This is a genomic window from uncultured Bradyrhizobium sp. (genome assembly GCF_936943645.1).
Classification (GTDB): Bacteria; Pseudomonadota; Alphaproteobacteria; order Rhizobiales; family Xanthobacteraceae; genus Bradyrhizobium.
The window spans coordinates 1-56,634 of record NZ_CAKZJO010000108.1 but is presented as its reverse complement, the minus strand read 5'-3'; the positions used below and the strand labels follow the sequence as shown (position 1 = coordinate 56,634).

The window sequence follows — 56,634 nt, the reverse complement described above, 5'->3', positions numbered from 1 at the left end:
CCGAAGCCGCAGCTCCGCCGCCGCCGCCAACGCGACCGCTTCGGATCAGCTTGGACGCCGCGCGAACGATGCTGTCGCCCATCACCAGCACGGTGACGGTTGCCCCGCTCACGATGTCGACCTGCGGCGGCTTCTCCGCGCCAGATGCGACAGGCTTCATGTCCTTCCCGATGAGGCCGTTCACAGCCGCGACGATGCGCGCTTCCGGAATGCCGACCAGCACGATCGGCTCCTTGTGGTCGACGAGCCTGATGCCGGTGATCACGCCCTTCGGATCGATCCCGGCGAGCAGGTGAATGGGTTTGCCGGAGTAGCCGACCGAATTGGCGAAGTCGGAATTGAGGAAGACAAAGCCCTGAAGCTGATCGCCGCGGTATACGGGTACGACGGGCGGATCGCCTTGTGACGGTCCAAAGCGATCCGCTCCCGGAAAGAAATCCGCGGGCGTGATCTTCGGCAGATATGTCGACAAATCACCGGCGGCGCAGGCGGGTGAAATATATGTCAGGCACAACAGCAAAAGGCTGGCGAGCGCGAGCGCTGCACGCCTTGCGAAGGCGGTATCGTCATCCGGTCGCTTCAACATGTCGATTCAAATGCGATCTGCGCGACCAACCGGGCCGCGCGTGCTTTGATATCTTCGTCGATGATTTGTCGCCGCTGACGTGCAAAGCTCATCGCGTACGCCTGAATCTGTCAACCCCGTTGATGAGATTTGTGTTCGCGCCGAACCGGATCGAAACTCTGCATGTGGAGTCCTTGGTATGCCATTCCTACGCACGTCATTGCTCAGTGCTGAGCCCGCGGGTGTATTGGAGTCGCTCGACGAGCTCTTTGCGCTAGCGCATGCAATGGAGCAGGAAGCGGCCAACAAGTACGATTCTCTTGCCGAAGACATGCGCGGGCAGGGCAAGGATGAGCTGGCGGAGGTGTTCACGCGACTGGCCGCTGCCGAGCGCGAGCACGTCGACAGTGTCACGGAGTGGTCGCAATCGCGCCGCGGCAAACGTCCAGATCCCGCCTTGGTGCGCTGGGAGGCACTGGAGACGCTTCCTCCGGACGCCGCCGCCGAGCTCAAGACGTCGCGGCTGATGACGCCGTACCGCGCGCTCGCCACGGCAGTCCGTAACGAGGAGCGCGCCTTCGCGTTCTGGTCCTACCTCGCCGCCTATTCGAAGGACCCCGACATCAAGAAGACGTCCGAGGCGATGGCCAGGGAAGAGCTCCGCCATGTCGCCACGTTGCGGAAGGAGAGGCGCCGCGCCTATCATCACGAGCACGACCGGGGCAGCGCCGAGGCATCGTCAGAGCCGCTGCGGCAAATTGATGCGCGGCGCCTAGAGCTTCGCCTGGCCGCGCAGCTCGACGATATGGAGCAACGCCTGAGCGGTCCGGCCGCAGTCCGGATCCAGGGCATTCGCCAACAGTCGGTCGAGATGGCCGAGGCGGCCGCAGGGCTCGGAAGCTTTCCGGCGTCCATGGAACGCAAAGGCCCGCTGGAGATCGCCGAAGCGCTCGTCGACGGCTACCTCGACGGCGCCGAGCGATCGAGCGACGCGGCCCATCTCGAAAGCCTGCAGCAGCTTGCCGAGCGCGCGATCGCGAGACTGGCCTGGCTGCGATCATTGGCGGCGGAGTGACGCTCGCGGCCGCCGTGCCGGAAGTCCCACAACGACTCGCCCAGATCAGCCGCAGGATCCCAGGACTAGCGAAGCAGACGCGCTAGGGGATGGCGATCCTAGCGCGGCTCGAACGAGACGGGGTCGGCTGGCCGCGTGGAGCCACGGCCTAATTCGTAATTCGCATAAGGTATATTATGGAATATATTTATATACAATCAGATCAATTATTTAGACGAAAATCCTGCCATAGCGCCTTCGCTCACACCGGATTTTCGACCCAGGCCCTGAGCCTCGCCCCGATGCTTGACGGCTACTGTGCATGGGGTTGTTTTTCAAATTTTGCATCCGGCCGATGTCTCCGAAAGCCGATATTGCCGTCACCTTGTCCGGCTGCAATAAGCGAGACTTCCGCGAGATCGCAGATGACCTTCTGACCTGACGTCCGTATAGGTTTGCATCTCAGAACAACAACAAACCTTCCGAGGAAGCAGACCCATGGTCTTTTCGACGCGCTTTTCCCGACGCACGCTTCTCAAGGCCTCCGCCGCGACCGCGGTCCTGGGCGGCCTCAGTGCGCCCCATGTGGCCCGCGCCCAGAGCGCCGAGTTCACCTACAAATACGCCAATAACCTGCCCGACACCCATCCGCTGAACGTCCGCGCCAAGGAGATGGCAGCCGCGATCAAGACCGAGACGAACGGCAAGTTCGACCTCCAGATCTTCCCGAACAACCAGCTCGGCTCCGACACCGACATGCTGAGCCAGATCCGCTCCGGCGGCGTCGAGTTCTTCACGCTGTCCGGCCTGATCCTGTCGACCCTGGTGCCGGCGGCGTCCATCAACGGCATCGGCTTTGCGTTCCCGGACTACGACACGGTCTGGAAGGCCATGGACGGCGATCTCGGCGCCCATGTCCGCGGCGAGATCAAGAAGGCCGGCCTCGAGGTCATGGACAAGATCTGGGACAACGGCTTCCGCCAGACCACGTCGTCGAGCAAGCCGATCACCGGTCCCGACGACCTCAAGGGCTTCAAGATCCGCGTGCCGGTGTCGCCGCTGTGGACCTCGATGTTCAAGGCGTTCGACGCGGCGCCCGCCTCGATCAATTTCAGCGAAGTGTATTCGGCGCTGCAGACCAAGATCGTCGAGGGTCAGGAGAACCCGCTGGCGATCATCTCGACCGCAAAGCTGTACGAGGTGCAGAAATACTGCTCGCTGACCAACCACATGTGGGACGGCTTCTGGTTCCTGGCCAACCGCAGGGCTTGGGAAAAGCTGCCGCAGGACGTGCGAACCATCGTCGCCAAGAACATCAATGCCGCGGCGATCAAGGAGCGTGAGGATACCGCCAAGCTCAATGCCAATCTGCAGCAGGAGCTGGCGACCAAGGGTCTGACCTTCAACCAGCCCGCCGTGGCGCCGTTCCGCGACAAGCTCCGCACCGCCGGCTTCTATGCCGAGTGGAAGGGCAAGTATGGCGATCAGGCCTGGGACCTCCTGGAAAAGGCCGTCGGCAAGCTGTCGTAACGCGTCGGGGCCATCATGGCTCATGTCGAGATCGAGGTGATCGAAGTGGCGGGCGAGGTGACTGTTCAGTCCCCTCGCCGACCTTCGTTGCTGGCTCCGCTCGAGCGCGTGCTCGGTCTCTTCGTCGAAATCCCGGCGGCGATCCTGGTCGTCGCCGAGATCGTGATCCTGTTTGCCGGCGTGGTCGCGCGCTACGGCCTGCACCGGCCGCTGATCTGGTCGGACGAGCTCGCCTCGATCCTGTTCCTGTGGCTTGCCATGCTGGGCGCAGCGGTCGCATTCCGCCGCTCCGAGCACATGCGCATGACCGCGGTCGTCGCCAGCGCGCGGCCGGCCATGCGGGCCTATCTCGATCTGGTCGCGACCTCTGCGGCCCTGGCGTTTCTGGTCCTGATCGTCTGGCCGGCCTGCGACTACGCCTATGAGGAAAGCTACATCACGACGCCGGCGCTGCAGATCTCCAACATGTGGCGCGCCGCCGCGCTGCCGGCCGGCATCGGCCTGATGGCGGCCTTCGCCTTGCTGCGGCTAGTGCGCGCGGCCGATTGGCGGATGGTCGGAGCCGCTGTCGTCAGCGTCGCCGTCATCATCGGCCTGTTCTGGCTGGCGGAGCCCTCGCTGCGGCCGCTCGGCAACCTCAACCTCGTCATCTTCTTCGTCGGCGTCGCCGGCTTCTGTGTCTTTGCCGGCGTTCCCATTGCGTTCGGCTTTGGCCTTGCGATCTTCGGCTATCTCGCGCTGACCACGCGGACGCCCGTGATGGTGCTGGTCGGGCGGATGGACGAGGGCATGAGCCATCTCATCCTGCTCTCGGTGCCGCTGTTCGTATTTTTGGGGCTTTTGATTGAAATGACCGGCATGGCGCGGGCCATGGTGGCGTTCCTGGCGAGCCTGCTCGGCCATGTCCGCGGCGGCCTGCATTACGTGCTGGTCGGCGCCATGTATCTGGTTTCCGGCATTTCCGGCGCCAAGGCCGCCGACATGGCGGCCGTCGCGCCGGTGCTGTTTCCGGAGATGAAGCAGCGTGGCGCCAAGCCCGGCGATCTCGTCGCGCTTCTGGCGGCGACGGGCGCCCAGACCGAGACCATTCCGCCGAGCCTCGTGCTGATCACGATCGGCTCGGTCACCGGCGTGTCGATCGCCGCCCTCTTCACCGGCGGCTTACTACCCGGCGTCGTGCTCGCGATCACGCTCTGCATGCTGGTGTGGTGGCGCTACCGCCACGAGGACATGAGCCATGTTCGCCGCGCCACCGGCAGCGAGATCGGCAAGACCTTCATCGTCGCCCTGCCCGCGCTCGCACTGCCTTTCGTGATCCGCTATGCCGTGGTCGAGGGCATCGCGACCGCCACTGAAGTCTCCACCATCGGCATCGTCTATGGTGCCCTGGTCGGCCTCCTGGTCTACCGCCGCTTCGACTGGCGGCGGCTGTTTCCGATGCTGGTCGAGACCGCGGCGCTGTCGGGCGCCATCCTCTTGATCATCGGCACCGCGACCGGCATGGCCTGGGGCCTGACGCAATCCGGCTTCTCACGCTCGCTGGCCGCGGCCATGACCGGACTGCCCGGGGGAGCTGCAACCTTCATCGCCGTGTCCATCCTGGCCTTCACCATTCTCGGCAGCGTGCTGGAAGGCATTCCGGCAATCGTGCTGTTCGGGCCGCTGTTGTTTCCGATCGCGCGGGCCGTCGGCGTGCACGAGGTGCACTATGCCATGGTGATCATCCTCGCCATGGGCATCGGACTATTCGCCCCGCCCTTCGGCGTCGGCTATTATGCCGCGTGCGCCATCGGGCGCGTCGATCCGGCCGAGGGCATCCGGCCGATCTGGGGCTATCTGCTGGCGCTGCTGGTGGGATTGATCGTCGTCGCGATCTTCCCCTGGATCTCGATTGGATTCCTTTGAGGCGTTTTGACGGAGGGTGTCGATGAGTGAGCGGCAGAACCAGTACGATATCGGCCTCGACAAGACCCCCGCCAATTACGTTCCGCTGAGCCCGCTGAGCTTCCTCGCGCGCAGCGCAGCCGTCTATCCCGATCACGTCAGCACGGTCTACGAGGGCCGCAGCTTCACCTGGGCGCAGACCTATGAGCGCTGCAGGCGCTTTGCGTCCTGGCTCGCCGGCAAGGGCATCGGCGTCGGCGACACGGTCGCGGCGATGCTGCCGAACATCCCGGCGATGAACGAGGCGCACTTCGCCGTGCCGATGGCGGGCGCCGTGCTCAACGCGCTGAACATCCGCCTCGACGCGCCCTCGATCGCGTTCCAGCTCGACCATGGCGGCGCGAAGATCATCCTGGTCGATCCGGAATTCTCCGGCGTCATTACCGATGCGCTGGCGCAGATGACGGGCCCGAAGCCGTTCGTGGTCGATGTCGACGACGCCTCGTTCAAGGGCGGCAGCCGTATCGGCGAGATCGAATATGAAGCGGCCGTCGCTCAAGGCGACCCGAGCTTCGCGGCGATCCCGCCGAAGGACGAATGGGACGCGATCGCGCTGAGCTACACCTCGGGCACGACGGGCAATCCCAAGGGCGTCGTCACCCATCATCGCGGCGCCTACCTCAACGCCGTCAGCAACATCCTCGCCGGCAATCTCGGCCAGCATCCGGTCTATCTCTGGACGCTGCCGATGTTCCACTGCAACGGCTGGTGCTTTCCCTGGACCATCGCGGCCGCCGCCGGCATCAATGTCTGCCTGCGCAAGGTCGAGCCGACCAGGATCTTCGAGCTGATCAAGGCGCACGGCGTCACCCACATGTGCGGCGCGCCGATCGTCTACAACACGCTGATCAACGCGCCCGATGCGCCGAAGGGCAATGCCGCGCGCCGCGTCGTCGGCCTGATCGCCGGCGCCGCGCCGCCGGTGGCGGTGCTGGAAGGCGCCGAAAGCATCGGCATCAAGCTGACCCATGTCTACGGCCTGACCGAGGTCTACGGCCCCGCCTCCGTTTGCGCCGAGCAGCCTGGCTGGGACGAGCTTCCGGCGGCCGAGCGCGCGCGCATGAAGCGCCGGCAGGGCGTGCCCTACCCGCTCGAGGAGCGCGTCACCGTCATCAATCCGCAGACCATGCAGGAGGTGCCGCGCGACGGCGAGACCATCGGCGAGGTCATGTTCCGCGGCAACATCGTGATGAAGGGCTATCTGAAGAACGACAAGGCTACGCGGGAAGCCTTCGAAGGCGGCTGGTTTCATACCGGCGATCTCGGCGTGCTCGACGAGCACGGCTATGTCATCATCAAGGACCGCTCCAAGGACATCATCATCTCCGGCGGCGAGAACATCTCCTCGGTCGAGGTCGAGGATATTCTCTACAAGCACCCGGCCGTGCTGTTCGCCGCCGTGGTCGCAAAACCCGATCCGAAATGGGGCGAAGTGCCTTGCGCCTTCGTCGAGCTGAAGGACGGCGTCAGCGCCAGCGAAGCCGACATCATCGCCTTCTGCCGCAGCCACATGTCGGGCTTCAAGACGCCGAAGGCCGTCGTGTTCGGACCGATTCCGAAGACCTCGACCGGCAAGATCCAGAAATTCCTGTTGCGCAGCGAGGTCGGGTCGGCGAAGGCGATCACGGCCTGAGCTCAGTCCGAGCTCAGACACAATCAGAAACACAAGCTGCATGTCCGCGGCAAAGGTGCGTCGCCCGAAATCGTTTACGGGCCTACGGCGATATCGGGACACGGCAGGAAAAGATTGGAAAACGTTAGAGACGCATTTACGATTCCACTTCACCGGAATCGCTGATTCCAGATGATTCGCCGCGCGGGCTGCGCGGCTGGCGACCGGTGCGGTTGGGGCGCTTCATGCGGTTGGTGTCGTGAGCACGGACGTGCGTGTGCGTCTGGCGCTGCTGCTATTGGCGGCCGGCCTGCTGTTGCCGGAGGCTGCCGCAGCACAGACGGCGCGCGAGTTCGGTGCGTTTGCCGGCGCGCAGGGGTTTGGACCTGGAGGTCAGACTGCCCAGGGCTTCAACAGTCTCGCGGGCCCCTATGGCGGCCCGCCGGCGGCCCTCCCGGGCGCAGCGTTCGGCAATGGCGGCGGTGGCGGCATGCAGGCGGCCTTTGGCTGGAATGGCGAGCCGCCTGGCTTCGCCGGCGCAGCGCGCTTCGGTCCGCAGCAGGCCTTTGGCGGCGGGGCGGACCGGACCGCGCAACCGGAGACGGCCCAGGCGACATTTCTGGCGATGACGCAATTCACGCAGACCCTGCTCGATCCCGCCATCGATGGGCGCGGCGTCGGACCCGCCGGCGTCGATGCAGAACTCGCGGCCTACGCCGACATCGGCAACGAGCCGACGCATGGCGGGATCGGACGCGAGGCCTATGGAGCGATCTACGGAAAACCCTCGCTTGCGGCACCGCAATGGCGCGTCTGGGCAGCCGGCTTCGGCGGCTCGCAGGTGTCGACCGGCGGCAGCGGATCGGCCAGCCGGAGTTTTGGCACGGTGGCCGGGGCGGACTATGCACTCTCGCCGCAGACGCGCATGGGCTTTGCCCTCGCCGGCGGCGGCACCGGCTTTGCCAATAGCTTCTCGAGCGGCCGCTCCGACCTGTTTCAGGCTGGCGGCTTCGTCAGGCACGCGGTCGGATCGGCCTATGTCACCACCGCGCTCGCCTATGGCTGGCAGGCCATCACCGGCGACTATCAGGTTACGCCGGCCGGCACGGACCCGCTCAACGCGGCGATCAACGCCAACGCCTATTCCGGCCGCCTCGAAGGTGGTTATCGTGTCGCCGTGCGCTGGCTTGGCATCACGCCCTATGCGGCCGCGCAGATCACCAGCTTCCACCTGCCCTCCACTGCGGCACAGCCGGCCGCCTCGGGAGCCGACAGGTTCGCGGCAGCGCCCGGTAGCAGTAGCACTGGCTTCACCGACAGCCGCACCGAGCTCGGCCTTCGCACGAGCACGTCGCTTGCATTGTTCGGCAGCGTGCTGAACCTGCGCGGACGGCTCGCCTGGGCGCATGATTTCAGTGCGGGGCAATCTGTTCCGGCGGCGTTCCAGGCCTTGCCGGGCCAGGGATTTGTCGCCAGCAGTGCGGCCTTGGCGCCGAACGCGGCGCTGGCAGGCGTTGCGATCGAGTTGCGCGACCTCAACGGCTGGTCCGCCACGGCCAATTTTGACAGCGAAGTGTCGGAGCTGGTGCGCTCCTACACCGGCAGGGCCACGCTGCGTTACGCCTGGTGACCCCGCCTCGAAATCGAAGGACCAACTTCCGCCGGCTCCGGAAGGAGCCGGGCGAAAGGCGGCCCGTCTTTACATCTTCTTGTAGGCGTCGACGATCGCCTGGCCGTCCGCCCCGGCCTTCTTGAGCCAATCGGCCGTGAGCTGTTCGCCGATTTTCTGGAAGCCGGCCTTGAGCGCCGGGCTCGGCGGCTCGACGGTCATGCCTTTGGCCTTGAGCTGGTCGATGTACCAGGTGCTCTTGTCCTGCCAGGCCTTCCAGCCGCGGGTTTCCGCCGTCGCAGCGGCCTTCAAGATGGCCTCCTGGGTCGGCTTGTCGAGCGCCTCGAACGCAGCCTTGTTGACGAACGTGTAGTCCTTGGGAATCCAGGCCTGCACGTCATAGAAATATTTGAGCGACTCCCAGGCCTTCGCGTCGTAGCCCGTGCCGCCCGACGACATGAAGGAATTCACGACACCGGTCGCAAGCGCCTGCGGCAGTTCGGCCGCCTGGATCGTGACCGACTGCGCGCCGACCAGCTCGCCGATGCGCGCGGTTCCGACGTTATAGGCTCGCCATTTCAGACCCTTCATGTCCTCGATCGTGGCGAGCGGCTTGTTGACATAGACGCCTTGCGGCGCCCACGGCACGACGAACAGCAGCTTGAGACCTTGCGCGTCGAGCTTCTTGGCGATCGCAGGCTTGGAGGCCTGATACAGCTTCATCGCGTCCGGGAAGCTGGTCGCCAGGAACGGCACGACGTCGATGCCGAACAGCGGGTCCTCGTTCTCGTGGATCGAGAGCAGCACCTCACCCATCTGCGCCTGCCCGGTCACCACGGCGCGCTTGATGTCCGGCGCCTTGAACAGCGAGGCGCCGGGATGCACCGTAATCTGGAGCTTTCCGGACGTCGCGGCTTCGACGTCCTTGGCGAAGGCGACCAGGTTTTCAGAGTGCGGGTTATCCGCAGGATACCCGGCCGGCAGATTCCATTTGGTTTGGGCCAGGGCGGGCGTTGCAGCCGCCACGACACCCGCGATCAGCGATGCGCGGAATAAACGAGAGATCATCGGACTTCTCCTCACTGTCAATTTGAATACGCTCAGTCTGGGAAAGCGAGCTTGGGCAGGAACATCACGATCTGCGGATACTCCGTGATGATGAACACGGAGGCGAGCAGCAGGACGAAGAACGGAAACGCCGCGCGCGCGACGGTGAAGGTGTCGCGCCCGCTCATGTTCTGCAGCACGAAGAGATTGAAGCCAACCGGCGGCGTGATCTGCGCCATCTCGACATGGATGATGAGATAGACGCCGAACCAGACCAGGTCGAGACCGGCCTGCCTGACCATCGGCAGCACGATGACGGCGGTCAGCACGATCATCGAGATGCCGTCGATCAGGCAGCCGAGGATGATGTACATGATGCTCAAGTAAAGCGCGAGCATGCTCGGGGTCAGCTGCTGCCCCTGGACCCAGGTAGCGAGTGCGGCCGGAATACCCGTATATGCCATCGCCGCCGTGGTGTAGGCCGCGCCTGCCAGGATCAGCATGATCATGCAGGTCAGGCGCGTCGCGCTCATGATGCTTTCGAGGAAGTTCTTGCGCGTGAGCGTGCGGCTCCACCACGCCAGCAGCAGCGAGCCGGTAACTCCCCATGCGGCGCATTCGGTCGCTGTCGCAAAGCCTAGCACGAGCGATAGAAAGACCGCCAGGATCAGCAGCAGACAGGGCGCAAGCCGCGCCGACTCGCGCAGCTTCTGCCGGAACGGCATCGGGGGATCGCGCGGCGGAACCTTGTTGGGATTGAGCAGCGACCAGATGATGATGTAGCCCGAATAAAGCACCATCACGAGCACGCCCGGCAGGAAGCCGCCGAGGAAGACCTGAAGCACGGAGACATTCGCCGTGACGGCGTAGACCACCATGGGAATCGAGGGCGGGATCAGGAGCCCGAGCGTCCCCGAGCCTGCGAGCGAACCCAGGCTCAAGCCTTTGTCGTAGCCACGCTTGTCGAGTTCGGGCAGCGCGATCTTGCCGATCGTTGCGCAGGTTGCGGCCGACGAGCCCGAGACCGCCGCGAAGATGCCGCAGCCGATCACGTTGACATGCGTCAGGCGCCCGGGCAGCCACTGGACCCATGGCGACAATCCCCGGAACATCTCTTCCGACAATTTGGTGCGGAAGAGGATCTCCCCCATCCAGATGAACAGCGGCAGCGCGGCCAGCGTCCACGACGAGCTTGCGCTCCAGGTCGTGGTGGCGAGCACGGCGCCGAGCGGCAGGCTGGTCGTCAGCGCCATCGCCACGAAGCCGACGAGCCCTAGCGAAACCGCGATCCAAACGCCGCTTCCCAGCAGCAGGATCATGACGCCGAGCAGGATGAAGGAGAGCTCGATCATGCCGAGATTGGCCATGGTCAACCTCCGCCGCCCTGCGAGATGCGTTCGACGAATTCCTCCGGCGTCTCGTCCGGCGAACCCTGCTCGTAGCTCGGCCGGTTGCCACTGACGACGCTGATCATTTCATCGACGAGTGCGATCGACAGGATCGCAAGACCGCCGGCGAAACCGAGCTGCGGAATCCAGAGCGGAAGCGCGACCACACCCTGCGCCACATCGTTGAAGCGCCAGGAATCGTAGGTCATCTGCGCGGCATAGCGGGTGAAATAGAGAATGAAGGCGGTGGCGATACCGAGCGCCACGATCTCCGCGATCTGCTTGGTCCGCCCGTGCAGACGTTCGAGCAGCAGGCCGACGCGGATCATCTCTCCGCGCTTGAACGTGTGGGCAAGGCCGAGGAACGCCATCGCGGCCATGCACCAGGACGCGAAATCGTCACCGGCGGGAATGTTGACCGCAAACTGGCGCCCGACCGACATGACCATCATGATTGCGAAGATCGCAACCAGGAAGACGCCGGCGGCGTAGCCTGCTCCAAGATAAAGGAGGTCCAGAGCGCGGCGCACCAGTCCCCCAGCCTTTACGTCGTCCCCTGCCACACCATCCCCATCATCACACGAGGCGTTTCAGCCGGCCCGGCGATCACATATCGCTCGCCGCCGATCCTGCCTCAATATCGCCCTTGGCCAACGCCTGTCTTTCAGACGTTAGATCAACATGATGGGGCCGATGCAAGCAAGGACTATGCCTGCGGTGCGGCGGAATTTCTACCGCAGGTTCAGTGCGTCTCCAGCCGCAGCCCGTCATAGGCCGGCACCACGCCGGCGGGGAGCGACTGCCTGATGACCTCGTAATCGACGTCGGCGGTCATGTTGGTGATGACGGCACGTTTCGGCTTGAACCGTTCGATCCAGGACAGCGCGTCGTTGATGCTGAAATGGCTGACATGGTTGGTGTAGCGCAGGCCGTCGACGATCCAGAGATCGAGATTCTCCAATGCGCCCCAGCTCTCGCGCGGGATATCGTTGAGGTCGGGCGTGTAGGCGGCATCGCCGATGCGATAGCCGAGCGCGGGAATGGCGCCGTGCTGGACCAGGAAGGCCGTCATCGTCACCGCACCGCCCTTCCCCAGGATGATCTGGCTTTCGCCTGCCTCGATCGAATGCCGCGTCAGGATCGGCGGGTAGTCGCTGCCCTCCGGCGAAATGAAGCAATAGGAAAACCGCGCCATGATGTCCTTGGCGGTCGACTGGTTGAAGTAGGTCGGGATACGGCGGCGCATATGCATCACGACCGAACGCAGATCGTCCATGCCGTGGGTCTGGTCGGCGTGCTCGTGCGTCAGGAACACCGCGTCGATGTGGTCGACATTGGTCGCGAGCAATTGCTCGCGCAGATCCGGCGAGGTGTCGATCACGATGCGTGTGGTGCCGTGCTCGGAGCTCCGCTCCACCAGCAGCGAGCAGCGGCGACGGCGATTCCGGGGATTGTTGGGATCGCAGGCGCCCCAGCCGAGCGCCGGGCGCGGTACACCGGCGGAGGAGCCGCAGCCCAGGATCGTCAGCGTCAGCGTCATGCAGCTCCCAATTTCAAGCTTTCACCTTCGAGAACAGGCGGAAGAAATTCTCGGTGGTCTGACGCGAGACTTCATCGAGCGACACGCCACGCGTCTCGGCCAGCACCTTTGCGACCTCGACCACATAGGCCGGCTCGTTGCGTTTGCCGCGGAACTTGCCCGGCGCAAGATAGGGCGAGTCCGTTTCGACCAGGATGCGATCGGATGGCAATTCGGCCGCAAGCGCGCGCAAGGCTTCCGACTTCTTGAAGGTCAGGATTCCCGTGAAGCCGACATAGAGCCCGAGTGACACCGCCTTCAGCGCCAGCTCGCGACCGCCCGTGTAACAATGCAGCACGGCGCGAAACGATCCCTTTGCCGCCTCGTCCTCCAGGATGCGGGCGCAGTCCTCGTCGGCTTCGCGGGTGTGGATCACCAGCGGCAGGCCGGTGGCACGGGCGGCGGCGATATGGGCGCGAAAGCCCCTCGCCTGTGCCTCCGGCGAGCCGTTGTCGTAGAAATAGTCGAGCCCCGCCTCGCCGAGCGCGACGACCTTGGGATGCGCCGTCAACGCAACCAGCTCGTCCGGCGCGATGCCGTCCTCCTCATCCGCATTGTGCGGATGAGTGCCGACCGAGCAGTAAACGTCGTCGAACCGCTCGGCAATGGCGAGAAGCTGGTTCAGCTTTCGCACCCGCGTCGAGATCGTGACCATGCGGCCGATGCCGGCCGCACGCGCCCGCGACACGATCCCGTCGAGATCATCAGCAAAGTCCGGAAAATCCAAATGGCAGTGGCTGTCGACCAGCATTCCCGAGTGTCGCCTTCCAAGAAACCTGAGGGCGGCCGCACCTGCAGTTGCGACCTTCGACGGCACCGAACGCCTGTTGACGGTCCCTCTCCCTCCACAGGTAGGGCGGGCGCGAGGAGACGTCAACGGGACCGGCGACCTCGCACCACGCCGATTCCCGCATAGGTCAGTGCCAGCATGACTGTCATGTGATGGCGGGACGTCAGAGGTCCAGAACCTCGCGCACCTTCTGCGCCAGCTTGTCGCTCCTGTAGGGCTTCTGCAGAAGATGCACTCCAGGGTCGAGCCGTCCATGATGGACGATCGAGTTTTCGGTGTAACCCGAGGTGAACAGAACCCTGATCCCCGGGGCCATCTGCGCGATCCGCTCCGCAAGTTGCTTCCCGGTCATGCCCCCCGGCATCACGACATCCGTGAACAGCAGATCGGGCACGCCGGAACGCGCCACCTCCTGCAGGGCGGACGGACCGTCGCCGGCCTCGGTCACGCGATAGCCCAGCCGGCGTAATTGCGCGACCGCGAATGTCCGCACATGGGGATCGTCCTCGACCACGAGGATCGATTCGGCGCCGGTGGCAGCGGCCAATGGAGCCCGCGCGGACGGAGCATGAACCGCGGCACCGGCTTCCGCGCGCGGCAGATAGATCTTGATGCAGGTGCCAAGCCCGACTTCGCTGTAGACCTGGATATGCCCGCCGGTCTGCTTGACGAAGCCGTACACCATGCTGAGCCCAAGTCCCGTCCCCTTGCCGACCGGCTTGGTCGTGAAGAACGGCTCGAAGATGCGGTCACGCATCGCCGGCGCTATGCCGGTTCCCGTATCGGACAAGGCCATCATGACGTAATGGCCCGGATTGACCTCGACATTTTGCGCGGCATAGTCCCCCGAGAGATCGACATTGGCGGTCTCGACCGTCAGCTTGCCCCCTTGGGGCATCGCATCGCGCGCATTCAGCACGATGTTGAGAATGGCGGTCTCCATTTGGCGGATGTCGGCCGTCACGCTCCACAGCGATTTTTCAAGCCGCAGTTCGACTTCGACATTCTCGCCGATCGTACGCCGCAGCAGCGCATTCATCCGCGTCACGACCTCGTTCAGGTCGAACGTGCTCGGCTCGAGCGCCTGGCGACGGGCGTAGGCGAGCATCAGCTGTGTCAGGCTCGCACCGCGCTCGGCGGCGGCGACGATCGGCTCGACCAGCTTGCGGTTCTGATCATCGCCTTTCATCTCGTCCAAAAGGACTTCCGCGTTGCCGAGGATGACCGTCAGCAGATTGTTGAAGTCGTGGGCGACGCCGCCGGTCAGTTGCCCGATCGCCTCCATCTTCTGCGCCTGCGCCAGTTGCGCTTCCATCCGCTTGCGGTCCGTGATGTCTTCCGTCAGGAAGACAACGCCGCCGATGTTGCCGAGCGCATCGAACCAGGGGCGGACCTCCCAGCGCAGCCATTGCAGCCGTCCGTCGGTTCTCTTGAACGAGTCCTCATCGGCATGCAGCGTCTCGCCAGCAAGGGCGCGGCGATGAATCGTGCGCCAGCGCTCCGGAACTTCGGGAAAGACCTCGTAATGTGAAAGCCCGTGCAGGTCGCGCCCGGCGAGATCATAATCGACAAGCCAGCGATCGCTGTAGACGAGGTAGCGCAGCTCCTTGTCGAGCATGGCAATTGCGGCGGGAGAGTATTTGATGAAGTATCTCAGCCGCTCCTCGCTCTCGCGCAAGGCTTGCGCAGCTTCCTGCTGGAGCACCTCGAGGGCCGTGCGGCTCGAAACGTCCCTCACGGCTGCGATTGCAGCGTGCCGTCCCGCTACGGCAATCGGACTGAGGCTGATCTCTGCCGGAAATTCGGCGGCGTCCTTGCGACGGCCCCACAGCCGCAATCCACCACCCATCATCCGGGTCGTCGGCTTCCTGAAATAGGCTTTGACCTGTTCGGCGTGGGCGCCGCGAAATCGTTCCGGGATCAGCAATTCGATCGGCTTGTCGACCAGCTCGCCAGGCGCATATCCGAAAATGTCCGTGACCCGGTCGCTGGCAAACTCGATCAGGCCGGCGTCGTCGATCATGATGACGGCGTCCGGACTGGCCGCCAGAACGCCTTTGAACCTTGCTTCGCTCGCACGCAGATCGGCCACTGTCCGGTCTCGCGGTGCGGCCCCCTTCCTCAATCTCAGGTTACGCAATCGCTGCCGCAATCCGAGCCTGGGCGACGTTCCGGGTCTTGCTGGCGGCTTGCCGGCGTCTTCGATGTCCGGTGGGTTCAATTCACACCTATTGTTCCTAGGTGCGAAAAGCAGAGTCCGGCTCATCGTTTGCATTGATCCGGATCAATGACTCCAATCAAGTCGCCTGCGTAGCGAGGCCCCGCGACTCGTCGCCGATCCGGATACCCATCCGAGGCGGTCGGCGCGGGATTACCCGGATATGCGCAACCCGCGCTGCCCCTTCAAGGGCGAGCGCGAGCACGGTAACCAGACGCGGAGGCGCCGATCGGCGTCTAGGCCGCCGGCTCGATGTAGCGCGGGAATGCCGGCGTCGGGGCCGGCAGCGTCGATCCCGGTACGATCCGCTTGTCCCCGCCGAGCATGGCGAAGGTGCGCTCGGCTTCGGGGATGCCGAGGCTGTCGAGCAGCTTGCCGGAAGCGGCCGGCATCGCGGGCTGAGCCAGGATCGCGATCTGGCGCACGACTTCGGCGGTGACGTAGAGCACCGTCTTCTGCCTCGCAGGATCGGTCTTGGCGAGCGCCCACGGTGCCTCGCCGGCGAAATAACGATTGGCCTCCGCGACAACGGCCCAGACCGCATTCAGCCAGTGATGGATCTGCTGCGTTGCCATGGCTTCGCGCGAGGCGGCGACCATGCCGTCGGCCATCGCCAGGATCGCCTTGTCGTTGTCACTGAACTCGCCGGGCTCCGGCAGCACGCCGCCGAGCTGTTTTGCGATCATCGACAACGAGCGCTGTGCGAGATTGCCGAGGTCGTTGGCGAGGTCGGCATTGATCCGCGCGACGATGGCCTCGTGATTGTAGTTGCCGTCCTGGCCGAACGGCACCTCGCGCAGGAAGAAATAGCGCATCTGGTCGACGCCGTACTGATCGGCGAGATTGAAGGGATCGACGACGTTGCCGACCGACTTCGACATCTTCTCGCCCCTGTTGAACAGGAAGCCGTGAGCATAGACCCGCTTCGGCAGCGGAATCCCGGCCGAGATCAGGAACGCGGGCCAATATACCGCGTGGAAACGGATGATGTCTTTGCCGATGATGTGCACATCGGCCGGCCAGTAGCGCCAGTTCTTGTCGCGCTCATCGGGGAAGCCGACGCCGGTGATGTAGTTGGTCAGCGCGTCGACCCAGACATACATCACGTGCTCTTCGTCGCCGGGCACTTTCACGCCCCAATCGAACGTCGTGCGCGAGATCGAGAGGTCGCGCAGACCGCCCTTGACGAAGCTCACGACCTCGTTCTTGCGGGAATCCGGCCCGATGAAATCAGGGTGATCCGCGTAGAGCTTCAGCAACTTGTCCTGGTAGGCCGAGAGGCGGAAGAAGTAGCTCTTCTCCTCGACCCATTCGACCGGTGTGCCCTGCGGACCCAGACGCACGCCATCGTCGTTCAGGCGTGTCTCGTCCTCGGCGTAATAGGCTTCGTCGCGGACCGAGTACCAGCCTGCATAGGTGTCGGCATAGATGTCGCCGTTCGCTTCCATGCGACGCCAGATCTCCTGGCTGGAGCGGTGGTGCTGCTCCTCGGTGGTGCGGATGAAGCGGTCGAACGACACGTTCAGACGCTCGTCCATCTCCTTGAAGCGGCCGGCATTGCGGGTTGCGAGGACTGCTGCGGACATGCCTTCGCCGGCCGCCGTCTGAACCATCTTTTGACCGTGCTCGTCGGTGCCGGTCAGGAAGAACACGTCCTTGCCGTCGAGCCGCGCGAAGCGCGCCAGCACGTCGGTCGCGATCGCCTCATAGGCGTGGCCGATATGCGGGCTGCCGTTGGGATAGGCGATCGCGGTCGTGATGTAGAAGACGTTGTCGCGCGCGGGGGCGGCAGCCGGCGCCGCGGCTTGTGGAGCTGCCGCGGGCTTTGGCGCAGGCGGGGCCTTGGGTTTAGAGACCTTGGGCTTTACAGCCTTCGTCGGAGCGACGACGGGAGCCGGCGCGGGGACGATGGCCGGCGCTGCGGCCTTCTTGGCTGCTTTCTTCGCAGGGGCCTTGGCGGGCCTTTTGGCGGCTGCTTTCTTCGAAGCCTTTTTAGCGATGACTTGCTTCTTCGCAGCCTTCTTTGCCGGTTTCGCCGCGCCCTTTTGTCCGCCTCTTGCAGTGGTGGCCTTTTTGGTCGTCTTGACCTTCTTCGCAGCTTTGCGCGCAAGCGCCTTCACAGCCTTCTTCGTGGCTTTCTTGGCAGTCTTCTTGGCCGCCTTCTTCGCAGCCTTCTTGCCCTTGGCGGTTTTCTTAGCTCGCGTTGCCACGACGAATTCCTTTACGGCTTCTCGAATTTTTTGAATCGAATCTGCGCCTAGCGCGTTGCGTCCGCCAGCCAGCCGAACACCGAGAAAACCAAGGGCTTGCGCTCCAGATTGTAGGTTTCGGTGTCGCGCGCGGCGCGGACGATCTTTTCCCATACCTCGCTTAAGCGCGCAAGGCGCGGCAGGTTCTGGTTGGCATTGGCCTCGTCTGCATGCAGGCGTTCGGCGATCCAGCGATCGATGCCGTCGATAAAGGCCGCGAGCGCGACGCGGTCGCTGGTGCCGAGTGAATCCCCGAGCGTGTGCAACTCGCGCGGATCGACCTGCGGCAGGCGCGCAAGCAGCGCCGCCGTGCGTTGCTGGAGCTTCAGCGCGTCGCCGCCGAGCAGCGTCAGGGCGCGTGCAACGCTCCCTTCCGAAGCTTCCGCCGCCTCGCGCAGCGCAGGATCGTTCGGATCGAGCTCGGCCGCCGCAGCGGCAGCCCCGATCACATCGTCCGTTGCGAGCGGCCGCAGGCGGAGCTTGCGACAGCGCGACTGGATCGTGGTAAGCACGCGCGCGGGCGCGTGGCTCACCAGCAGGAACAACGACTGCTGCGGCGGCTCCTCCAGGATCTTCAGGAGCGCATTGGCCGCATTCGGGTTGAGCTCGTCCACGGTGTCGACGATGCAGACGCGCCAGCCCTCGGCCGCCGCGGTCGAGCCGAAGAAGCCGATCGTCTCGCGCGTCTCGTCCACGGTGATCACGGTGCGCATCACGCCGCGATCGTTGGCGGTACGCTCCAGCGTCAGCAGGCCGCCATGCGAGCTCGCCGCAACCTGCCGCGCCACGGGGTCGTCGGGATCGATCGCGAGATCCTCGGCGCGCTGCACGGCTTCCGCCAGTGGCTGGCCATGGGCCAGCACGAAGCGCGCCATGCGATAGGCCAGCGTCGCCTTGCCGATCCCCTGGGCCCCGCCGATCAGCCAGGCATGCGGAATCCGCCCGCTGCGATAGGCCGTCAGCAGCGCTGCCTCGGCCTCACGATGGCCGAACAGACGACTGGTCTCGCGCGGATGCGGAATGGCGCTGTCGCGCTCGGCCTGACGCGGGCTCATGCGGACACCACCGAGGCGGGCGTCGGAAGCAGGCGATCGCGCAGCGCCGTCCAGATGCGGCCTGCGACCGTGTCGGGATCGGAATTGGCGTCGATCAGCACGCAGCGTGCGGGCTCGTCCGCAGCGATCTTGCGATAGGCTTCGCGCAGGCCCTGATGGAAACTGAGCTGCTCGCTCTCGAACCGGTCGGGCGTGCCGTTGCCGCGGCGCGCGGCTGCGCGCTGCAGGCCGATCTCGACAGGCAAATCGAGGATGATGGTAAGGTCCGGCTTGAGATCGCCGATCGTCACCCGCTGCATCGCGTTGATCAGCCCGGCCGGGACGCGGCCGAGGCTGCCCTGATAGGCCCGCGTCGAGTCGGCGAAACGGTCGCACAGCACCCAGGTGCCCTGGTTGAGCGCAGGCAGGATCACGGTGCGGACATGGTCATCGCGCGCGGCGGCAAACAGCAGCGTCTCCGCCTCGGGGCCGAGCAGCCTGCCCATGCCCGACAACACCAGATGACGCATGATCTCTGCGCCCGGCGAGCCGCCCGGCTCACGCGTGACGCGGATGCGCAGCTTGGCCGCCTTGAGGCGGTCGGCGAGTTTCTTGATCTGGGTCGATTTGCCGGCGCCCTCACCGCCTTCAAAGGTGATGAAGCGTCCGCGTCCGGACGGCCGCTGTGCCGCGCTGTCACTCATGATCAGAGCTTCTCGGCGCCTGCGCGGAACATGCCGATCACGAGCTCGCTGGCACCGTCGATCGCCCGGCGCACGGTCGAGCCGGTGCCGATCGCTTCGGCCGCATAGACCGGCGTCTCCACCGCGATGTTGCCGCTCCGCCAGACCCTGACCACACCGACCCGCTGGCCGGCCTCGACCGGCGCCCGCACAGGGCCGCTATAGACGATGCGCGCGATCAGCTTGTCGCTGCCGTTCTTGTGCACCATCACCTTCACAGCAGTCTTGGCGACGAGCTTCACCGAGCGGCTCTCGCCACCGAACACCTTGGCATAGCCGACGGGCTGGTCGGCCGCGATCAGCGTGCGGGTCTCGAAATTGCGGAACCCCCATTCCAGCATCTTCTTGGCTTCCGTGGCGCGATCCTCGGGATCTTCCAGCCCGTTGATGACGACGATCAGGCGCGTGCCGTTCTGCACGGCCGAGCCGACCATGCCGTAGCCGCCTTCCTTGGTGTAGCCGGTCTTGAGGCCGTCAGCGCCCTCCATCGAATTGAGCAGCGGATTGCGGTTGGGCTGGCGGATCTTGTTCCAGGTGTACTCCTTCTCGCCGAACAGTTTGTAGAACTCCGGAAAGTCCAGGATGATGTGCCGGGCGAGGATTCCGAGCTCGCGTACCGTCATCTTGTTGCCGGGGTCGGGCAACCCGTTGGAGTTGCCGAAAGTCGATCTGGTCATGCCGAGCTCGCGGGCGCGCTTGGTCATGAAGTCGGCCGCGAAGATCTTCTCGTTGCCCGCCATGGCTTCGGCCAGTGCGATGCAGGCGTCGTTACCGCTCTGGATGATCGCGCCATGCAGGAGATCGTCGACCGAGACCTTGCTGTTGATGGCGGCGAACATGGTCGAGCCGCCCGAGGGTGCGCCGCCCCGGCGCCAGGCGTTCTCGCTGATCCGGTATTCGTCCGTGAGCTTGATGTCGCCCTTCTTGATGGCGTTGAAGACGACCTCCGCGGTCATCAGCTTCATCATGCTGGAGGGCGCGCGCAGCTCGTCGGCGTTCTTCTCGAACAGCACGCTGCCACTGGAGGCTTCGATCAGGATCGCGGTCGGGGCATCGCCATCGAAGCCGGCATCCTCCGTTTTCTTCGCGCCCTGAACGCTCTGGTTGGCGGCCCAAAGCGCCCCGCCCCAACCGATGCTTGCCACCAGAACCGCCGCGATCAGGCCGCGCGCCAGCGCTCCGGCGGTAAACCGGGTGCGACGGTGCGAAGGAAGACGGTTTGCCATGGCCAAGCCCTGAGAGCAGCGTTCTAACAGCTGGAATTGGCGCGAACAACGCGAGGTTGGGCGCCTGTGCAGAGATTGCACGATTCTCGCCGCGCCCCTATCGTGGCACCTCATGTTTCTCGACCAAACCCCTGAAACAAGGCGGAAAAGCGATGTCCTCCACCCGCGTGATCAAGGCCAACGGCATCGACCTGTTCATCCGCGAAGCCGGCCAGGGTCCGCTGGTGGTGCTGTGCCATGGCTGGCCGGAGCTCTCCTACTCTTGGCGCCACCAGATCCCGGCGCTGGCGGACGCCGGGTTTCACGTCGTCGCCCCCGACATGCGTGGCTACGGTCAGAGCGCGGCGCCGCCTGACATTGCCGCCTACTCGATCTTCGACACGGTCGGCGACATCGTCGGCCTGGTGCAGGCACTCGGCGAAACCAGGGCGATGGTGGTCGGCCACGATTGGGGCGCGCCGGTCGCCTGGCACGCGGCGCTGTTCCGGCCCGACATCTTCACGGCGGTCGCGGGCCTGAGCGTGCCGCCGCCATTCCGCGGCCGCGGCAAGCCGCTCGACCTGTTGCGCCAGGGCGGCGTCACCAATTTCTACTGGCAGTACTTCCAGGCCCCCGGCATCGCCGAGGCCGAGCTCGAGCGCGACGTCGCCCGCACCATGCGCATCGTGCTTGGTGGGCGAGGCCTTGCCGATCCCTCCGCTGCCATGTTCGTGCAGGAGGGCCAAGGCTTCCTCAGCCACGCGACCATCGAGGAGCCCCTGCCCGCATGGCTCAGCGAGGCGGACCTGGCCTATTTCACCGAGAGCTTCCGCAAATCAGGCTTTCGCGGCGGGCTGAACTGGTACCGCAACATCGACCGCAATTGGGAGCTGACGGCGCCCTGGCAGGACGCACAGATCCGTCAGCCCTCGCTGTTCATTGCCGGCTCCCGGGACGCCGTCATCACCGGCTTGATCGGCGCCAAGCGCGTCAACGAGCTCGAGCGCGTGCTGCCGAACCTGAAGCAAAAGCTGATCATCGAGGGCGCCGGCCATTGGGTGCAGCAGGAACGGCCCGACGAGGTGAACGCGGCCCTGGTGAAGTTCCTGAAGGAGAACGGGACCTAGTAGAGCCCGCGGCCGCTCAGGATGCTGCGGGCCTCGGCGGCGCCGTCGGCGGATGAGGACGCGCGCTCGGCGGCATAGCGGCCGTCCGCATCGTAGGACACGCTGCGGACGTTCTGGAGCGCCCGGCCCCGGCCGCGGCTCGAGGCCGACATCTCCGAGGTCGCGTTGAGCGAGGCCATGTCGGCGGAGGTGTTGCCGAGATTATAGGGCCGCCCCTCCGGCATCGGCACGTCGCCGCGAATGGCTCCGCGGCTCGATCCCGGCAATTCCGGCACGAAGGGTCTTGCCGAGGCGACCCGGACCATCGAGGGCGACGGCGCCGGAACGCCGGTGCGCAGGGTCGCCAGAAGCTGGCGGTCGTCGGAGCCTTCGAGGGGCGCCCGGCCGACATATTCGACACGAACCTTGGCGACACCATTTCCTTTGAATTCAAGGAGTTCGGCGGCCTTGTTCGAGACGTCGATGAGGCGGTTGCCGTGATAGGGCCCGCGGTCATTGACGCGGACGATCAGCGACTTGCCGTTCGAAATGTTGGTCACCCGGGCGTAGGACGGCATCGGCAAGGTCGGATGCGCCGCGGTCAGCGAGGTCATGTCGAACACCTCGCCATTGGCGGTCAGGCGGCCGTGGAAGTCATCGCCGTACCAGGACGCCATGCCCTCGGCGCGGTAATTGACGTCTTCCTCCGGCACGTAGGTCTTGCCGGCCACGACATAGGGCTTGCCGACGCGATAGGTGCCGCCGCCCTTCGGGACCGGCTCGCCGAAGGCCACCACCCGGGGGCTCGACGACACGCCGTATTTCGGATCGACGCGGCTGGCGAACTTGTTGGACGAGGCGCAATTGGCCAGCACAATGCAGGTTGCGACCGCCGCAACACCGCGCGCGGCCCGCAAAACCGAATCTGACCGTCGGATCCCCATTCGCCCCAAATACCATTCCGCGGAACGTCTGCCCAATCCGCTGTGCAACGGGCAGCCTGTTCGGTCCTTTGATCCGAACCGGCCCACCACCGCCTCGGAAGCAGTAAGGATAACGCAACCCGAACGCGGCGGAAATGGGGAGCCCGCGGCGATCCCGCCGGGATGGTAAACAGGACGTTCGCATTTTTCCGTTGTTCTACGGGGCATCCCCGAGATTCTGTTGCGCTGAATCCTCACTCCACCCCCATTGTCATTGGCCTCATTGGAATTCTTTTGACTGTGCAAGGCCGCCCGCGTTCTCTCGGATGCAAGGGCGGGATTTGGAATTTAACGATGATCGAGACGGTTTCGGCACTGATGGGTCTGGTAAGCGCGGGGATCTTCCTGGCCCATGCGTTTGAAGGCTACCGCACGAGGGCCTGACGGCACTCGCGCAGACGGCAAGCATCACCTCTTTCAAGGCGGCACGTTCGGACAATTTTAATCAATCCGGCCGAGCATCGAAGGCGAGAGCGGCAGGTGTCCCATGCGCAACCATGATCTGGTCTCTGACGGCTTCCTGGCATTGACCGCCGGCGGTTTGGTCCTGCTCTGCTCGAGCCTGATGGCACTGGCCTTCGCCTGAGCGCCACACTCTCCTTCCGAATTTCCAACCCACCGCATCACTGCGACTGCAGCACGTGACGCTGCCGCTCTCGTTCAGTTGATTGAATTCCCGCGTTCGGCGCCTCGACCTACATTTCAAGAGGCCATCACCGACAGGGGTGACGCACATGCTTGCCGAGAAATTCTTTCTGGTCCTGGAATCGCTGATCCGCAGCGACCGCACCTATCCTGACGGAAGCCCCCGGGTCATCAGCACCTCGCCGCACGTCCCGGTGAAGCTGCCGCGCCGGACATAACCGGCCCGTTGCGCGAGCGCGGGTCACGCGACGCTCAACGCAGGCCCAGCAGGGAGCGGCGGTAGCGGCCGTCGCGAGCCTCGGCCTGGCAGACGAAGCTGCCGTCGAATCCCTGGCCGTACCGCTTCTGACCCTTGCGGTAGTAGACGCCCTTGCGGAAATCCAGCCAGACCACCCTGTCGTGCGGACAATGACGCTGTGCCTGCGCCTCGTAGCGGAACGGCGTCAGTGGTGTCGCCGACAGGTCCGTGGCGCCGGCGCCCATCATGATCGCACCGGCGAGCGCGACCCCGCCCGTCAACCTGCCGAAGCCGCGCTGAATCACTCCCCGCCTCCCGATCCGGGCCGCCACGCGACGGCCGCGCCGCACGCTAACACGAAATGGCGCGATCCGCCGAAGGCGAGGCGCGCGACGTCTTCCGCCGGCCATCTTGTCGGGCTACATGAAAGCGATCGTTGCGATTGCGAGGATGCCGCCTGAATGTCGGTTGAGCCTGGACACCAATCCGAACCTCGTATCGAACCGCGCCCGCCCCTGCCGCGCCTCGGTCTGCTGCCGATGATCATCTTCGGCTCGCGCTGGCTGCAGCTGCCGCTCTACCTCGGACTGATCGTGGCGCAATGCGTCTACATCGCGCTGTTCCTGAAGGAGCTCTGGCACCTCTCCTGGCACGCCCTCGATCTCACCGAGCAGCAGATCATGATGAGCGTGCTCGCGCTGATCGACGTCGTGATGATCTCGAACCTGCTCGTGATGGTGATCGTCGGCGGCTACGAGACCTTCGTCTCGCGGCTCGACCTGCAGGGCCATCCGGACGAGCCGGAATGGCTCGGCCACGTCAATGCCAGCGTCCTCAAGATCAAGCTCGCGATGGCCATCATCGGCATCTCCTCGATCGCGCTGCTGCGCACCTTCATCGAGGCCGGCAATCTCGGCTCGAACCGCGCCGGCTACACCGAGACGGGGGTGATGTGGCAGGTGCTGATCCACATCACCTTCATCGTCTCGGCGCTCGGCATCGCCTATGTCGACAAGCTCAGCGAGTCCGGGATGCGCAAGCACGCCGAATGAGGCGCAACGCCGTCCCTCATTGCTTATCCGCTTCGAGCTGCGCGAGCGCCTGATGCAGGCACTCCTGAAGCTTCTGCGCGACCTGCTCGCGCCCAAGGCCCTTGGCGGCCAGGTCGCCCGACACCTTCTCCACGACCTCGTTCATCGTCTGGTTCTGCAGATGGTCCGTCACCAGCGCCGTCGCGTAGCTCGCCGCGGCATCGCCGCTCAGCCCAAGCTCGCTTGCGGCCCAGAGCCCGAGCAGCTTGTTGGACCGGGCCGTAGCCCTGAATATGAGCTCCTCGTCGTGGGCAAATTTGGCCTCGAAGCCCTGCTCGCGCTTGTCGAACGTGGTCATGGTCAGCTCCATTGCGCTTTTCGCTGATAGGGGTCGGACTGGCTGGGCGAACGTCTCCCGCGGCTTCACGTCAGTTTAGGATCATTTGAAGCTTCCGGCGGAAGCTGGACGCCGTCAAGCCTGCCGGATCAGCCGCAGGCCCGGTTGCACCGCCAGCACAATCCCCGGGCCAGCCAGGCCGGCTAGACAGAGGGATATTTACCATTCGTTAAGCAGACTCAGCGCCGCATGGCTTGGGGCACACCGAGAGCTGACGCATGAACAAAGAGCTGCGGGAGTTTCGACGGCTTGAGCGGGTCTGTCTGGAGCAGGCAGCCCTTTCCATGGACCTCACGCGAAGCGGGCTGCTCAAGGTTGCCGAGGATTGCCGGGTCGCAGCCGAAGCCATCGAGGCGCAATTGCCCCGGAGGCCCTTCGCAGGAGCCTTACAGACGCTCGTACTGACTTTAAACGCAACGCGGATGTCCAACCGGCACTAAAGCGCGACGCGATCACGACGAACCGTCATCGCGCGCACGAATGCCATTGGATCAGGCCTTTGCTGCCGCGGCTTCGCGCGCCAGCCGCTCGGCTTTCAGCCGCTCCTTGTTGGCGTAAAACGCCTTCTGCGCCTCTTCATGGTCGCGCATGGCCTTGTCGGCCTCGATCCGGCGTGCCGCATCGCGCGCCTGGCGCTGTTCCGGGGTCAGGGGTTTGCGTCGGAAGGAAAGGTCTTCAGTCATGCCGAGATAACGCGGAGGTGAGGAAAGAGTTCCTCTCCTCCCCCAAATGCGTCTCAACAAAATATCGAAAAACAACCCCATGCACAGTAGACATGTAATTGTAAAACAAAGAGTTTTTGCAAAGGCTCGCGAGCGATCGACTTGCCCCGTCGGGCAAAACAGCAGCCCATTGCTAGATCTCGATGTCTGCGATGACGGGCAGATGGTCGGAGAACGCCCTCGCCTCCGTATCGGTCCAAACCTTTCCGATCCGGCTGTCGCGCGTCGCATAGATCCGGTCGAGCCGCATCAGGGGTACGCGCGACGGGAAGGTACGTAAGCGCGTGCGGTTCGGGCAAACCTGCGCCAGCACGCGCCGCACCGACTTGACCCAAAACCAGTCGTTGAAGTCGCCGAGGACGACGGTCCTTGCCGGCCTCACGAGGCTGACCAGGGCCTGTGCCTGGGCATAGCGCTCATGAATGCTCAGGCCGAGATGCGTCGCCACCACGCGCACGTCGCCGGCCGGTGTCAGCAGGCTGGTGGCAATGGCCCGGCGCGGCTCGCGCTCCCGGTACGACACGTCGACGATTTCAGGCATCTCCGTGAACGGAAACCGGCTCAGGAGCATCTGACCGTAGTCGCCATCCTCGGTCACGATCGACTTGGCGTGAACGCGGTGATCGCCGACGACACTCGCCAGCTGCGTAAACGGATCGTCCGTCCTCGACCGCGAATCCACCTCCTGAAGCGCGACGACGTCGGGACTCCATTTGCGTATGATGGCGCACACGCCCTCCAGATCGAACTTCGGATTGAGATTGAACGTGCCGTGGACATTCCACGTCATGAAGCGCATCAGCGCCTCCCGGCAAGCCAGGTGGCGACGAATTGCGCGCCCGCGCAGATGCCGAGCCAGCCCAGGAACGCCAGCACCAGCAGCAACATGCTGCTCCAGGATGCATTGCGGGCGACATCCGCGATCTGAGCACCCAGAACCGCCATCGTGAGAATACCTGGCGTCATGCCGAGCGCGGTTCCGACCAGGAAGTCACGCAGAGGCAGCGTGCTCGCGCCGGCCACGACATTCACCACCGAAAAGGGCGCGATCGGAATCATCCGGATCATGACCACGGCAAGTACCCCCTTCCCGACCACGCGGTCCTGGATCCGCGCCGCGCGTCGCCCGAGCAATTGCTGGAGCCGCTCTCGTCCGAGGGCCCGTCCGATCACGAATAGGATGAAGGCGCTGAGCAACACGCCTGATGTCGCCGTGACGAATCCCAACCAGGGGCCAAGGGCAGCGGCCGTTGCCGCGATGAGCACGAGCACCGGAAACACCACGAGCCCGCCGACGACAAAAGCCGCGATCGCAAGCGGCGGCCCCCAGCCGGACTGGGAATAGGCGGACAGCAGGGTCGCGATGCGCCCCGTGTCGGCGAAACCGCTGAGAGATGTGTATGACCAAGCCAACGCGAGACCAAGGAGCGCCACGGCGATCGCTGCGATGCCGATGATCGTCTTCGTGCTCCACATGCGCGAGGCCGCCCGCTCGAGATGAAGAGGCCGCTCAGGATCGGCCACCGGCTGAACCATGCTGGCGAGCGTGCCGGTCGGGACCGCGGCCTCCACGGCCCGCAGCGTCTTCGCTCCATCGGCTTTCGACACCTCGTCGAGGAGAGCAAAGAGATGGTCGTCGTTCTGCGTCACGCTTCGTGCGTCGAGGCCGCAGAAATGAGCGATCAGGCGCCGGCGAACCGACGCGATGAACTGTCGATGCTCGTCGGATGCGGCCTCGAAGATCAGGTCACATTCGCTGTCGGCGCCCATCGACCTGTTGTTCAGGTTGGCCGAGCCGATCCGCAAGGTCTGATCGTCGACGATCATGAGCTTGCTGTGCACCATCACGGCCGCTTCCGTCTCCCCCTCGCGCGAAACCGGGTAGACGAAGCGGATCCGATCGGCCACGCCCGCTTCACTGAAGCAATCGATGAAGGCCCCACGGCCGTTCTGCATGGCCTGGGATTCCAGCCACGAGGAATGCAATTTGGGAGCAACGACCAGAACCCGAAGCGACGGCACGCGCTGCATCTGCTCGGCCAGCACCTCGGCAATCCTGGTGGCGCTGGTGAACTGGTTCTCGATGTAGATGAACCTCGTCGCCGACCGGATCGCCGCGATCAGCGAGCGTTCGACCTCCCTGGTGGTCGACCCTGCGGGGGAGACCACCTCGGTCCGGGCGATCCCCACCGGAATCTGCTCGGCATCGACCGGCACGTTCGACGGCCAGCGCAGTCGCTTCAGTGCGCGCCGATCATGCGTCTGTTGGCCTGCCGCACGCCACCGCGCCTCCGCGAGCTCGAATACCGAGGCGGCTGCATCGCCGTCGACCAGGCATTGGACGTCATGAAACGGCGGGTATGGCTTGCCTTGCGGATCGCAGCGCGAGGCGAGAGCGGCGCAATGGTCGCTCGTGTCCCAGCGCCGGATCGTCAGATCCAGACCGCCGACGAACGCCAATGATCCGTCGATACAGACGATCTTCTGGTGCTGCGCCGAGCCGAACGGAAGCGTGGAATCCAAGACGAATTGGACCCTGCCCTCGGTATCGGCGGTGAATTTCGCCGCGGAATTCCATTCCCGTTCGGACGCGTAGAACGAGACGAAATCCCAGACCAGGATGTTGATCCGTAAGCCCGACCGCCGCTGAACCAGGGCGCGCAGGAACGGACCGAGCTGATCCGGCAGGCCATCCTCGGCGCGCCCGGAAGCTCCGACCAAATTGGTCTCGCTATGGATATCCCACCCCACGATGTAGACGATCTCCTGCGCATCGAGCAGCGCCTCGCGCAGGGCCGCGAAATAGGTCGCGGCATCATTGAGAACCGCCACGCGCCGCGCCTCGCAGCGTCGCCAGACGGTGTCGCCGGGGATCAGGGTCGATGAACTCTTGAGCAGGGGGACCTCGCAAATCGCGTTCGCGGCTAAACGCGCTGAAGGCTCAATGGGTTCCACGAGGAACAGAAGCGCGCTGCTCGACGCGACACCAAGCGCTCCGCTCTTGCACCGGCGCCGATGCGGCGTTGCCCGGTGCGGCAATCGCAATTGCGTGAGACCGCAACGTCATTGAGACATGTCAATACCAGCAAGCCCGAGCTCTGGGATCGTCACTCCGGCAAGCAAATTGGAGACCGCCATGTCAGAGCAGAGCAGCGTGCATTTCTACCTGAACTGGACCAAGGAGCGGATCGACGAAATGGATGCCGCCCTCGCCTCCTTCGAGGTCAAGGCCGGCCAGGCCAAGGCCGAGTCCAAGGTCAAAACGGATCAGCTGCTGCAGGATCTGACCAAGCGCCGTGATGAATTCAAGGCGATGCTCAAGACCCAGGCAGAAGCAGGTGAAGCCGCCTGGGCGAGCGCCAAGACCGACCTCGACAAGCAATGGGCCGGATTCGAAGCCCAGGTGAAAACCTACTTCGAGGGCGCCGGCAAACAATTCGAGCAGCAGCAGGCGACGTTCAAGGACGTTGCCGCGGCTCAAGCCAAGGCCTGGCGCGAAGCCGCGGACAAATTCCGCGAGGCCGCCGGCAAAGTCGCCGCAGCCCACACCGGCGACATCGACGCCGCACTCAAGCAGATGAAATCCGATGCGTCCGAAGCGGAGGCGCGCCTGCAGAAGCTGAAGCAGGCCGGGAGCGAATCGTGGTCGGTCCTGAGCGCGGCGCTCGCTGAATCCCGCAAGGCTTTCGATGAGGCGAACAAGGCGGCGTGGAATGCGCTGAAGGGCGGCAATGTGAAGAGCTGAGGATTTCGCTTCGCTCGTGCTGCCCGCTCAGGAAGGCAGACGTAGCGGTCGAAGCCGGGCCCCGCCCCGATGCGCGCTCAACTTCCTCTGCGAGTGGTACCTGACTGCGACCCGCCAAGCCCCGGATTGATCGCCAGCGACGCGCCGGCAGCGCCGCCGGCTTCATAGGCGGTCATCGACACCATCCGGCTGGCGCTGCGCACGGTCCGGAGCTTGAGGTCGAGCTTATCCAGTTCTGCGTCGACCACCGAGGTCTTGAGGACGACCAGCCCACGGCCAGTGCTTTCGTTGACCTGATCGCGAGTGGCCTTGATCGCCACCAGCCTGTCCGCGATAGACGCCACCATCCCGAGCGCGAAGGAGGCGTTGGCCAGATGCCGCTCCTGGTGCCGGAACCTGCCGTAGTCGACCGAGGTCTTGAAGCGGCCGAGTTCGGCGCGCACGGCGCCGTCGATCAACTCGGCCAGGTAATGCGCGACCTCGATATCCGCAGCCAGACCGAAGAACACGTAGATGTTCTCGCCGGCCGCGTTCTTCTCCCGCCAGACCCGGCAATCGCAGAACTGAGCGATCGCGCCGATGCAGTCGTCAAGCGGAATGCGCTTCTTGCGATGGGTCTCGAAAACCCTGCGTTCGCAGGGCGAGGCGCGCAGCTCGACGTCGGAGAGCGACAGATCGTGGCGATCCAGGAGCTCGGCGACCTTGGCGGCGGCCGACAGCGCCTCGTCCTCGGTGCAGCCATTGGCGATGGTCTTGGCACGCAGCGCCTGAATGCGGAGCTTGAGCTTGTCGAGGGAGGCGGGAGTGGAGGTCTGGTTCACGGATTACCTGTCTGGGAGAGCCCGACCGACGGACCCCGGACGGATCGATTGGCGGAAGGGGTGGGATTCGAACCCACGGTACCCTTGCGGGCACGCCGGTTTTCAAGACCGGTGCCTTAAACCACTCGGCCACCCTTCCAAACCCGGAATGGCTGTCGCTTAACGCAGTCGACCGCGTAAGGCAACGCGAAGTTGGGCGGCCCTGCCGCGGGACTTGGTGGGCCCCTGCTCCGACCTTCGTTTTGGACGCCGCTGGGGCCTTGCTCGCATCTCGTTGGCGGCGGGCTGCTGAGGATGCCCCTCCGTTGACCAGGATCAAAGGATGTTCCTTCGCCCGCTCTAGCGTTGGTTGACACCATGGACGGAGGATGAGGATGAGGCTGAAGCGACTCCTGGCCGCCGTTGCGCTGCTGGTAGGATTTGCGACGCCCGCGCTGGCGCAGCGGTTTCCGCCGCCGGTGCTGCAATATACCGGGCAACTGGTTTTTGGCCCGACACTCATCGTCGGGTTGACGGTGGTCAACTGGCGCGATTACGCGCCTGCGCTCTTCGCGGCATCGCCAAATCTGCCGCCGTGCGGGCTCACTCCCTCGGCATCGCGGACCTGGGTCGACATCTACAACGCCAGGAAGCAAAGGCTCTACGGATTCTGCGGCTTCACCGATCCGTCCAATCTGTCGCAGCTCTTTTTCTCGGTTCCCAACACCCAGCGGCCCAGAGCGGTTTTCATCACCCTCAACGACCGGTTGAAGCACCGGATCGTCGTGTCGAACAAGGTGGCGATTCCGTGAGCGGTGCAAAAGAAAACGCGGCGCCCTTTGAGAGCGCCGCGTCAAATCCGTTTCTGACGATGTCGGCTCAGTAGCCGCAGGACGCGCAGCCCATCTGCACCGGGGCGTAATAGGAATAGCCGGGCGAGACCATCTCGACGCGCTGGCGGGTGGCGTATTGCGGCGGGATGCGCTGGTACTGGACGCTCGGCGGCGCGACCATCACGGTCTGCGGCACCATCACGGTGCGGTACTGCGCGGGCGTACGGTGCGCGACCACCGAGCCCGGAGAGACCATCACGGTCTCGTCGACGGTGCGGTACTGCGGCGCGACGTATTGCTGCTGATAGCAGGTCTGGCACGGCGGCGGTGCGTAGCAATTGTAGCAGCCGGCCGAGGCCGCGCCCGTCATGGAAATCGCGGCGACGGCGGTGGAGAAAACAACAGCAAGCGTACGCGACATTATTTTGGTGCCCCAATTGCCCGAAATGGATTTGCGAAGGTCGCCGCATTATACGCCGCAAAACCCTGCTTTGCCGAACTTCGTGGAGGCATCCTTAACGCGAGCGGCCGGCTTGCGCCGGCCGTTCAGGACTCGTTGACCATCTGCGTACCGCGCGAACGCGGCGCGCGCTCACTTCGGGCGACGCTTCACCTCGCGCACCGCGCCGCGCGCGGCGCTGGTGGTGAGCGCGGCGTAGGCCTGCAGCGCGGTCGAGACGTTGCGCTTGCGGCCCACCGCCTGCCAGGCCGCATCGCCCTTCGCCTCTTCCGCGGCGCGGCGCTTGGCAAGCTCCTCGTCGGAGACTTCCAGGGTGATGCTGCGGTTCGGGATGTCGATGGCGATGATATCGCCGGTGCGCACGAGACCGATGTTGCCGCCCTCTGCCGCTTCCGGCGACAGATGGCCGATCGACAGGCCCGAGGAGCCGCCCGAGAAGCGGCCGTCGGTGACGAGCGCGCAGGCCTTACCTAAGCCCATCGATTTCAGATAGCTCGTGGGATAGAGCATCTCCTGCATGCCGGGGCCGCCGCGCGGGCCTTCATAGATGATGACCACCACCTCGCCGGCAACGACCTTGCCGCCGAGAATACCCTCGACCGCCGCGTCCTGGCTCTCGAACACGCGCGCCGGGCCGGAGAACTTCAGGATCGAGGCGTCGACGCCGGCCGTCTTCACGATGCAGCCGTCCTGCGCGAGGTTGCCGTAGAGCACGGCAAGGCCGCCGTCCTTGCTGAAGGCATGCGCGAGATTGCGGACGACGCCCTTCTCGCGGTCGGCATCGAGCTCGTCATAGCGGCGCTCCTGGCTGAACGCGACCTGGGTCGGGATGCCGCCGGGCGAGGCGCGATAGAAGGTGCGCACCGTCTCGCTCTTGGTGCGCGTGATGTCCCAGCGCTCCAGCGCGTCCTTCATGGTCGGCGCATGCACGGTCGTAACAGAGGTGTCGATCAGCCCGGCACGATCGAGCTCGCCCAGGATGCCCAAGATGCCGCCGGCGCGATGCACGTCCTCGACATGGACGTCGGCGACCGAGGGAGCGACCTTGCACAGCACGGGCACGCGGCGCGACAGGCGATCGATGTCCTGCATGCTGAACTTGACCTCGCCTTCATGGGCGGCGGCGAGCAGATGCAGCACGGTGTTGGTCGAGCCGCCCATGGCGATGTCGAGCGTCATTGCGTTCTCGAACGCCTTGAAATTCGCGACGTTGCGCGGAAGCACCGACGCATCGTCCTGCTCGTAGTAGCGGCGGACGAGATCGACGATGGTGTGGCCGGCCTCGACGAACAGGCGCTTGCGGTCGGCATGGGTGGCAACCACCGTGCCGTTGCCGGGCAGCGCAAGGCCGAGCGCCTCGGTCAGGCAGTTCATGGAATTGGCGGTGAACATGCCCGAGCAGGAGCCGCAGGTCGGGCACGCCGAACGCTCGATCACCTTGACGTCCTCGTCGCTGACCTTGCTATCGGCCGCAGCCACCATGGCATCGATGAGGTCGACGGCCTTGGTCTTGCCGGCCAGCTTGACCTTGCCGGCTTCCATCGGGCCGCCCGAGACGAACACGGCGGGGATGTTGAGGCGCAGCGCGGCCATCAGCATGCCGGGCGTGATCTTGTCGCAGTTGGAGATGCAGACGAGGCCGTCGGCGCAATGCGCATTGGCCATGTACTCGACGCTGTCGGCGATCAGCTCGCGCGACGGCAGGCTATAGAGCATGCCGTCATGGCCCATGGCGATGCCGTCGTCGACCGCGATGGTGTTGAACTCCTTGGCGACGCCGCCAGCCTGCTCGATCTCGCGGGCGACGAGCTGGCCGAGGTCCTTGAGGTGGACGTGGCCGGGCACGAACTGGGTGAAGGAGTTGACGACCGCGATGATCGGCTTGCCGAAGTCGCCGTCCTTCATGCCCGTCGCGCGCCAGAGGCCGCGAGCGCCCGCCATGTTACGGCCGTGGGTGGTGGTGCGGGAGCGATAGGCTGGCATGGCTGTTTCCGTCCTCGGGTTTGGGGCCGGGCGGGAAAATATGGTGCCGCCTCAGGCCTTTGTGGCCGGATAGCGCAGCCGGGGAACGCGCGCAACGGGAACTTGGGGCTGACAGGGCTCCCCTGCTCCCGGCGCGGGGGCGCTCGTGCCCCGGACGCAGCGCAGCGCTGTCCCGGCGATGCGGAGCATCGTCCGGTCAGCGCTGCGCTGCAGAGCCGGGGCCCATGTGGCAGCGCGTGCTGGGGCCTTCTGGGTCCCGGCTCGCGCTTCGCGCGTCCGGGACACGAGACCGCCTATTGCAGCGTCGGATCAAGCCGGTCACGCAGCCAGTCGCCGATGACCGAGACCGCCAGCGTGGTCACCACGATGGTGGTCGCCGGGGCCAGCATGATCCAGGGGGCCCGGGTCAGGTACTCGCGGCCGTAGCCGACCATGTTGCCGAGGCTGGTCATCGGCGGCTGCACGCCGAGGCCGAGGAAGGACAGGCCCGACTCCATCAGGATCACCTCGGGGAAGACCAGCGTGGTCGAGACGATCAGGGTCGAGGCGATGTTGGGCAAGATGTGCCTGAGGTAAATCCGCGACGGCGTGGCGCCGAGTTGGCGGACCGCTGCGGCGTAGCCCTGCGCATTGGCGGAGATGGCAAGGCCGCGGGCGATGCGGGCGTAACGCTCCCAGCCGAACAGGCCCATCAGGCCGATCAGGAGCGGCAGCGAATTGCCGAAGAAGGCGAGCACGGCAAGCGCCATGATCAGGAACGGCATGCTGGCCTGGAAATCGGTCAGCATCAGCACGAGCTGCTCGACGAGCCCGCGGAAATGCGCGGCGAGGAAGCCGAGCGTGGTGCCGACGATCGCGGAGATGGCGGTGGCGCCGAAGGCGATCAGCAGCGAGATGCGGATGGAGACGAGGAGCCGCGACAGCACATCCCGGCCAAGCTCGTCGGTGCCGAGCCAGTGCGCGACATTGCCGGGTGCAGCGAGCCGGTTGCGCAGGTCGAGCTGGGTGTAGCCATAGGGCGCGATCTTCTCGGCGAAGGCTGCGACCACGAGCATCGCGACGATCCAGCTGATCGCAAGGAGGACCGAGATCGGGATCGCCGGCAGGCTGATGTGGCGGGTGGTGTCCTTCAGCGTCGCGTCGGTCATGCGTGCGCTCCCTTCGCGCGCAGGCGCGGATCGAGGAAGCCGTAGAGGAAGTCGACGATCAGGTTGGAGGTGACCATGGTCATCGCCACCAGCAGCAGGATACATTGCACGACGGCAAGATCGCGGTTGGCGACGGCAACGACGAGCAGCCGCCCTACCCCCGGCCAGGCAAACACGCTCTCGACCACGACCGCGCCAGCGATCAGCGTACCAACCATGAATCCCAGGATGGTCACGGTCGGGATCGCCGCATTCGGCAGCGCATGCGAGGTCACCACCTTGCGCCACGGCACGCCCTTGGCCGAGGCGGTGCGGATATAGGGCTGGCCGAGCACCTCCAGCATGGCGCTGCGGGTGAAGCGCGCCAGCACGGCGGCGCCGCCGAGGCTCAGCGTTGCAATCGGCAAGATGGCGTGGCGCCAGCTATCTTGTCCACCCGACGGCAGCCAGCCGAGCTGCACGGCGAAGACGAGCACGAGGATCAGCGCCAGCACGAAGCTCGGCACGGTGAAGCCGGCGACTGCCGTCATCATCACGGCACGGTCGATGGCGGAGCCGCGATGCAGCGCAGCGTAGATTCCGGCGGGAACGCCGAGCGCGACTTTGAAGACAAAGGCCGGCAGCGTCAGCGCCAGCGTCGCCGGAATGCGCTCCAGCACCAGCTCGATCGCAGGCCGCCCGTCGCGCATGGAGCGGCCGAGCTCGCCCTTGGCGATGGCATGGAAGTAATCGAGATACTGGAACCAGATGGGATCATCGAGGCCCCAGGCCTTGCGGAACGCCGCGAGCACCTCGGGCGGCGCCTCAGGTCCCAAAATCATCAGCGCGGGATCGCCTGACAGCCGCAACACGACGAAGGCGAAAGTGACGACGAGCACGATGGTGAGCGCGGCGCGTCCGATCCTGATGGCGAAATAGCGTCCCATCACGCGGCGTCCCGCGTTTGCGCGCCGGTCACGAGATGACAGGCCACCTGCCTGTCGCCGCCGACGGCCGAAAGCGCCGGCACCTCGCTCGCACAGCGGGCGACGGCGCGCGGGCAGCGCGGATGGAAGGCGCAGCCTTGGGGGCGCGCTGCCGGGTTCGGCGGATCGCCTGCCAGCACGATACGGCCGGCACTGCGGCGGCCCGGCGCGGGCGACGCCGAGACCAGCGCCTGCGTATAAGGGTGCTCGGGACGCGCAAAGAGATCGTCGGCGCTGCCGATCTCGACGATGCGGCCGAGATACATCACGGCGACGATCGTGCTGATCTGCCTGACGACCCGCAGGTCGTGGCTGATGAACAGCAGCGTCAGCCCGAGCTGCGCCTGGAGATCGCAAAGCAGGTTCACCACCTGCGCCTGGATCGAGACGTCGAGCGCGCTCACCGGCTCGTCGCAGACCAGGAAATCGGGCTTTGTCGCAAGCGCCCGCGCCAACACGATGCGCTGGCGCTGGCCGCCGGACAGCGCCCCCGGATAGCGCGTGCCATGCGCCGGCATCAGTTCGACCGCGCGCAGCAATTCGCGCACGCGCTCCTCGCGCATCGCCGGCGTGCCGATGCCGTGAATGTCGAGCGGCTCGCGGATCTGCGTTGCGACCGGCAGGCGCCGATCCAGCGCGCCTAGCGGGTCCTGGAAGATCATCTGCATCCGCGCGCGCTGCGCACGCCACGCGGCCGTCCCTGGCGTGGCCATCGCCTTGCCGTCGAAGCGCACCTCGCCCCGATCGGGCGGCTCCAGCCCAAGCACGATACGGCCGGTGGTCGACTTGCCCGAGCCGGACTCGCCGACAAGGCCCAGCGTCTCGCCTCTGGGAATGGTCAGCGACACGCCGTCGACGGCATGGACGGCCGCAGCCCGGCCGAACATGCCCGAGCGCATGCTGTAGCTGCGGGAGATCGCGGACACCTCGACGAGCGGCGGGCTCATTCGGCGGCGATCCCGAGCAGCGCGCAGCGCGAGGCTTCGGCTCGGATGCAGGCGACGGCCCGATCATCGGCGATGCGCGCCAGACTCGGCGCGGAAACACTGCACGCCTCGGCCACCATCGCGCAACGCGGCGCGAAGGCGCAACCGTCAGGCATTTGCGCGGGATCAGGCACCGTGCCTGGGATGGCGGTGAGGCGGCGGCGTGGCCCATCGAGCGGCGGCAGCGCGCCGATCAGGCCTTGCGCGTAGGGATGAACAGGGTCGGCGAAGAGCTGGTTGCTGGGCGCCTGCTCGACGATGCGGCCGGCATACATCACCGCGACGCGGTCGCAGTTTTCCGCGACGACGCCGAGATCGTGGCTGATCAGCACCATCGCAATGTTCATCTCGCGGCGGATGGCGGAGAGCAGCTCCAGGATTTGCGCCTGGATGGTGGCATCGAGCGCGGTGGTCGGCTCGTCCGCGATCAGCAGGTCCGGATTTCCGGCGAGCGCCATCGCGATCATGATGCGCTGGACCTGGCCGCCGGAGAATTCATGCGGATAGGCCTCCAGCCGCCGGCCGGCGTCGGGAATGCCGACGACATCGAGCAGCCGCCGAGCTTCCGCCTTCGCGGCCTCACCGGAGAGGTTTCGATGCAGAATCAGCGCCTCGCAAAGCTGTCTGCGGATGGTCAGCACCGGATTGAGCGCGCTCGCGGGATCCTGGAAGATCATGGCGATGCGCCCGCCCCTGACCTGGTCGAGCTCGGAAGCCGGCGCGCCGAGGAGCTCGCGGCCATCGAGCCGGACCGAGCCGGAGACTTGCGCGTGCCGCGGCAACAGCCCGAGCGCGGCAAGCCACGTGACCGACTTGCCGGAGCCGGACTCGCCGACGAGGCCGACGGCCTCGCCCTCCTGCAGGATGATATCGACGCCGCGCAGGACCGGCACGCCGCCGAAGGCGACGCGCAGGTCCCGGATACTGACCAGCGGCGACATCTCAGGCCTCGAAATTGCCGGCGCGGAAATCCATCGCGAAGGCGGGCGAGGCCTTCCACTTGATCGATTTCGGCTTGGCCGTGAAGGTCGCGTTCTGGTGCAGCACCGTATAGGCGGGATCCTCGCGCTCGGCGATCTCCAGCATGCGGCGGAACGCCTTCTTGCGGGCGGCGCGATCGGTCGAGGTCTCCAGGAACTCCGAGAGCTTGTTCAGCTCGGCATTGGTCCATTCGCCGATCTGCTGTTGCTGGCCGTTCGGGCCATGCTGGGCCACCAGCGAGGACACGGGGTCGTTGAAGGCAGCCGAGTTCGACCAGTCGCGCACGGCGCGGGTCGGCGCGCGTTCCATGATCTGCGACCAGTTCTCCTTGGTCTCGATCTGGACGTTGAGGCCGACCGACTTCCACATCTCCACCAGCACCTGCGCGGTCGCGACCTGGTTGGTATAGTAGTTGTTGAGCAGGCGATACGGGATCGGATCGCCCTTGTAGTTCGCTTGTTTGAGCAAATCCTGGGCGAGCTTGGGATCGTAGGCCGGCACGTCCCAATCGGCATTGAACATGTCGCCGTAGAATTCCCATTGCAGGCCCTTCGGCACGCGGGTGCGGCCGGCCCACAGGCTGTCGACGATGGCCTGGCGATCGATCGCGTGGGTGAAGGCGCGGCGCACCAGCGGATTGGCGAGCACGGCATGGTTCTTGTCGAACACGGTGAGGCGGTGATTGAGGATGGTGCCGCCCTGCACTTCGAACGCCGAATTCTTCTCGATGCCGGCGATCTGGTCCGGCGGGATGTCGCAAGCGAACTGGTATTCGCCCGAGAGCAGTCCATTGATGCGGCTCGCCACTTCAGGCACTTCGAGGAAGCGGATGCGCTTGAGCGGCGGACGGCCGCCCCAATATTCGTCGTGGGCTTCGAGCGTCAGCGAGACGTCGGGCTTGAGCTCGACGACCTTGTACGGACCCGTGGTGACAGGCTTGCGCGCCCAGTCGAGATAGCTGGCGGACTCTTCCCAGGCGCGGCGGTTCATGATGTCGGAGCCGTAGCGCGACAGCCGGCCCTCGATGGTGACGTCGGGCGTCGCGTTGTAGAAGCGCACGGTGTATTTATCGACGGCATCGACGCGGACGAGGTCCGGCCAGATGCGGCGCGCGACCGCGGGCACGTCGGGCGGCAGCTCCTTGCCCGGCCGCGGCGTCGGGATCTTCTCGAAGGCCTGGATGGTCGAGCGGCTCTTGGCCTCGGTCTCGCCGAACATGCGCTCGCGGCTGAAGGTGAAGACGACGTCTTCGGCCGTTAGCTCGTCGCCATTGTGGAACTTGACGCCCTGGCGCAGCTTCACCTCGACGGTCTGGTCGTCGATGCGGCGCCATTCGGTGGCAAGGCCGGGCACGGCCTCGAGATTGCCGCGCCAGTTCTTCGAGATCAGGCCTTCCCAGATCGAGGAGAAGAACACGCGCTCGCCGACATTGGACTGCTCGCGCAGCACGTCGAGCACGTTCGCATTGGTCACTTTCTGCACGGCGACCGTCACCGACGGACGGTTATCGCCTTGCGCGATGGCAAAGCGCGGCAGCAGCAGCGTGCTTGCGGCGGCGCCGCCGGATTTCAGGATGGTGCGACGGGTAAGTTTGCTCATGGCGGTGACCCCTGCCCTGGATGATGCTGGTTATTCGGCGAGACCGAGCGCGGCGAGATAGCCTGCGCCCTTGCGGACGTCGTCGTGGTTGCGCAGTTCGAGGATCAGCCGCGGGTTGGAATTCAGCCGTCCCAGCGCGCGGAATACGGCAACCCACGGAATGTTGCCTTCGCCCGGCGCCCAGTGCCGGTCGGCAAAGCCGTCGGTGTCCTGAAGATGCACATGCGTCAGCATGTCGCCGGCGGTCTCGACGTAGTAATCGACAGGCGGCGCACCGGTGGAAATGTGGGCGTAGTTGGCGTGGCCGGTGTCGAGCGAGACGCGGACCTTGGCGCTTTCCAGCGCCTTGGCGAGGCGGACGCGGTCGCGCGGATCCTTGTCCTCGATGTTCTCCATGACGATCTCGCAGCCGATCGTCTCGGCGCGCGCGATCAATTCGGCGAGCGTCGCCTTGACGCGCTCGACGATGTTGGTGCGATTGTCGGGATAGAGATCGAGATTGTTGTGGTCCCAGGTCGTGAACGGCGAATGGATCACCATCTGCGTCGCGCCGAGGAACTCGGCGGCATCGAGGCCCTGGAGCAGGCGCTTGGTCACCGCCTGGCGGATCATGGGATCGTGGCTGTCGATCTTGAAGCCCCAGAACGGGCCGTGGATGCCGAGCCGACCGGTATGGCCCGACAGCATCTGCTTGATCTCGCTGGCGGTGCTGCGCCAGTCGCTGTCGAGCAGATCGGCGCGGAAGAAGTCCTGGATCTCGAGGTCGCGCTGCCGGTCCAGAAGCCAGTCGCGATGCGCGGGGATCGATTTGATGGACAATGCGGCGCCCAGCACCGGCTTCGACATGGCTTGCTCCTTGACCGTCAGCGATGACGGGGAGCAGCGCTAGACCAGTTCAATGACAGGCCCGTGAAGCGCGGATTTCGCAGCGCGGACGAATTGTGGACATCTCGCCGACTACGCGCCGGATTCGCACAAGGGCGGCGGCTGCGATGTCGAGCGAGCACATGGCAAGCGGTATCCTTGTCCGTAGTGATCCGGAATGGAATCCTAACCATAGTTCGCGTACATCGCGGGACATCGATCGGCGGCCACTTCCACGGGCATCACCCTCTGATCGCGCTACATGGGGTTGGGGGACCACATGGGGCGGGGGATTGAAGCTGGGGCAAGGTGACGAGGTCCGGACTCCTAGGCACTCCGGACCTCGAAACTTTCTAAGATTGAACGCAACTTCGCGCCGTCCGGCTGGGGCATCCGGGCGGCGCGTTGTCGCTTCGGCAGGTGCTGTCGCTCCTGGCGCGAGAGCGATCGGTGCGGACGAGCCGCCGTCAGCTCACATCGCATCCTTCAACGTCAGCCGTGCCGTGAACGTGACGCTGATCTTGCCGACCAGCGCCATGCCTTCGACTTCGGCGCCGCCCGGGTAATAATCACCGGAGAAACCACAGGTCACCTCCCTGCCTCCGAAGACGAGCGTCTTGCCGACAGCTTCCGTGTGCTGGTTGACGATCATGTCGCCGCGCCACTTACCGTTCCGGAAGGTGTAGCTGCCGGTGTAGTAGAAATAGCTGTCGCCGCCCATGATGCGCCCGTCGCAGAGCACGACGACGCCCCTCGCCTGACCGCGCTTGCCGTCGCGCATCTCGATGTCGAAGATGTAGAGGCCGTTGACGACCTTGGCCTCGTCCGCTTCCGCCCGATCCCCCGCCGACATCCGATCCTCTCCCCCGCCCGATCCCGTTGATCAGTTCGGCACGTTCCGCTCGAGGTCCTCGAGCCACGCCGCCGCACTCGAATCCGATGGCGCGCGCCAGTCGCCGCGGGGCGACAACGAGCCGCCCGACGAGACCTTCGGGCCATTCGGCATCGCCGAACGCTTGAACTGACTGAAGGCGAAGAAGCGGCGCAGGAACACCTCGAGCCAGCGCCTGATCTCCTCGAGCTCGTAGGCCCTGCGACGATCAGCCGGAAAGGCCGGCGGCCATTCGCCCTTGGCCACGTCCTTCCAGGCGTGCTGCGCCATGAAGGCGATCTTGGATGGGCGCATGCCGAAGCGCAACGTGTAGAACAGGTTGAAATCCTGCAGCTCGTACGGCCCGACCGAGGCTTCCGTGCTCTGCGGCTTCTGGCCGGGCTCGACCGGCACCAGCTCGGGTGAGATCTCGGCGACCAGGATCGAGCCGAGCGTGCGGTTGACGTCACCGCTGAACTGCTGTGATGAGATCACCCAGCGGATCAGGTGCTGGATCAGCGTCTTCGGCACGCCGGCATTGACGTTGTAATGCGCCATCTGGTCGCCGACGCCATAGGTGCACCAGCCGAGCGCGAGCTCGGAGAGATCGCCGGTTCCGATCACGATGCCGCCGTGATGGTTGGCGAGCCGGAACAGATAATCCGTGCGCAGCCCCGCCTGCACGTTCTCGAAGGTGACGTCGTAGACTTTCTCGCCATTCCCGAAGGGATGGCCGATGTCCTTCAGCATCTGCGTCGCGGTGGTGCGGATGTCGAGCTCCTGCCAGCTCGTGTGCAACGCCTGCATCAAGGCCAGCGCATGGCTCTTGCTCTCGCTGCCGGTGGCAAAGCCCGGCATGGTGTAGGCCAGAATGTTCTCGCGCGGCAGGCCGAGCAGATCGACCGCCTTGGCGGCGACGATCAATGCGTGGGTGGAATCGAGTCCGCCCGAGACGCCGATCACGACGCGCTTGGTGCCGGTGGCGCGCATGCGCTGCACGAGGCCGGCGACCTGGATGTTGTAGGCTTCGTAGCAATCCTGCTCGAGCAGGCCTTCGTCGCTCGGCACGAACGGGAAGCGTTCGATCTTGCGCAGGAAGCCGATGTCGGCGGACGGCGGTTTCAGGGCAAACGTCACCTTGCGATAGAACGCCTCGCGCTGCCTGCGGTTGTCGTCGAACGTGCCCATCAGCGCGCGTTCCTGCCGGAGCAGATCGAGATCGACGTCGGCTGTCGTGACCTGGCCGCCCTGGCGGAAGCGCTCGCCCTCGGCCAGCAGCACGCCGTTCTCGTAGATCGAGGTCTGGCCGTCCCAGGACAGATCCGTGGTGGACTCCCCGGCGCCGGCGGCCGCGTAAACGTAAGCCGCAAGGCAGCGTGCGGAGGTCGATTGGCACAGCAGCGCGCGCGAGCGCGCCCGGCCGATTGTGATCGGGCTGCCCGAGAGATTGATGAGAACACTGGCCCCCGCCAGCGCCAGCTCCGAGGCCGGCGTCACCGGGATCCACATGTCCTCGCAGATCTCGACGCCGATGGTGAGGCCCGGAACGTCCTCGGCCGCGAACAGCAGGTCGACGCCGAATGGCGCGTGCAGCCCGCCGAAGCTGATCGTCTCCCCGGCCATGCCGGCGCCCGAGGCGAAATGCCGGCCCTCGTAGAATTCGCGGTAGGTCGGCAGATAGGATTTCGGCACCACGCCGAGCAAATTGCCGCGATGAATGACGACGGCGCAATTGTAGATGCGATGACCAAAGCGCAGCGGCGCGCCGACGATCAGGACCGGCATCAGCCCCGCGGAGGCCTCGACGATGCCGGCAAGGCCCCGCTCGACGGCGTCCAGCAGCGGATCCTGCTTGACCAGATCCTCGATCGCATATCCGGACAGGCACAGCTCGGGAAACACGGCGACCGCCACCGACTGCTCGTGACAGGCATTGGCCGCCGCCAGCACCGCCTTGGCGTTGGCCGCGGGATCGGCGACATGGGAGGTGGTGACGCAGGCCGCGACGCGCGCAAATCCGTGAGCGTAGATCGAGTGGAAAGTCATCGAGCGCAGTACCCTTAATCTCTTCTCGGCCGAAGCCGTCAGCTCCGAACCCTATGTAGCCCATCGGCCGCGGCCCGTGCAGGCCATCCGCCGTCATGCATAACGGATTTGCAGGGCCGCTTGGCCTGCGCCTGGCGATTTCAGGCGCGGTGGGCCAGTGCGCCGGACAGATCGTCGCGCAGCCACGCGGCGATGCGCGGCCAGGCATGCGCGTGGGTGCGCGCGCCCATGAAGAGGCCGAGGTGATTGCTCGGCTCGGAGGCCGCCGCAATGAAGGCCGGCGGCGTGCCGAGGAGCCCCGCGGTGGCAAGCGCCTGCGCAGCCGGCACGACCTCGTCGTCAAGCCCGGCCAGCAGGAAGACCGGTGCCTTGACGTCCTTCAGATCGATCGTGCGACCAAGTGCGACGAAACTGCCGCCGGCGATCCGGTTCTCCCGGAATATCCGTTTGACGATCTCCAGATAATATTTGCCCGGCAGATCGAGCGTCTCCGCGTTCCAGCGGTCGAAGCGCGCGAGCAGAGCCGCGCCCTCCTCGTCCGACAGGTCTCGCTGAAGCGCCGCGACGATATCATCGCGGTTCGGCGCCTTGGACCACAGGCGCAGCATCTCCCCGCCGCTGACATTGCCGCCGCCGCGCGCGACGAGCTGGTCGTAGACCATACCGGGCGCGTTGCGGGTAAGCCGGCACAACGAGGACTCGATCGACAGGTCGACGGGGGCGCCTGCGAGCACCAGCCGCCGCACCTTGGCCGGAAACCGCGCCGCATAGAGCAGCGACAGCCAGCCGCCCTGGCACAGGCCGACCAGATCCACCGGCGCGCCGATCTCGTCGATGGCGACGTTGAGATCGCCGAGATAGCTGTCGATCGAGAGATAGCGCATATCCGGCGTCGCCGAGCGCCAATCGGTCAGATAGACTCGGTCGATGCCGCCGGCTTGCAGGGACTGCACCACGCTGTGGCCGGGCGCGAAATCGGCGATCAGCGCCCGATGCAATGCATAGGGCGCACAGACCAGCGCCGGCGGGCCGGACTTGTCTTTCGAGCAATCGCGCAGTCGCATGGTCGCGAGCTCGAGCGCGACGTCGTTCGGCGTCGTCCAGGCCAGACCGCTGTCGTCCTGCTCCACCGGGCCGCGCTCCAGCCACCAGAAGCAGGAATCCATGGCAAGACGCGCCGCCGCAAACGGCCACAGCAGCGGATCCTCCGGGTTGGCGTCCTGGGCGTTTCTCTCTTTGCGGGCCTTTCCCACCATGACTATCTCACGATCCCTAAAGGAACGCCTCCAGCCCGACCACCGAGATGCCGCGCTGTCGAAAGCTCTGATGTGTCGCGGCCACCGAACCGTCGAGATCGATGCCGCGGCAGGCCTCCGCGATGACGACGACCTCGAATCCCGCCTTGCGGGCGTCCTCTGCCGAGAAGCGGACGCAGAAATCGAGCGCAAGCCCGGTGACGAAGACGGTCTTCAGCTCGCGCTCGCGCAAATAGCCGAGCAGGCCCGTCGGCGTCCTCTTGTCGTTCTCGAACAAGGCCGAATAGGAATCGATGCCGCGGCGAAAGCCCTTGCGCACCACGAGGCTCGCGCGCGTCTCGTCGAGATCGCGATGAAATTCGGCACCGGAGGTGCCCTGCACGCAATGCGCCGGCCAGAGCACCTGGGTGCCGTAGTCAAGCTCAATGGTCTGGAACGGCTGCTTGCCCGCATGGTTCGGCGCAAACGAGACGTGGTCGCGCGGATGCCAATCCTGGGTCAGCACCATATTGCCGAATCTTTGGGCGATGCGGTTGATGGCGGGGACGACCTTCTCGCCGCCGGGAACGGCGAGCGATCCGCCGCTGCAGAAGTCGTTCTGCACGTCGATCGCCAGCAGCACATCGCGGTCGGAAATCTTCATCACCGGTCTCGTTTGAAGGGTCCGGCACGCCTGCGCCGGACAAGCCCCCCTTAGTGTCGGTCTTCCCGCGCTGCTTCGCAACCGCTGGCGCCTTGCGACGCGAATTGGTCGCCGGGCGCCCGCCAGCATGCAACGGTTTCGCCCCGTCCGTGTTGACTAGGCGCATCCTGGGGCGGATTCTCGCATCATCCGCGACAGGCGGATCGGGTCGAATGTGTGGAGGACAGGGTGCCGCGGCCAGCGGGCGGCGGCAGCCACGAGGTCATGAATACCGGCATGGATATCGGCAAGACTGGACAGATACTTCTCGCCGATATCGGCGGCACCAATGCGCGCTTCGCGCTGAGCCGGAGCGAATTGGGCCAACTCGATCAGGCCCAACCGATCGACTACGTGAAGGTTGCCGATTTCCCAACCGTCCGGGACGCCATTGCGGACGTCCTGGCGCGGCGGGCCGGCGGCCAGCGCCCCCAAAGAGCCGTGCTGGCCGTAGCGGGGCCTGTCACCAACAATCGCTGCGTCATGACCAACAGTCCCTGGGTCATCGACGGCAACGAGCTGCAGCCGGCGCTCGGCTTCGACAGCGTCCATGTGCTCAACGATTTCGAGGTGGTCGCCTGGTCCCTGCCCGCCCTGCATCCTGCCGATCTGATTCCGCTGGGTGGACAAAATGGCCTGCCCGGAGAGCCGCTGCTGGTGGTCGGACCGGGAACCGGCTTTGGCGTCTCCTGTCTGGTCGAGCGCCATGGCGCGCGGCTGGCCATCGTCACGGAAGCCGGACATGCGACCCTGCCGGCCGAGAACGAGCATGAGGAACGCGTGATCGCGTCCTTGCGCCGGCGCCTGGGCCATGTCGACATTGAATTCGGCGCGCTGTCCGGTACCGGCCTGCAAAATCTCTACGACGCGCTGGCCGAGGTCGACGGCGCAAACGTGCCGCGGCGCGACGCGGCTGGCATCACCAAGGCGGCCCTGGATGGCAGCTGTGCGCACAGCCGTGCGACGCTGGATATGTTCTGCGCCATTCTCGGTTCCGTTGCGGGGAATCTTGCGCTGACGTTCGGCGCTCGCGGCGGCGTGTACATCGCCGGCGGCATCGCGCCCCGCTTCCCCGAGTTCCTTGCGGCCTCCGCCTTTCGTGCGCGCTTCGAGGCGAAGGGGCGCTTCGAGAATTACTTGCGCAATATCCCGGCCTGGCTGGTGACGAAGCCCGATGCGAGCTTCCTCGGCCTGAAGATGTTTGCCGATTCACAGGCGGGTTGAGATCCGGTCGTCTCCGCTGCTCACGGTTCCAGTCATGCACAGCTGATTGCTGCGCATGCACGCCTCCGGACGGGATCGCGCTTGCACGCCTGTTTCGGATGAGAAACAATCCCGCCGTGTGTGTGGCGTAGTTGCGGGGGCGTGACATGCGTAAGCAGGATTTGGGTTTCGACTATCACCGCTATCACCGCCTGCTGTGCGAGGCGGACGACGAAGACAAGCGGCTGGCACTGATCGACCTCTTGATCGAGGAAAAGGCGCGGGACCGGCTGGCCGCCCAGCGCGCTTCGGACCGGGCCGCCATGACCGCCCAGACCATTGCCACGGTGCTGAAGAACGGCCGCAACTGAGGCGTGCAATCCGGCCGCAGCCGGTGAGGACGCGAGCCTCGATTGCGACTCCGTTAACGACGCCTCGCAATCTGATGTCAAACTTTTTGCTCTAGAAGTTCCCTCACCTGATGCAATTCAGGATCAACAAGGGGGGAATGAAACATGAGCATGATTTCGCTTGCCGCGATGCCGGCCGCCGTCGAAACCCGTTTTTCCGATTCGTCGTTCAAGACCATCTTGCTGCTGTGCTGCACGGGCCTGGTCGCCTCGTTCGGCCTGATGGCATACGGCATCGACCTCGGCGCCGGCCTGGTCTGAGACCGCCACAAGTTCCATCGCCAAATGGCCGCCCTTGACGGGCGGCCATTTTCGTTCTGGCTCAATGCGGCGCTTGGGGCGCAGGGCCCGGAAACATCGAATCGATCATCGCCTTGAGCTGGTCCATCGCAATGGGCTTGCGCAGGATCGGCCTGCGCCGGAGCAAGGATGGCAGCAGTTCCGGACCGTAGCCGGTGGCGAACAGAAACGGCTTGCCACGGCGCTCGATCAGGTCGGCGACGGGATCGACGTAGACGCCCATGAGATTGATGTCGAGGATGGCCAGATCATATTGAGCGGTCATCGCGAACGCACTGGCGTCCCGGACATTATCCGCTTCCGCGACGACGTGGTGGCCGAGTTCCACCACCATGTCGGCGATCATCATCCGGATCAACGCCTCGTCTTCGACCAGGAAAACGGAGAGTCCGTCCGCCATATCAACCCCGCAGTCAGCTTGCCAAGATAATCATACCTCAATTCCGGAGGGGATTCACGAATTCGTGGCAGGCGCCGTTAATTCAGACGCGCCCGATCCGATTCAACTTGATCAATCCAATCCCCGCTCGTGGCTCAGGCGCACCATCTCCTGGATGAAGACCTGCTTCTGCTTGTCGTCGAGGCTCGAATACAGCGGCTCGGCGGCATCGGCGACATTGCGCTGGTCGGCGGCGCGGTCGATCAGGAACTGCGCCTCGTTGCGCATCTGCTCGATGATGTCATCGGGCGGATCCCGCTTGGCGCGGGCAACCCGCAAGTTGAGCCGCTCTGCACCATTATGCCCCAGGTAGTGCATTGCGCTCGAGAAACCGTACCAATGCTTTTCCTGGTCGGGTGTCAGGTTCAGCTCGGTCTTGATCCGCTCGATATAGGAATCGCTGTTGGCAACGATCTGTTCGGCGGTCTGCTGCGGGGCGCCGGGCTGGGTGAGGACCGTGACGTCCTTGTTGTCCTTGCCCTGTGGTGCGTTCTTCGCCTCCTTGCTCGCCTTGGCGCCCTTCCCCCCCTTGGCGCTCTTGGCGTCCTTGTCCTTATCCTTTTCCTTGGCGGCGCCCTGCTGCTTGGCATCCTTGCCCGTATTGTCCTTGGCGGCCGGAGCCTGATTGCCGTTGTTGTTGCCGACACCGAGCACGCCGGTGAAGACGCCGACCACGCCGCCGATTGCGCCGCCGAGCACGCCACCGACGGGACCCGCCGCCTTGTTTCCGGCCGCCGCGCCATCCTGAACGCCTTTGACCAAACCTTGAGCATCGGCCACTGCGGCGCCACCGAGCAGCAGCGCGAGCACGGCCCCCAGCGCAAACCATCGCCGCAAGTGAAGCCGCGCTGACGGCGCCGGGTTGATCATTCTCGTCTCCATCGTCGATATGACTGGCCTGTTGGAGCGGGAGCCCCCGCAACTGCAACTCTATCGTTTCCGCCGCGATCCGGTCCAGACGCAGCCAAGTGCTGTCCACGTCCGAAAACTCTTTCGCACGAAGCGGTTATGCAGGCTCATTCGAAACTGCGGCGTAATTGCGCACGGATCGTTCCAGACCGGTTCACGTCAAGTGTGCATCGCAAAACGAGCGAGCGCAGCTGACGACCGGCGCACGATTGCTGCCTTCCAACACGCAACGTTAGTTCTATGCGCGGGCACGTTCGGCTTTCTCGACAGACGCGACCAATCATGATCTGATCGCGCTACCAATTTGCTGCGGCCTGCGTGAATTTCGATTGAGCCGACGGCACCAATAAGAAAATCGAACAACAAGAACTCGGAAAAAAGAAGTCTTAGAGGAAACTCCAACAACAACACCCAGGCGAGGAAACGAGATGTCACGCAAGAAACTGACGCGACGTCAATTTGTGGCTGCCACTGCAATGTCCTCCGCGGCGCTGATCACGGCGCCCTATGTCCGGGGCGCTTACGCCGCCGGCAAACTCTCGATCGGCTTCTGGGACCATTGGGTCCCCGGCGCCAACAAGGCTTCGACCGACCTCGTCAACGAATGGGCGGCGAAGGAGAAGGTCGAAGTTACGATCGACTACATCCCAAGTCAGGGCAACAAGAACCTGCTGACGATTGCCGCCGAAGCGCAGGCCAAGTCGGGCCATGATATTTTCGCGATGCCGACATGGTGGGCCCACTCCAACGCCGAGCAATTGGAAGATGTCAGCGACATCATGAAGCCGATCATCGCCGAGAACGGAGAGGTGAACGGCACAGCCAAGTATCTCGGCACGTCAGGGACCAAATGGCTCGGCGTTCCCGCCTGCGTCGGCAGTCAAATCAAGGGCCCCTGCTCCCGCATCGATTTGATGAAGAAGCACGCGGGCATCGACGTCCAGGAGATGTATCCGGCCGGTTCTCAACCAAAGGCCGACAACTGGACGCTCGAAACATTCCTGAAGGCTGCCGAAGCCTGTCACAAGGCAGGCTTCCCGTTCGGAATCGGCCTCGGCGAGACGACCGACAATGTCGATACGGCGGGCGCGATCTTCCTCTCGTTCGGCGCCCAGCTCGTCGATGCCAAGGGCAATCTCACGGTCAAGACCGATGCGGTTCGTCAGGCACTCGACTTCTACAAGAAGCTGATCAGCTTCCTGCCGCCCGACGTCGCCGCCTGGGACGACGCATCCAACAACAAATGGCTGGTCTCCGGCAGGGGTGCGATGATCATGAACCCGCCCAGCGCCTGGGCCGTCGCCAAGCGCGACGCGCCGCAGGTCGCGGAGCAATGCTGGACGCACGGATTCCCGGCCGGACCAAAGGGGCGTTTTGCTCCCTACCTGCCGTATTTCTGGAGCATCTGGAACTTCTCGAAGAACAAGGAGGCGGCGAAGAATCTCCTGGTCCATTTGTCGAAGCCGGCGGCGATCGAAAAGATGGTGGTCGCGAGCGGCGGCTACGACCTACCGGCCTATGAGAAGCTGACGACGTTGAAGGTTTGGCAGGAGGAAGGGCCGCCGAAAGGCACGCTCTATCACTATCCGAACCCCTACAAGCATCAGACGCTGTCGATTGCAGCCTCTCCCGCGCCGCCGAAGATCGCCCAGCAGATCTATGCGCAGGCCACACTGACCAAGATGTGCTTGCGGTATCATCAGGGCGAAGCGATGGAGAAGACGCTCGCCTGGGCCGAAGGCGAATGCGAAGGCTTCATGCGGAGCTAGACCGGAAAGGCTCGCCGCGACGGCCTTAGGCCGCCTGCGGCGAGTGTTCCGTCTCATCCACCTGTCGAGAGCCGACAGCTTCGGCTCTCGACCCTCCCAAGAGTCGGGTCCACCGACAAAACCGCGCGAGGAAATGCACCATGGCGGATGTCGCATTGCAGCCGGACAGGGTTGGCGCAGCGCAACCTGCGCGAAAACGCTCTAGTCTGCAAAAGGCGCTCAAACGCAAATCGACTGCGGCGTTCCTGATGACCCTGCCGCTGATCATTCTTATCGCGCTTCTGGTGCTTTACCCTGCGTTCTACTCGCTTCATCTGGCGACGCTCAACAAGTCGATGCAGAGATTCGTCGGTCTCGGCAACTTCGAGTTCCTGTTCAAGCGCGACACGTTCTGGCTGGTGGTCAAGCAATCCTGCATCTTCGCGATCACGGCCGTGTTCTTCAAGGCGCTGATCGGCTTCATCGTCGCGCACTTCGTCCATAACATTCCGGCCAAGGGTCAGCGCAAATGGCGCGGCATGCTGCTGGTGCCCTGGGTGATCCCACCTGCGATGAGTACGCTCGCATGGCTGTGGCTGTTCGATCCCTCCTACAGTGCATTCAACTATACGCTGTCGTTCTTCGGAATCGGACCGATCCCGTGGACCGGCGACGCGGCCTGGGCGCGCTTCTCCGTCATCTTGGTCAACGTCTGGTACGGCGCACCGTTCTTCATGATCATGTATCTGGCGTCCCTGAAATCGGTGCCCGACCAGCTCTATGAAGCCGCAGCGATCGACGGCGCCAATTGGTGGCAGCGCATCTGGTACGTGACGCTGCCGATGATGCGCAACATCATCGCGATCACGACGCTGTTCTCGCTGATCGTGACGTTCGCCAATTTCGACATCGTGCGGATCCTGACCGCCGGCGGCCCTCTCGACCACACTCACATCTTCGCCACCTGGGCCTTCAGGATCGGCATCGAGGGAAGCGACATTCCGCTTGGTGCCAGCGTCTCCCTGTTCATGGTGCCGATCCTGGCGGTCGCAGCGATATTCATCCTGCGGGATGTCAACAAGCGCGGGAATGAAGCCTGATGAGCTCAGTCACGATAGACAAGGCCGCGCCGACGCGCACCGTCAAGTATGGAAGCATGAGCCGCGACCGCAAATGGGCGCTGCGATGGTCGTACTTCTTTCTGACGCTGTTTGCGATCTTCTCGCTGCTGCCGCCGATCTACATGCTGGTCACCTCGCTCAAGAGCAGCGCCGAAATCTCGGCGGCGACCAATCCATGGTGGGTGTTCCACCCGACGCTCGAGAACTATATCGGCCTGCTGACATCGAACCAGTTCCTGAGGTTCTTCTGGAATTCCGCGCTGGTTTCGATATTCGTGGTCACCATCACGATGCTGATCAGCGTGCCCGCGGCATTTGCCCTGGCGCGGATGCGGTTCTGGGGGTCGGCCACGCTGGCGACCGGCGTGTTCCTGACCTATCTCATCCCGGACAGCCTGCTGTTCATTCCGCTGTTCAAGGTGTTTGCGCTCTTCGGCGATTGGACCGGCATCCAGCTCATCAACCGCTGGTACGTGCTGCTGTTCATCTATCCGACGCTGACGGTCCCGTTCTGCACCTGGATCATGATCGGCTACTTCGCCTCGATCCCCAAAGAGCTCGACGAGGCCGCGATCATCGACGGAGCATCCTGGTTTCAGACGCTGACCCGGATCTTCATTCCGGTGGCGCTGCCCGGGCTGATCGCCGCGACCATCTTCGCCTTCACCGTGTCCTGGGCGCAATTTCTCTATCCGCTCGTGTTCACCACCTCCACGGACCAGCTCGTGCTGCCGGTCGGCATCATCACCACGCTGATCAAGGGCGACGTATTCAACTGGGGACAGATCATGACCGGCGCGCTGCTCGGCGCGGCACCGCCGCTGATCATCTATGCGTTCCTGATGGACTACTACATTGCCGGCCTGACCGCCGGTGCGACAAAGGGTTGATGGCGAGGAGCTGAAGTTCGATGGCTGACGTTGCTTTGCGGAAGGTAGTCAAGCGTTACGACGACGTCGAAGCCGTGCGCGGCATCGACCTCGACATCGCCGACCACGAGTTCATCGTGCTGGTCGGCCCCTCCGGCTGCGGCAAGTCGACGACGCTGCGGATGATCGCCGGGCTCGAGGACATCAGCGACGGCGACATCATGATCGGCGGCGACGTCGTCAACGACGTGCCGCCGAAGGACCGCGACATCGCGATGGTGTTCCAGAACTACGCGCTCTATCCGCACATGACGGTCGCGGAGAACATGTCGTTCGGGCTGCGCCTGAAGCATTATCCCAAGGCCGAGATCAAGGCGCGGGTGACGGAGGCTGCCCGCCTGCTCGACATCACCGACCTGATCGACCGCAAGCCGAAGCAGCTCTCCGGCGGCCAGCGCCAGCGCGTCGCGATGGGCCGGGCCATCGTCCGCAACCCGAAGGTCTTCCTGTTCGACGAGCCGCTGTCCAATCTCGACGCGAAACTCCGCGTGCAGATGCGGATCGAGATCAAGAAGGTGCACCAGAAGGTGCGCACCACCACCGTCTACGTCACCCACGACCAGGTCGAGGCGATGACCCTGGCCGACCGCGTCGTGGTGATGAACAAGGGCAAGATCGAGCAGATCGGCACGCCGAACGAGCTCTACCACAAGCCGGCCACGCGCTTCGTCGCCGGTTTCATCGGCTCGCCCGCGATGAACTTCATCCCGTGCCGGCTCGAGGATGTCGGCGGCACGCTGCAGATCCGCCTCACCGACCGCATCGCCTTTGCGCTGCCGCCGGCCCGCGCTGCGCGTTACAACGCGTTGCCGCGCACCGAGAAGCTCCTGCTCGGCATCCGGCCTGAGCATCTCACCGAGTCGCACGCCCATCACGGACCGGGCGTCGAGTCCTTCGACACCGTGCTCGACGTCACCGAGCCGATGGGCATGGAGACTCTGGTCTATTTCGGGCTCGACGGCACGCCGGTCTGCGGCCGCGTCGATCCCAATGCCGGCGCCACGGACGGGGCTCCCATGCGTTTGGCGATGGACCTCAATAACATGCACCTGCTAAACGAGGCGACCGGCGTCGTGTTGTGACGCCGGTTCAAGAAACTCGTGCAGGCAGGGGACGATGGCGACCAACAAGAAGAAGATTTTCGTTACGCAAACTTTGTCGCAAGGGGCCCGCGCCCTCCTCACCCAGCGCGACGACATCGAGCTCGTCGAGTTCGCCAACCTGATCTCGGCCCGGGATTTCGAGGCCCTGCTGAAGAGCCATGCGCCGGTCCATGGCGTTGCGCTCGGCGCGACCGCCTTCGGCGAGACCGAGCTCGAAGCCGCCAAGGACATGAAGGTGGTGACCCGCATCGGCGTCGGCTACGACGCCGTCGACGTGCCCGCCCTCTCCCGCCGCAAGGTGCCGCTGATGGTGGCAGGCAGCGCCAACTCGCCCTCGGTCGCCGAACAGGCCCTGTTCATGATGTTGACGCTGGCCAAGCGCGCGCAGGAGCTGCATGCCTGCGTCAAGGACGGCAAATGGGCCGACCGGCTCGGCATGCTGCCGTTCGATCTCTACGGCAAGACCGTGCTGATCATCGGCTTCGGCCGCATCGGCAGCCGCACCGCCAAGCGGTGCCTTGCCATGGAAATGAAGGTGCAGGTCTACGATCCCTACAAGCCTGCAGCCGAGATCAAGGCCGCCGGCTGCGAGCCGGTCGCGGACCTCGACGCGGCGCTGCCTCACGCCGATTTCGTCACCATCCACTGCCCGAAGACGCCGGAGACCGTCGGCCTGTTCGATGCTGACAGGATCGGCCGCATGAAGCCGAAATCCTATCTCATCAACACCGCGCGCGGCGGCATCGTGAAGGAAGCCGCGCTCTATGACGCGCTGACGTCCGGCAAGCTCGCCGGCGCCGGCATCGACGTGTTCGAGGTGGAGCCGCCGCCGGTCAGCAACGCGCTGTTCGCGCTGCCCAACGTCATCATCGCCCCGCACGTCGCCGGCGTCACGGTCGAGGCGGTCCAGCGCATGAGCGAGCAGACCGCGCGCAACATCCTGAGTGTGCTGGACGGGGATCCCATCACGCAGAACGTCATCAATCAGGACGTGCTGGGCTGAACGCGACCCGAGGCGGATGGTCAACCCATCCGCCTTCGGATGGCCAGAATGCGTCCCATTTTGGTGCAGATCGAGCCCCAACTCAGCCTTAATCAAACGCGCCTAATGTTCCCGGCCGCGGCGGCAGTGGGACAAACTAGCCGGCCGCGTCGAGCTGGAGGATGGACCCTTGTCAGAGATCGACCCGACCGACCACGCGCTGGCGACCATCGCCAGCATCCTGGAAAACCCCGAGCCCGTTCTCGTCGTTCGCCAGACCGAGACCGAAGTCGTGGTCGCCGGAGAGCGTGAGCACCTGGCTTCGGACGAGCAGGCGGACATCGACGAGCAGCCGGCTCTCGACGACCATCCTGTCGTCGAGGAGCAGCCGCTGGTGCCGGAGCACACCGACGCCGATGGCTATAGCAAGGTCGGGCCCGGCCCCATGGTGGCGATCCGGCTCAAATGGACGGTCCATCGCGGCGATGACGGCCAGTACTACGTGCACGAGACCATCGGCGAACAATCCGCGCCGGTTGTCAGCGGCCCCATGACGAGCGAGGCCGCCGTGCATTTCGTCGACGTCCAGGAGGACGAGGCGCAAAGGCGCTTCGAGCTGCTGCGCAGCGAGATCGCCGGCCGCAGCTCGCTCGCCGACTACGAGCGCAAGGGCGAAGCCTGAAGCGCGGCGAGTCAGCGCTCGCGCGGGCCGAGGAAGTCCCGCTTCACCAGCTCGACGCCTGCGTGCCGCAACAGGTCGTAGGCGGTCGTGACGTGAAAGAAGAACTGCGGAACGCTGAACGTCAGCAGCAGCGTCCGCCCGGTGAAGGGCAGCTCCGTCCCGTTCTTCAGCTTGAAGAAGACATTCCGCTCGGCCGCCGCGTCGATCTCTGCACGCGGCAGGCTTTCGATGAACTCGATCGACGTCGCAATGCGCGCCTGCAGCCCGGCCATGTCGTGCTCGAGCGGGGGCAGCGCGACCGGCTCGCATTCTGCCAGCAGGGCCGGCGCGACCACGGCATGGCGGCAGGCCTCTCCCACCTGCTGCGCCAGATCGTACATGTTCGGCGCAAGGCGCATGCCGAGCAGGACCGCCGGGTTGAACTTGCGGGCCTCCGCATAGACGACGCCCTTGTCCAGCAGGACCGACAGGTTGCGCAAATGGGGTACGAAGAGGCCGACCGAGGCCTCGTGCATCGAGATCGTCACGTCGAGATTCCTTTCAATTCCGCCTCGCCAGACGCGCGCATCTGGTCTAAATCCACGCCGTAAAGAGCTGCACAATGACAGCTTGCGCAGGGGTGGAGAAGAGATGTCCGTTCGAATTGCAGTGGCTTTGGTTGTGGCGGTGTCGGCAATTGTTTCGGCCCATGCGCAACAGGCATCCCCCTCGCGCCTCGACGAGATCGTCAAGCGCGGCACCTTGCGCGTCGGCATGACCGGCGATTACAAGCCCTTCACCTATCTGGACAAGACGACGCAGAAATTCAGCGGCTTCGACGTCGACATGGCGGAAGCACTCGGCAAGGCGCTCGGGGTCAAGGTCGAGTTCGTGCCCACGGCCTGGCCGAAGCTGATGAAGGATTTCGAGGCCGACCAGTTCGACATCGCCATGGGCGGCGTCTCGGTCACGCTCGACCGGCAGAAGAAGGGCTTCTTCTCCACGCCCATCATGCGCGAGGGCAAGACGCCGATCACGCGCTGCGCCGACGTCGGCAAGTACCAGAGCATTGCCGACATCGACAAGAAAGGCACCCGCGTCATCGTCAATCCCGGCGGCACCAACGAGCGCTTCGCGCGCGCCAACATCAAGGATGCCGACATCACCGTCTTTCCCGACAACACGGTGATCTTCGACGAGATCGCCAAGGGCAAAGCCGACCTGATGATGACGGACGCCTCGGAGACGCGCTACCAGCAGAAGCAGCATCAGGGCGTGCTCTGCGCGGTGCATCCGGAAAAACCGTTCGACTTCTCCGAGAAGGCCTATTGGCTTCAGCGCGACATGGCCCTGAAGGCCTTCGTCGACCAATGGCTGCACATTTCCATGGAAGACGGCAGCTACAGGAAGATCTACGCCGCCTGGTTCGACTAGGGCGTTTGTCGCGCGACGCAAGGGACCGGTCGCGTCGGGAAGGACTCGATGACGTGGAAAGCCGGGATGCCGTTCTGATTCCGCTGGAACGGCGCTTCAGGCCGCGTCCTCGTGTCGCTTGCCGCGGCCTCACTTTGGACTGGCCCCTGGGCTATTGAACCCGGAACAGCAGGACGACGACTCATACCGAGACAGTGATCTAGATCACTTTTTGCGATCGGACCGGCGCCTAAGCGTCGGTGCGGGGACCATCTGTTGAGGAGATCCGAAATGAGGAAGCTGTTGGCTGCGGCCACATTCCTTTTGTTGGCGAGCACAGCTGCCCAGGCGCAGTACACTTTCGAATATGGCGGACGCACCATCCGCATCGATCCGGACCGTGGCACGGTGCAGATTCCCGGCGTCTACGACAACACCGGCCAGCCCAAGGCCAAGAAGGCCAAGAAGAACGAAACGGCGCCGGGCCAGCAGCCGCCGCAGCAAGCTA

54 protein-coding genes, 1 tRNA gene and 1 pseudogene (1 of these 56 only partly in view) are annotated in these 56,634 nt (G+C 64.8%); 22 read left to right on the top strand and 34 right to left on the bottom strand.

Annotated features, from left to right (window positions below; genetic code table 11):
- Positions 1-586, bottom strand: the start of a protein-coding gene (locus tag Q0743_RS32625; protein WP_298245520.1) for a NosR/NirI family protein. Its footprint begins 1,718 nt before the window's first position; 586 of the gene's 2,304 nt are visible here — the first part of the coding sequence; the start codon lies at positions 584-586; the stop codon falls past the left edge of the window.
- Between the two features lie 178 nt (positions 587-764).
- On the opposite strand from Q0743_RS32625, the gene Q0743_RS32620 reads away from it, so the two are divergent.
- The 5 genes from Q0743_RS32620 (at position 765) to Q0743_RS32600 (ending at position 8,335) form a co-directional block, all read left to right on the top strand.
- The gene (locus Q0743_RS32620; protein WP_298245519.1) at positions 765-1,640 is read left to right on the top strand and encodes a ferritin family protein; all 876 of its coding nucleotides are present in this window, start codon (positions 765-767) and stop codon (positions 1,638-1,640) included.
- Between the two features lie 477 nt (positions 1,641-2,117).
- Complete coding sequence (locus Q0743_RS32615; protein ID WP_298245518.1) at positions 2,118-3,149, top strand: TRAP transporter substrate-binding protein; 1,032 nt, start codon at positions 2,118-2,120, stop codon at positions 3,147-3,149.
- 15 nt (positions 3,150-3,164) lie between these two features.
- Positions 3,165-5,054 carry a TRAP transporter large permease subunit gene (locus Q0743_RS32610; protein ID WP_298245517.1) on the top strand — a complete coding sequence of 630 codons (1,890 nt, stop codon included), beginning with the start codon at positions 3,165-3,167 and terminating at the stop codon, positions 5,052-5,054.
- A gap of 22 nt (positions 5,055-5,076) precedes the next feature.
- On the top strand, positions 5,077-6,726 hold the full coding sequence (locus Q0743_RS32605) for an acyl-CoA synthetase (RefSeq protein ID WP_298245516.1): 1,650 nt from the start codon (positions 5,077-5,079) through the stop codon (positions 6,724-6,726).
- A gap of 250 nt (positions 6,727-6,976) precedes the next feature.
- On the top strand, positions 6,977-8,335 hold the full coding sequence (locus Q0743_RS32600; RefSeq protein ID WP_298245515.1) for an autotransporter outer membrane beta-barrel domain-containing protein: 1,359 nt from the start codon (positions 6,977-6,979) through the stop codon (positions 8,333-8,335).
- Between the two features lie 69 nt (positions 8,336-8,404).
- Here the strand turns inward: Q0743_RS32600 and Q0743_RS32595 are convergent, their stop codons facing one another.
- From Q0743_RS32595 to Q0743_RS32550, 10 genes are all read right to left on the bottom strand, one after another.
- Positions 8,405-9,382 (bottom strand): TRAP transporter substrate-binding protein, encoded by a 978-nt coding sequence (locus Q0743_RS32595; RefSeq protein WP_298245514.1) that lies wholly within the window; start codon positions 9,380-9,382, stop codon positions 8,405-8,407.
- Positions 9,383-9,414: 32 nt separating this feature from the next.
- Positions 9,415-10,728: a TRAP transporter large permease subunit gene (locus Q0743_RS32590; RefSeq protein WP_298245513.1), complete on the bottom strand. Its 1,314-nt coding sequence runs from the start codon at positions 10,726-10,728 to the stop codon at positions 9,415-9,417.
- A 2-nt stretch (positions 10,729-10,730) separates the two neighbouring features.
- Complete coding sequence (locus tag Q0743_RS32585) at positions 10,731-11,279, bottom strand: TRAP transporter small permease (RefSeq protein ID WP_298245512.1); 549 nt, start codon at positions 11,277-11,279, stop codon at positions 10,731-10,733.
- 212 nt (positions 11,280-11,491) lie between these two features.
- On the bottom strand, positions 11,492-12,289 hold the full coding sequence (locus Q0743_RS32580; RefSeq protein WP_298245511.1) for an MBL fold metallo-hydrolase: 798 nt from the start codon (positions 12,287-12,289) through the stop codon (positions 11,492-11,494).
- Between the two features lie 13 nt (positions 12,290-12,302).
- Positions 12,303-13,079, bottom strand: a complete 777-nt coding sequence (locus Q0743_RS32575; RefSeq protein ID WP_298245510.1) for a TatD family hydrolase — start codon at positions 13,077-13,079, stop codon at positions 12,303-12,305.
- Positions 13,080-13,281: 202 nt separating this feature from the next.
- Positions 13,282-15,384, bottom strand: a complete 2,103-nt coding sequence (locus Q0743_RS32570) for a PAS domain-containing sensor histidine kinase (RefSeq protein WP_298245509.1) — start codon at positions 15,382-15,384, stop codon at positions 13,282-13,284.
- Positions 15,385-15,572: 188 nt separating this feature from the next.
- Complete coding sequence (gene metG / locus Q0743_RS32565; protein ID WP_298245508.1) at positions 15,573-17,546, bottom strand: methionine--tRNA ligase; 1,974 nt, start codon at positions 17,544-17,546, stop codon at positions 15,573-15,575.
- A gap of 47 nt (positions 17,547-17,593) precedes the next feature.
- A complete protein-coding gene (locus tag Q0743_RS32560) occupies positions 17,594-18,640 on the bottom strand; it encodes a DNA polymerase III subunit delta' (protein ID WP_298245507.1) in 1,047 nt (348 codons plus the stop codon).
- On the bottom strand, positions 18,637-19,323 hold the full coding sequence (gene tmk, locus Q0743_RS32555) for a dTMP kinase (RefSeq protein ID WP_298245506.1): 687 nt from the start codon (positions 19,321-19,323) through the stop codon (positions 18,637-18,639). Before tmk ends, Q0743_RS32560 begins: the two co-directional genes overlap by 4 nt.
- 2 nt (positions 19,324-19,325) lie before the next feature.
- Positions 19,326-20,588, bottom strand: a complete 1,263-nt coding sequence (locus Q0743_RS32550; RefSeq protein ID WP_298245505.1) for a D-alanyl-D-alanine carboxypeptidase family protein — start codon at positions 20,586-20,588, stop codon at positions 19,326-19,328.
- Between the two features lie 152 nt (positions 20,589-20,740).
- Between Q0743_RS32550 and Q0743_RS32545 the strand changes: the two genes are divergently transcribed.
- Positions 20,741-21,694, top strand: a complete 954-nt coding sequence (locus Q0743_RS32545; RefSeq protein ID WP_298245504.1) for an alpha/beta hydrolase — start codon at positions 20,741-20,743, stop codon at positions 21,692-21,694.
- On the opposite strand, the gene Q0743_RS32540 is transcribed toward Q0743_RS32545, so the two are convergent.
- Entirely contained in the window at positions 21,691-22,617 is a 927-nt protein-coding gene (locus tag Q0743_RS32540; RefSeq protein WP_298245503.1) for a septal ring lytic transglycosylase RlpA family protein, read from the bottom strand. The two genes, Q0743_RS32545 and Q0743_RS32540, sit on opposite strands and share 4 nt — an antisense overlap.
- Positions 22,618-23,390: 773 nt before the next feature.
- Here Q0743_RS32540 and Q0743_RS32535 point away from each other — a divergent pair.
- Complete coding sequence (locus Q0743_RS32535; protein WP_298245502.1) at positions 23,391-23,519, top strand: hypothetical protein; 129 nt, start codon at positions 23,391-23,393, stop codon at positions 23,517-23,519.
- A 34-nt stretch (positions 23,520-23,553) separates the two neighbouring features.
- Here the strand turns inward: Q0743_RS32535 and Q0743_RS32530 are convergent, their stop codons facing one another.
- Positions 23,554-23,844 (bottom strand): hypothetical protein, encoded by a 291-nt coding sequence (locus tag Q0743_RS32530; protein WP_298245501.1) that lies wholly within the window; start codon positions 23,842-23,844, stop codon positions 23,554-23,556.
- A gap of 156 nt (positions 23,845-24,000) precedes the next feature.
- Here Q0743_RS32530 and Q0743_RS32525 point away from each other — a divergent pair, with 156 nt between their 5' ends.
- Entirely contained in the window at positions 24,001-24,591 is a 591-nt protein-coding gene (locus Q0743_RS32525; RefSeq protein WP_298245500.1) for a TIGR00645 family protein, read from the top strand.
- A gap of 16 nt (positions 24,592-24,607) precedes the next feature.
- Here the strand turns inward: Q0743_RS32525 and Q0743_RS32520 are convergent, their stop codons facing one another.
- Positions 24,608-24,928, bottom strand: coding sequence for a DUF1476 domain-containing protein (locus tag Q0743_RS32520; protein WP_298245499.1), 321 nt, complete (start codon positions 24,926-24,928; stop codon positions 24,608-24,610).
- A gap of 257 nt (positions 24,929-25,185) precedes the next feature.
- Between Q0743_RS32520 and Q0743_RS32515 the strand changes: the two genes are divergently transcribed.
- Positions 25,186-25,407, top strand: a complete 222-nt coding sequence (locus Q0743_RS32515) for a hypothetical protein (protein WP_298245498.1) — start codon at positions 25,186-25,188, stop codon at positions 25,405-25,407.
- Between the two features lie 51 nt (positions 25,408-25,458).
- On the opposite strand, the gene Q0743_RS32510 is transcribed toward Q0743_RS32515, so the two are convergent.
- From Q0743_RS32510 to Q0743_RS32500, 3 genes are all read right to left on the bottom strand, one after another.
- On the bottom strand, positions 25,459-25,650 hold the full coding sequence (locus tag Q0743_RS32510) for a hypothetical protein (protein ID WP_298245552.1): 192 nt from the start codon (positions 25,648-25,650) through the stop codon (positions 25,459-25,461).
- 172 nt (positions 25,651-25,822) lie between these two features.
- Positions 25,823-26,488, bottom strand: coding sequence for an endonuclease/exonuclease/phosphatase family protein (locus Q0743_RS32505; protein ID WP_298245497.1), 666 nt, complete (start codon positions 26,486-26,488; stop codon positions 25,823-25,825).
- On the bottom strand, positions 26,488-28,521 hold the full coding sequence (locus Q0743_RS32500; protein ID WP_298245496.1) for a VTT domain-containing protein: 2,034 nt from the start codon (positions 28,519-28,521) through the stop codon (positions 26,488-26,490). The genes Q0743_RS32505 and Q0743_RS32500 overlap by 1 nt, the downstream gene beginning before the upstream one ends.
- 304 nt (positions 28,522-28,825) lie before the next feature.
- Between Q0743_RS32500 and Q0743_RS32495 the strand changes: the two genes are divergently transcribed.
- Positions 28,826-29,434, top strand: coding sequence for a hypothetical protein (locus tag Q0743_RS32495; protein WP_298245495.1), 609 nt, complete (start codon positions 28,826-28,828; stop codon positions 29,432-29,434).
- 77 nt (positions 29,435-29,511) lie between these two features.
- Here the strand turns inward: Q0743_RS32495 and Q0743_RS32490 are convergent, their stop codons facing one another.
- Both Q0743_RS32490 and Q0743_RS32485 read right to left on the bottom strand, forming a co-directional pair.
- Complete coding sequence (locus tag Q0743_RS32490) at positions 29,512-30,255, bottom strand: DUF2786 domain-containing protein (protein WP_298245494.1); 744 nt, start codon at positions 30,253-30,255, stop codon at positions 29,512-29,514.
- A 49-nt stretch (positions 30,256-30,304) separates the two neighbouring features.
- Positions 30,305-30,394 (bottom strand) — tRNA-Ser (locus tag Q0743_RS32485).
- A 235-nt stretch (positions 30,395-30,629) separates the two neighbouring features.
- Here Q0743_RS32485 and Q0743_RS32480 point away from each other — a divergent pair.
- Entirely contained in the window at positions 30,630-31,046 is a 417-nt protein-coding gene (locus Q0743_RS32480) for a hypothetical protein (RefSeq protein WP_298245493.1), read from the top strand.
- Between the two features lie 67 nt (positions 31,047-31,113).
- Here the strand turns inward: Q0743_RS32480 and Q0743_RS32475 are convergent, their stop codons facing one another.
- The 12 genes from Q0743_RS32475 to pncA form a co-directional block, all read right to left on the bottom strand.
- The gene (locus tag Q0743_RS32475; protein ID WP_298245551.1) at positions 31,114-31,437 is read right to left on the bottom strand and encodes a hypothetical protein; all 324 of its coding nucleotides are present in this window, start codon (positions 31,435-31,437) and stop codon (positions 31,114-31,116) included.
- A 222-nt stretch (positions 31,438-31,659) separates the two neighbouring features.
- Positions 31,660-33,510, bottom strand: coding sequence for a dihydroxy-acid dehydratase (gene ilvD, locus Q0743_RS32470; protein WP_298245492.1), 1,851 nt, complete (start codon positions 33,508-33,510; stop codon positions 31,660-31,662).
- A gap of 293 nt (positions 33,511-33,803) precedes the next feature.
- Positions 33,804-34,658, bottom strand: a complete 855-nt coding sequence (locus tag Q0743_RS32465) for an ABC transporter permease (RefSeq protein WP_298245491.1) — start codon at positions 34,656-34,658, stop codon at positions 33,804-33,806.
- On the bottom strand, positions 34,655-35,584 hold the full coding sequence (locus Q0743_RS32460; protein WP_298245490.1) for an ABC transporter permease: 930 nt from the start codon (positions 35,582-35,584) through the stop codon (positions 34,655-34,657). The genes Q0743_RS32465 and Q0743_RS32460 overlap by 4 nt, the downstream gene beginning before the upstream one ends.
- Positions 35,584-36,570 carry an ABC transporter ATP-binding protein gene (locus tag Q0743_RS32455; RefSeq protein ID WP_298245489.1) on the bottom strand — a complete coding sequence of 329 codons (987 nt, stop codon included), beginning with the start codon at positions 36,568-36,570 and terminating at the stop codon, positions 35,584-35,586. Before Q0743_RS32455 ends, Q0743_RS32460 begins: the two co-directional genes overlap by 1 nt.
- Positions 36,567-37,550 carry an ABC transporter ATP-binding protein gene (locus Q0743_RS32450; RefSeq protein ID WP_298245488.1) on the bottom strand — a complete coding sequence of 328 codons (984 nt, stop codon included), beginning with the start codon at positions 37,548-37,550 and terminating at the stop codon, positions 36,567-36,569. The genes Q0743_RS32455 and Q0743_RS32450 overlap by 4 nt, the downstream gene beginning before the upstream one ends.
- A 1-nt stretch (position 37,551) precedes the next feature.
- On the bottom strand, positions 37,552-39,189 hold the full coding sequence (locus Q0743_RS32445; RefSeq protein ID WP_298245487.1) for an ABC transporter substrate-binding protein: 1,638 nt from the start codon (positions 39,187-39,189) through the stop codon (positions 37,552-37,554).
- A gap of 30 nt (positions 39,190-39,219) precedes the next feature.
- Complete coding sequence (locus Q0743_RS32440; RefSeq protein WP_298245486.1) at positions 39,220-40,035, bottom strand: sugar phosphate isomerase/epimerase; 816 nt, start codon at positions 40,033-40,035, stop codon at positions 39,220-39,222.
- 490 nt (positions 40,036-40,525) lie between these two features.
- On the bottom strand, positions 40,526-40,906 hold the full coding sequence (locus tag Q0743_RS32435) for a GrlR family regulatory protein (RefSeq protein WP_298245485.1): 381 nt from the start codon (positions 40,904-40,906) through the stop codon (positions 40,526-40,528).
- Positions 40,907-40,936: 30 nt separating this feature from the next.
- On the bottom strand, positions 40,937-42,970 hold the full coding sequence (locus Q0743_RS32430) for an NAD(+) synthase (protein ID WP_298245484.1): 2,034 nt from the start codon (positions 42,968-42,970) through the stop codon (positions 40,937-40,939).
- A 140-nt stretch (positions 42,971-43,110) separates the two neighbouring features.
- On the bottom strand, positions 43,111-44,226 hold the full coding sequence (locus tag Q0743_RS32425; RefSeq protein ID WP_298245483.1) for an alpha/beta fold hydrolase: 1,116 nt from the start codon (positions 44,224-44,226) through the stop codon (positions 43,111-43,113).
- Positions 44,227-44,242: 16 nt separating this feature from the next.
- A complete protein-coding gene (gene pncA, locus Q0743_RS32420; protein WP_298245482.1) occupies positions 44,243-44,869 on the bottom strand; it encodes a bifunctional nicotinamidase/pyrazinamidase in 627 nt (208 codons plus the stop codon).
- A gap of 276 nt (positions 44,870-45,145) precedes the next feature.
- On the opposite strand from pncA, the gene glk reads away from it, so the two are divergent.
- The 3 genes from glk to Q0743_RS32405 all read left to right on the top strand — a co-directional run bounded on the left by glk (position 45,146) and on the right by Q0743_RS32405 (position 46,782).
- A complete protein-coding gene (gene glk / locus Q0743_RS32415) occupies positions 45,146-46,132 on the top strand; it encodes a glucokinase (RefSeq protein WP_298245550.1) in 987 nt (328 codons plus the stop codon).
- 146 nt (positions 46,133-46,278) lie between these two features.
- Positions 46,279-46,482: a hypothetical protein gene (locus Q0743_RS32410; protein WP_298245481.1), complete on the top strand. Its 204-nt coding sequence runs from the start codon at positions 46,279-46,281 to the stop codon at positions 46,480-46,482.
- A gap of 144 nt (positions 46,483-46,626) precedes the next feature.
- Positions 46,627-46,782 (top strand): hypothetical protein, encoded by a 156-nt coding sequence (locus Q0743_RS32405; protein WP_298245480.1) that lies wholly within the window; start codon positions 46,627-46,629, stop codon positions 46,780-46,782.
- A 61-nt stretch (positions 46,783-46,843) separates the two neighbouring features.
- On the opposite strand, the gene Q0743_RS32400 is transcribed toward Q0743_RS32405, so the two are convergent.
- Both Q0743_RS32400 and Q0743_RS32395 read right to left on the bottom strand, forming a co-directional pair.
- Positions 46,844-47,221 (bottom strand): response regulator, encoded by a 378-nt coding sequence (locus tag Q0743_RS32400; protein WP_298245479.1) that lies wholly within the window; start codon positions 47,219-47,221, stop codon positions 46,844-46,846.
- 111 nt (positions 47,222-47,332) lie between these two features.
- A complete protein-coding gene (locus Q0743_RS32395) occupies positions 47,333-48,130 on the bottom strand; it encodes a Spy/CpxP family protein refolding chaperone (RefSeq protein ID WP_298245478.1) in 798 nt (265 codons plus the stop codon).
- 467 nt (positions 48,131-48,597) lie between these two features.
- On the opposite strand from Q0743_RS32395, the gene Q0743_RS32390 reads away from it, so the two are divergent.
- From Q0743_RS32390 to Q0743_RS32365, 6 genes are all read left to right on the top strand, one after another.
- Entirely contained in the window at positions 48,598-49,938 is a 1,341-nt protein-coding gene (locus Q0743_RS32390) for an extracellular solute-binding protein (protein ID WP_298245477.1), read from the top strand.
- Between the two features lie 140 nt (positions 49,939-50,078).
- Complete coding sequence (locus tag Q0743_RS32385; RefSeq protein ID WP_298245476.1) at positions 50,079-51,017, top strand: carbohydrate ABC transporter permease; 939 nt, start codon at positions 50,079-50,081, stop codon at positions 51,015-51,017.
- Positions 51,017-51,928 carry a carbohydrate ABC transporter permease gene (locus Q0743_RS32380; protein WP_298245475.1) on the top strand — a complete coding sequence of 304 codons (912 nt, stop codon included), beginning with the start codon at positions 51,017-51,019 and terminating at the stop codon, positions 51,926-51,928. The genes Q0743_RS32385 and Q0743_RS32380 overlap by 1 nt, the downstream gene beginning before the upstream one ends.
- Before the next feature lie 20 nt (positions 51,929-51,948).
- Positions 51,949-53,049 carry an ABC transporter ATP-binding protein gene (locus Q0743_RS32375; protein WP_298245474.1) on the top strand — a complete coding sequence of 367 codons (1,101 nt, stop codon included), beginning with the start codon at positions 51,949-51,951 and terminating at the stop codon, positions 53,047-53,049.
- 34 nt (positions 53,050-53,083) lie between these two features.
- Positions 53,084-54,073, top strand: coding sequence for a hydroxyacid dehydrogenase (locus tag Q0743_RS32370; protein ID WP_298245473.1), 990 nt, complete (start codon positions 53,084-53,086; stop codon positions 54,071-54,073).
- 169 nt (positions 54,074-54,242) lie between these two features.
- Entirely contained in the window at positions 54,243-54,734 is a 492-nt protein-coding gene (locus Q0743_RS32365; protein ID WP_298245472.1) for a hypothetical protein, read from the top strand.
- A gap of 11 nt (positions 54,735-54,745) precedes the next feature.
- Here Q0743_RS32365 and Q0743_RS32360 read toward each other — a convergent pair whose 3' ends face one another.
- Entirely contained in the window at positions 54,746-55,249 is a 504-nt protein-coding gene (locus Q0743_RS32360) for a DUF1993 family protein (protein ID WP_298245549.1), read from the bottom strand.
- 115 nt (positions 55,250-55,364) lie between these two features.
- Here Q0743_RS32360 and Q0743_RS32355 point away from each other — a divergent pair, with 115 nt between their 5' ends.
- Both Q0743_RS32355 and Q0743_RS32350 read left to right on the top strand, forming a co-directional pair.
- A complete protein-coding gene (locus Q0743_RS32355; protein ID WP_298245471.1) occupies positions 55,365-56,147 on the top strand; it encodes a transporter substrate-binding domain-containing protein in 783 nt (260 codons plus the stop codon).
- Positions 56,148-56,417: 270 nt separating this feature from the next.
- Positions 56,418-56,634: pseudogene (locus tag Q0743_RS32350) on the top strand (DUF2147 domain-containing protein); the annotation flags it as partial.

Bases quoted from the DNA above. Each gene is read 5' to 3' on its own strand.
- Q0743_RS32620 (WP_298245519.1), top strand. From the start codon at position 765: ATGCCATTCCTACGCACGTCATTGCTCAGTGCTGAGCCCGCGGGTGTA.
- Q0743_RS32615 (WP_298245518.1), top strand. From the start codon at position 2,118: ATGGTCTTTTCGACGCGCTTTTCCCGACGCACGCTTCTCAAGGCCTCC.
- Q0743_RS32610 (WP_298245517.1), top strand. From the start codon at position 3,165: ATGGCTCATGTCGAGATCGAGGTGATCGAAGTGGCGGGCGAGGTGACT.
- Q0743_RS32605 (WP_298245516.1), top strand. From the start codon at position 5,077: ATGAGTGAGCGGCAGAACCAGTACGATATCGGCCTCGACAAGACCCCC.
- Q0743_RS32595 (WP_298245514.1), bottom strand. From the start codon at position 9,382: ATGATCTCTCGTTTATTCCGCGCATCGCTGATCGCGGGTGTCGTGGCG.
- Q0743_RS32590 (WP_298245513.1), bottom strand. From the start codon at position 10,728: ATGGCCAATCTCGGCATGATCGAGCTCTCCTTCATCCTGCTCGGCGTC.
- Q0743_RS32580 (WP_298245511.1), bottom strand. From the start codon at position 12,289: ATGACGCTGACGCTGACGATCCTGGGCTGCGGCTCCTCCGCCGGTGTA.
- Q0743_RS32575 (WP_298245510.1), bottom strand. From the start codon at position 13,079: ATGCTGGTCGACAGCCACTGCCATTTGGATTTTCCGGACTTTGCTGAT.
- Q0743_RS32570 (WP_298245509.1), bottom strand. From the start codon at position 15,384: ATGAGCCGGACTCTGCTTTTCGCACCTAGGAACAATAGGTGTGAATTG.
- Q0743_RS32560 (WP_298245507.1), bottom strand. From the start codon at position 18,640: ATGAGCCCGCGTCAGGCCGAGCGCGACAGCGCCATTCCGCATCCGCGC.
- tmk (WP_298245506.1), bottom strand. From the start codon at position 19,323: ATGAGTGACAGCGCGGCACAGCGGCCGTCCGGACGCGGACGCTTCATC.
- Q0743_RS32550 (WP_298245505.1), bottom strand. From the start codon at position 20,588: ATGGCAAACCGTCTTCCTTCGCACCGTCGCACCCGGTTTACCGCCGGA.
- Q0743_RS32545 (WP_298245504.1), top strand. From the start codon at position 20,741: ATGTCCTCCACCCGCGTGATCAAGGCCAACGGCATCGACCTGTTCATC.
- Q0743_RS32540 (WP_298245503.1), bottom strand. From the start codon at position 22,617: ATGGGGATCCGACGGTCAGATTCGGTTTTGCGGGCCGCGCGCGGTGTT.
- Q0743_RS32535 (WP_298245502.1), top strand. From the start codon at position 23,391: ATGCTTGCCGAGAAATTCTTTCTGGTCCTGGAATCGCTGATCCGCAGC.
- Q0743_RS32525 (WP_298245500.1), top strand. From the start codon at position 24,001: ATGTCGGTTGAGCCTGGACACCAATCCGAACCTCGTATCGAACCGCGC.
- Q0743_RS32520 (WP_298245499.1), bottom strand. From the start codon at position 24,928: ATGACCACGTTCGACAAGCGCGAGCAGGGCTTCGAGGCCAAATTTGCC.
- Q0743_RS32515 (WP_298245498.1), top strand. From the start codon at position 25,186: ATGAACAAAGAGCTGCGGGAGTTTCGACGGCTTGAGCGGGTCTGTCTG.
- Q0743_RS32510 (WP_298245552.1), bottom strand. From the start codon at position 25,650: ATGACTGAAGACCTTTCCTTCCGACGCAAACCCCTGACCCCGGAACAG.
- Q0743_RS32505 (WP_298245497.1), bottom strand. From the start codon at position 26,488: ATGCGCTTCATGACGTGGAATGTCCACGGCACGTTCAATCTCAATCCG.
- Q0743_RS32495 (WP_298245495.1), top strand. From the start codon at position 28,826: ATGTCAGAGCAGAGCAGCGTGCATTTCTACCTGAACTGGACCAAGGAG.
- Q0743_RS32480 (WP_298245493.1), top strand. From the start codon at position 30,630: ATGAGGCTGAAGCGACTCCTGGCCGCCGTTGCGCTGCTGGTAGGATTT.
- Q0743_RS32475 (WP_298245551.1), bottom strand. From the start codon at position 31,437: ATGACGGGCGCGGCCTCGGCCGGCTGCTACAATTGCTACGCACCGCCG.
- ilvD (WP_298245492.1), bottom strand. From the start codon at position 33,510: ATGCCAGCCTATCGCTCCCGCACCACCACCCACGGCCGTAACATGGCG.
- Q0743_RS32465 (WP_298245491.1), bottom strand. From the start codon at position 34,658: ATGACCGACGCGACGCTGAAGGACACCACCCGCCACATCAGCCTGCCG.
- Q0743_RS32460 (WP_298245490.1), bottom strand. From the start codon at position 35,584: ATGGGACGCTATTTCGCCATCAGGATCGGACGCGCCGCGCTCACCATC.
- Q0743_RS32455 (WP_298245489.1), bottom strand. From the start codon at position 36,570: ATGAGCCCGCCGCTCGTCGAGGTGTCCGCGATCTCCCGCAGCTACAGC.
- Q0743_RS32450 (WP_298245488.1), bottom strand. From the start codon at position 37,550: ATGTCGCCGCTGGTCAGTATCCGGGACCTGCGCGTCGCCTTCGGCGGC.
- Q0743_RS32445 (WP_298245487.1), bottom strand. From the start codon at position 39,189: ATGAGCAAACTTACCCGTCGCACCATCCTGAAATCCGGCGGCGCCGCC.
- Q0743_RS32440 (WP_298245486.1), bottom strand. From the start codon at position 40,035: ATGTCGAAGCCGGTGCTGGGCGCCGCATTGTCCATCAAATCGATCCCC.
- Q0743_RS32435 (WP_298245485.1), bottom strand. From the start codon at position 40,906: ATGTCGGCGGGGGATCGGGCGGAAGCGGACGAGGCCAAGGTCGTCAAC.
- Q0743_RS32430 (WP_298245484.1), bottom strand. From the start codon at position 42,970: ATGACTTTCCACTCGATCTACGCTCACGGATTTGCGCGCGTCGCGGCC.
- Q0743_RS32425 (WP_298245483.1), bottom strand. From the start codon at position 44,226: ATGGTGGGAAAGGCCCGCAAAGAGAGAAACGCCCAGGACGCCAACCCG.
- pncA (WP_298245482.1), bottom strand. From the start codon at position 44,869: ATGAAGATTTCCGACCGCGATGTGCTGCTGGCGATCGACGTGCAGAAC.
- glk (WP_298245550.1), top strand. From the start codon at position 45,146: ATGGATATCGGCAAGACTGGACAGATACTTCTCGCCGATATCGGCGGC.
- Q0743_RS32410 (WP_298245481.1), top strand. From the start codon at position 46,279: ATGCGTAAGCAGGATTTGGGTTTCGACTATCACCGCTATCACCGCCTG.
- Q0743_RS32405 (WP_298245480.1), top strand. From the start codon at position 46,627: ATGAGCATGATTTCGCTTGCCGCGATGCCGGCCGCCGTCGAAACCCGT.
- Q0743_RS32400 (WP_298245479.1), bottom strand. From the start codon at position 47,221: ATGGCGGACGGACTCTCCGTTTTCCTGGTCGAAGACGAGGCGTTGATC.
- Q0743_RS32395 (WP_298245478.1), bottom strand. From the start codon at position 48,130: ATGATCAACCCGGCGCCGTCAGCGCGGCTTCACTTGCGGCGATGGTTT.
- Q0743_RS32390 (WP_298245477.1), top strand. From the start codon at position 48,598: ATGTCACGCAAGAAACTGACGCGACGTCAATTTGTGGCTGCCACTGCA.
- Q0743_RS32385 (WP_298245476.1), top strand. From the start codon at position 50,079: ATGGCGGATGTCGCATTGCAGCCGGACAGGGTTGGCGCAGCGCAACCT.
- Q0743_RS32380 (WP_298245475.1), top strand. From the start codon at position 51,017: ATGAGCTCAGTCACGATAGACAAGGCCGCGCCGACGCGCACCGTCAAG.
- Q0743_RS32375 (WP_298245474.1), top strand. From the start codon at position 51,949: ATGGCTGACGTTGCTTTGCGGAAGGTAGTCAAGCGTTACGACGACGTC.
- Q0743_RS32370 (WP_298245473.1), top strand. From the start codon at position 53,084: ATGGCGACCAACAAGAAGAAGATTTTCGTTACGCAAACTTTGTCGCAA.
- Q0743_RS32360 (WP_298245549.1), bottom strand. From the start codon at position 55,249: ATGCACGAGGCCTCGGTCGGCCTCTTCGTACCCCATTTGCGCAACCTG.
- Q0743_RS32355 (WP_298245471.1), top strand. From the start codon at position 55,365: ATGTCCGTTCGAATTGCAGTGGCTTTGGTTGTGGCGGTGTCGGCAATT.